Genomic DNA, 56,004 nt, shown 5'->3' on the forward strand with positions numbered 1-56,004 from the left:
ATTGGTGGCGGGCTGCTTGTCAAAAGGGATGGCTACTGCAAAGGCAAAACCCTCGCCCAACCAATACGTCATCCTTTCACTGGGTGACACGCGGTTCATCGCGGTACGATCAAAAAGCCGGTCGTAAAACGGAGTTGCGGCGTCAATGTCATTCGTCCCGATAACGCAGTAGCTCATTTGCATTGGAGATTTCCTTTTTGAGGCATGTCCGATTGCGTTTTCCGCTGTCGTCACTTGTCGGTCAGCTTGAAGAACTCGATCAATTGGCCGTTAGGATCAGTGATCTTGAGAAGGTGGATTCCGGGCTCCTTGAGTATCTCAGGTGCTGCGGCACCGGTTGCCGCGACGCGGGATCGAAGCACTTCAAGATCGGCAGCTTGCAGATAGGGGACCGCGCCTGACCCAGGCTCGGCCCCGGGTGCGTACCGATCCCGAGAGACGATGGCAAACCAACCGCCTTCGATGTCGAAAGCAACAAAATCGGGCAGTTCGATTGTCGGCGCGCGGCTCAACAGGTTGCGGTAGAAGGACTTAGACTGCTGCACGTCGTCACTTGGCACATAGGCACCCATGGCGGCTATTGCCGTGTCGTCTGCAACATCTGTGGTTTGAGCGGCACCTGCGATTGGAATGAAAAGGGTAAGGGCTAATCTCATGATGGGAATCCTTAATTGACAACGGTCGTGTCTCTACAACCCCTATGCTGACAGCGTGTTGTCAGCATAGCGTCAGTATAAGTGGTGTTGTCGAAAGGGCCCCTTGTGCGACGCGGTGACAGGCTGTTCGAAATCATCGAAATCCTGAGACGGGCGAAGGCGCCCATCTCGGCCCAGACTATTGGGGCCGAATTGGGTGTCACAAAGCGTACGGTCTACCGGGATATGGCCGCTCTGATCGCGCAGGGTGTGCCAATCACCGGTGAAGCCGGTATCGGTTACATCCTTGAGCCGGGTTTCCACATGCCGCCTCTGATGCTGACACCGGATGAGATCGAGGCGGTCATGCTCGGGGTCATGTGGGTCAAAACACGGGGTGAGCCCGAACTAGCGGTGGCCGCTGAAAAGCTGATCACCAAGTTGGAAACCGTTGCACCAGCCAAATACCGAACCTCGTTTCTAGAGCCAGTGGTCAGCGTTGCGCCGATAGGCCAGCCGGAGGAGACGCTCGGGGCTGCATCCATCCGCCGGGCCATTCGGCACCGCAAGAAGATTTCTCTTGTTTATACAGATTTCACAAGTCGACATTCGCGCCGAGTGATCTGGCCGGTCCTTCTGGGTTATCGAGACAAAAGCCGTATCATTGCCGCGTGGTGTGAGTTGCGCCAAGGCTTTCGCTACTTCCGGACCGAGCGGATCGTCGAAGCCGAAGTTCTTGATACGCCAATCCCACGTCGTATGGACCTATTGCGGGCCGAATGGCGCAGGGCTGCGGACGCTGAACGCAAACGCTATGAGGACGGGATACGGGGCTAAGGTGCCCACAGCGGCAATCCGTGCCAATACGCCCAGCCCGTGCCTGGCTGCCTGACGCAAGCGGTTCTGGCCAAAATCACTCTACTCAGCCTTACGCTGCGTAAAAAAGGAGCCAACCGCCCTGTCTCAACTGCATAATCTGCTTCTCATGTTGAAAAACCCTGACCGACCGAATGATTTAAAGCGCATAAGGCGCGGTGGTTCCATGCGCGAGACGTGCTAATAAAAATGGAATTCGGTACAGCCATCTGGCCAAATCCAAAGTTGTTCCCGCAACTGTAGGCGGAAAGCCGTCCCGAGATCGTCCACTGGGCACAGACCTCGGAAGGATGAGGAAAGCGTTGACTTGCAAGTCAGTTGAGCCCCGACCCTGCGGACAGCGCGCGGTGTGGCTTAAGCGGATATCATCCTTGTTCACGGCCTGGGCTTTTCAACATGGTCAGACCGTTGATTTCAGAGTTGGGCGCCGAAGCGATAGCCTTTGTCGCGACTGATTGTGTCACGCCGGTCAAGGTCGGTGGTGAATTTGACCTGCATGCATAGAAATGTTTGTCAAACAGTGTGACCTCGCATGACGCGTTTGGGGACTTGACGGATGCCCACGGTATGAACTTCCCTGCACCCGTCGGCATCGATCCCAAGGCTGAGCCTTCGGCACAGGACGTTGCAGTCCTGATTAATCAACTGAAAGCTGAAGGTTCGGCGGCACTGTTCGCAGAAAATATCACCAACCCGGCCCTGGTTCAGCAAATCTCGGAGGAAACGGCGCTCAAGATCGGTGGCCGCCTGTTCTCGGACGCACTGTTGATCGGGTCAGTCAGCTGATCAACCCAACACGAGGTGGATTTTTCACCATCAATTCGAAAAATCGCATTCACAGAAGTGGTATGATTGGGCCGTAGTTCGCATGGGATACTGTGCCGCATGACGGGCTGTCGCAGGGTGTCTTTTACCCTCAATATCCAACGCGAACTGTCTATCAAACGAACCAAATACAGGTGTGAGATGGACACATCACTGCTGTCCCGAATTCAATTTGGGGCGAATATCTCCTTTCATATTCTTTTCCCGACGATCACGATCGCACTGGGCTGGGTGCTGCTGTTTTTCAAGCTGCGCTTCAACGCAACCGGGGATGAGAAGTGGATGCAAGCCTATCGTTTCTGGGTCAAGGTCTTTGCCTTGTCCTTCGCCATGGGTGTCGTTTCCGGAATTACGATGTCTTTCCAATTCGGCACCAATTGGCCTGGCTTTATGGAGGCTGTCGGAAATATCGCAGGGCCGTTGCTGGCTTACGAAATTCTAACGGCGTTTTTCCTTGAGGCCGTGTTCCTTGGCATCATGCTGTTTGGCTTTTCAAAGCTGCCGAACTGGCTGCACACGACTGCAACCTTTCTCGTGGCGTTTGGTACCACCATGTCCGCGTTCTGGATTCTGGTTCTGAACAGCTGGATGCACACGCCCGCAGGGTTTGAGATGCGCGACGGTGTGGCCTTTGCGACAGATTGGTGGGCGATCATTTTCAACCCCTCAATGCCGTACCGCTTGACCCATATGTTGTTGGCTAGTGGCCTGACAGTGGCCTTTCTGATCCTCGGCCTGTCAGCTTTTCGCTGGCTGGTCGGAGACCGTGGCCCGGACGTGCGGGCCACGTTCAAGACTGCGGCGCGGCTTGGTGCGCTGCTGATCCCGGTGCAAATCTATATGGGTGACCTGCACGGCCTGAACACGCTAGAGCATCAGCCTCAGAAAGTGGCCGCGATGGAGGGTAACTGGGAGACCAAATCCAACGTCCCGCTGGTGTTGTTCGCAATCCCGGACGAGGAATCGCGGGATAACCGCCTTGAGGTCAGCATCCCGAACCTTGCCTTGATCATCCTGACGCACAAGGCCGATGGTGTTGTGCCGGGCCTGAACGATTTCGTGGCCGAGGATGGCACCGCTCTGCACCCGCCGGTTGCGCCTGTTTTCTGGTCATTCCGCGTCATGGTGGGAACAGGCATTACCATGCTTTTGCTCAGTTGGTCCGCGCTCTGGTTCATGCGGCGGGGCCGTGGGCCGGGTGGGGTGCCAAAGCTGATGCAGGTGGCGCTGGTGCCGATGGCCTTTTTAGGGTGGGTTGCCACTCTGGCGGGTTGGTACACGACCGAAATTGGTCGCCAGCCGTGGCTTGTGCAGGGCGTGCTGACGACGGAACAGGCGGTGGCAGACGTTCCCGCCCCGATGGTGGGAACCACTTTGGCGGCATATCTGATGATCTATGCGCTGCTGCTGGCTGCTTATGTCGGAGTGTTGTTCTACCTAGCCCGTAAAGCGGCCAGAACCGGCCTGTCGCAGCAAAATCATCCTGCTTCGGCGCCCCAGGGCGTCAAAGCGGTACCGGCGGAGTAAACGCGATGGAACTCTTTGGTGATCCGACCTACTGGCTGCCGCTCGCCTTTGCGGCACTCATGGGGGTGTCGATTCTGGTCTATGTCATATTGGACGGTTTCGACCTTGGCGTAGGGGTCCTGTTCCCCTTCGCCGATGACGCGGAGAAAGACCGGATGGTCGCCTTGATCGGGCCGTTCTGGGACGCCAACGAGACATGGTTGGTTCTGGCCATCGGCATTCTGCTGGTGGCCTTTCCAACCGCTCATGGGGTGATCCTGACGTCACTTTACCTGCCAGTTGCCATCATGCTGATCGGTCTGATCCTAAGGGGCGTTGCGTTCGAGTTTCGGGTCAAAACGCCCTCGCATCACAAATACTACTGGAACCTGGCCTTTTTTGCGGGCTCTTCGATAACCGCCCTATCGCAGGGCTTCATGCTGGGCAAGTACATCATGGGGTTGGAAAGCAATTGGGCCACATGGGCCTTTGCGATGATTACGGCTGTTTTCCTGGCCGTTGGGTATTCGTTCATCGGCGCCTGCTGGATTATCCTCAAAACCGACGGAGAACTACGGGAAAAAGCCGTTCGATGGGCCAAAGGGGGCATCTGGGGGCTTATTATCGGGCTCGGTGCCGTCTCGTTGGTGACCCCGTTGGTCAGCCCTCGTATCTTCGAGAAATGGTTCACCTTCCCCGAATTTTTCCTGCTGTTGCCGCTGCCTCTGATGTCCGGGGTCTTGATCGCGTTGCTGTGGTACGCTTTACGCCACCTTCCGACTAGGAATGACAGTTGGGCCTGGTTCCCGTTTGCGGCGTCGATTGTTTTGTTCACGCTCGCGTTCTTTGGGATGGCCTATAGTTTTTACCCCTATGTCGTCCCCGAGCAGTTGACGATTTACGAGGCGGCCAGCGCGCCAGAAAGCCTGTTCATCATCCTTATCGGCGCGATTTTTGTGTTGCCTGTCATCGCCGGGTACACTGCCTTGTCATATACGATCTTTCGCGGCAAGGCGACGGAGCTGCGCTATGACTAGGTCTTTTAGGTACACGATCGGCGCTTGAATCTCAGCAGTTTCAAGATGACTTCTGCGCATTTCGATTTACCTTTTCGAAATGCGCGATCTGGTTGACAGGGCTTATGTTTGGTTTTCTGCGGCTGTGGCGGTCATGCTGTTGGCAGGAACATTGATTGTCATTCTGCTTGCGACAGCCAGTTTCCTTCGGGAAACCGCGGCCGTTGTGATGGCCTCTGGCACCGGCGTGACATACGAGGACCTGCAACAGCTTTTGCCCTGCTGCTGGGGGCGATAATAGCGTTGGAACTGGCCCATTCCGTGCATTTGATGGTGAAGGGCAGCAAGGGTTACGAACAGGTCCGGGTTGTCTTGATGATCGGCATCCTCGCAGTGGTCAGAAAACTGATCGTCATGGAGATTGACCAGGTTTCGGGTTTATTGATTTTCGGCCTGTCGGCCGCGGTCCTTGCATTGGGCTGTGCCTTTGCGATGCTTTTATGGGTGGATTGGACCAGGACCTCATCCGAAAAGGGTTAAACGGGTTTCTGAATTAGATGAATTCGGAAGCAGCTTGGTTCTGCCAAACAAAACTCCTAGCTGCACGCGGGCCCATCCATGGCGTTCGGGTTGGCCGACCCGTTGGAACCGCCGTGCGGCCTTGTTTTCTGTGTCGCCGCCTTTCTTCCACGACGTCTCGGCGATGTTTTTCTGAACCCACCGAGGCTTGGCTGACTGATTTAGACGTGTTTATCCACCTTAAAATAGCTGGCCGCGACGCTTTGGCCTCTTTTCCGGGTTTGCGGCAGGTCCAATTTGTAATGCCAGCAATCTGCATCAACCAGAGTTATTGATGAGCAAAAAAATCCCTAGCCCCTGCATTGACGTGTGCAAGTTCCGCCGCGCGGGACATTGCATTGGGTGTTCCATGACAAAGAGCCAGAAAAAGCTGTTCGAGGCGATCAAACGCCCCGATCAGCAAGAGGCATTTGTTCAGATTCTGGTTTGTCAGCAGAAACAAATGGGCCGGTACACCCATTGGGGACCGGCCTATCTGAAGAAACTGAGGAAGAAAAAAGCCAAGGTGAAAGTTACCTTGGATGGTTAGCTCAGCGCAGATGTGAGCGCAGGAACCAGGCGAATTTCTCATGGGTTTGGCCGCGGCTGATGCACACATCCTCGGTCAATGCGTCGCCGTGGCTGGCGGCAAGTTCGCCCGCTCCAGCCAGGGTCGCGGCCAAGGTTTCCTGAGCGTCGAGCATCATTTTGACCATGTCTTTGTCGGTGGCGGATCCGTCATGTTCAGCCACTTTCGACCGCTTCAGCATACCAGCCAGCGTGCCTTCGGCATGTGCGTCCAGAGCTTTGATTCGCTCGGCAAGGTCATCCTGCGCTTGGAAGTGATCCTCGTAGATTTTCTGGAACAAATCGTGCAGTGGGCCAAAGGCCATGCCGGTCACGTTCCAATGGAAATTCTGCGCCAGCATGGTGGTGACGGCAGTTTCGGCCACGGATTGGTTCAGCGCCTCGGCAATCGCAGCACGGGAATCGGGTGTCAGGTCGATGGCTGTTTGCGTCATAATATTTCCCTGGTTCTTAATTTTCGTCGCGCCGGAATGCCGCAACATCAATATTCTGATCCCTAAATTAAGGGATCGCAGCCAAATTCCAAGAGGTTTTTAGAACAATTCTAAAAATGGCCAAAATTCTTGGAAATCGACCCAACCAGAAAGGAAAAATTCCGCTGTGTCCAACGTGGCACGCGCGACCGGATGAGAAAGCGGAAACTGTCCTGATCTTTTTGCTCAACCGCTTCGAATAGCCGACCTAGCCATGCCTCGTCAAAAGACAGTTCTGCAACTCCGGGACGATAGAACACAGGCCGCTTTTCTACAGCCTGACGAAATCCCCGCATCAGTGTTTCGGCGTGGCGCATCCATTCATCTGACGGATCAGCCAATAGCAAAGCACAAGCCTGATCCAAATCTACCCGGGCGGCAGACCGGCATCGCAGCGCAACCATCCGCAGATGGTTTATGATCTGCATCGTCCGCGCCTCCAATTGCGGAGAGGGTGTGGCGCGAAAGTCGTCCGTGTTTGAGAAACTGATTGCCTGCATCATGATGTGGGACTGCTTGCTCGTACAATTCCCGACAATAGTACTAGGGATAGCACTATTCAAGTCGCGCCGGTGTTGGGAATCCAACAGCCCTGTGAAAAACTGCGTGCGCAGTGCCGCATATGCAGTGCGGTTACAATCTGTTTCAGCAAGCCAAAAGGAGTGATTGGTCACAGCATGGCGTCAGTTAAACATCAGGGACTTTACTGGCAGCAGAATGACCTGCGCGCGAAGAAAGATAACATTTGAGGCGCCCATTCGATCAACGAACCGGGTGGTAAAGGCGCACAATCCAGTAATCTCTCCGTCCTCACGTTGCTAGGCCCGATTAGAATAGGCTATCCCGACACAGGCGCTACTTGGCGGAGTCTGGTCGAGAGGCGTAGGTGTATCCATTGCAAGATAGCCGTCACTGTGCCGGCGCGCGCCCGGTCTTGTTTATCGAAGAGCGTATCTCGGGTGCGGAACTGCCCGGCTTTAATGACGTTTTTCACCTCATCAACCACCATTGGAATGACCATCAGCGGTTTGGCGTAGTTTGACCCCGTCCAATGCAGCAATTGCGGCGGCAATTTGATCAGCGCCTGAGCGGCGGCACCCCTAGTTGCAATCGCCTCGAAGGCTGCGCCTAGGGGTGGAAGTAAATTACAACAGCAATCTGGGACACCGAAAGGATTGCACAGGCAGGTAGACCCAAGCGCAACTTGCACCAGATATTGAAAAGAGCGAATTCTTTTCCCCACCGCTTACCCTGCTTTTACCGGTGACAGAGGTAAGCCGGAGTGATCGTAATCATAGCTAAGAAGATAAGCACAAGCCTCGGTCTTCCCTGGTCAGCTAAGCAACGGGAATATCTCGTTTAAGGGCACGGCGACCCTAAGTATGGCAGCGATCCAGAAGGCATTGTTCAGGAAACACCCCAACCAATTACATTTGCACCTTGTGGGCTCCTGCTGCTATTCGGTCAGGAATGGCTTTGCCCATGAAATAAGCCACCCCAAACCTCGTCAAAACAAGGAGTAACAGAATGCCGACCGTGTTCAGAAAGCCGTTGTTCTCCTCTGTTGGTTTTATCCAAAAGAGCAGCAGGACCAAGGCTTCGTCGGTTAGTGATGCGTTCATACACTCCCCAGTTTCACTTGATTCTTCGGCGGGATAGGCAACGCTGTGGCCAATCCCTACTGTCAAGGCCATGCCTGAACGTTTCACCGTCGTCCAGCCAGGGGTCAGGGCAAAAGCATAGGATCAGGATCGTAGGATAGTAGATCATGCACCAGCGGATTGGGAAAGCGGCGACGCAAGGTTACAGCGTAGAAGGTTTCCTTGATGCGTGGGTGTTCTTGCGCCTCGACCAATCGGCCTGAGGTCAACTCATCCTTGACGACGATTGGGGCCACAAGAGCCAGACCGATATCCTCGCGCGCCATGAGACGCAGCATCGCCATGTCATCTACCTCGGCTGCGATCTGTGGTCGCTCTGACAACCGGCTGGCCAGAGCATCGAAGGCCGACCGCACGCTGTTGTCAGTGGTGGGCAGGATGAAGGGTTGGGTACGCAGCAACTCCTTAATCGGGCTCTGCGGGTCCAATCGGTCGGGCGTACCGACAATGCTGACAGACTGTTCAGCGATCTGGTGGGTTTCAAAAGGGGTCAGACTGTCATCTGGGGGCGGTCGGTTCATTAGCACCAGATCCAGGTTTAACGTCTCCAACCCCTCCATCAATTCGGTCGGGCTGCCCGAGCGCAAGACAACCTCGACGTCCATGCGCGACAAGATGGGCCTGAGAAACCCGATCTGAAAGTTGCGCGAAAGTGTTGCCAACGCCCCAACGCGCAGCGCCTTTCGGGTCTGGACGGTTTCGGTGAGGGTCGCGACCAATTGTTGCCCGGTCGAGAAAATCGCATCCGCATGATCCAGTGCAATGCGCCCGGCCTCGGTCAGGTAAAGCTGTCGTCCCCGGCGTTCAAACAAGTCGTGCCCCAGCCGTTCTTCCAACTGTTTGATCTGCACCGACAAGGCCGATTGCGACAGGTTCAGCCGCTGCGCTGTTCGGGTCAGGTTCCCGTCATGGGCGACGGCCCAGAAATACCGCAGATGATGATAGTTCAAAGGCATATTGTTCTATTTAAGTGAACGATTTCCAAAGAACAATGAATTTTTAATGTCAAATAATCTGTCTTAACTGGTTGGCTCAAACCTACGACGCTGGGAACGCCACCATGTTATACCTTTTTCTTCCGCTGCTGAGCCCGCTGATCCTGTTTGCCGCTGCGATCTATGCGAGGCGCAATCCGGGTCTTCGTCCGGGGTGCGTACCGCAAGTGGTCGAAGCGGCTGCATTTGCCGCGTTTCTAGTGGCCGCGATCTCGGCCGTATTCCTTGTGATCTACGGGTCCGGCACCTCGGCCCTGATCGGAGCGTTCGGCGTCGGGGTTTCCGTACGGTTGGACGCGGTCAGCGCAGTGATGCTGGTATTGGTCAGCTTTATCGGTTGGATCGTCCTGCGCTATTCAGCAACCTACATGGATGGCGAAGCACGGCAGGGCATGTTCACACAATGGATGGTGCTGACGCTTGCCTCGGTTCTGTTCCTGGTCATGTCGGGCAATCTGGTTCAGTTGCTGGTCGCCTGGACGACAACCAGTCTTGCCCTGAACAAGCTGCTTCTGTTTTACCCTGAGCGCGCAACTGCCCAACGCGCTGCCCGCAAGAAAGCGCTTGTGGCGCGGCTGAGCGAGGGTGCATTGGCGGCTGCCGTTATCCTGCTGATCGCTGCCACAGGCACAACCGATATCCACACGATCATGACCACGGTTCAGGCTAATTGGATGGTGCTGACGGCGGCCTTGTTTGTTGCTGTTGCCGCGGTGCTGGCCTCGGCGCAATTCCCCGTGCATGGGTGGCTGACCGAGGTCATGGAGGCACCCACGCCGGTCTCGGCCCTGCTGCATGCGGGAGTGATCAATGCCGGTGGCTTCCTGCTGATCCGTTTTGCCGATGTGATGCTGGTCGCGCCCGGAGTTATGGCCCTTTTGGTGATGCTGGGCGGGTTCACTGCGTTGTTCGGCGGCCTTGTGATGTTGACCCAGCCCGCTGTGAAAACATCGCTGGCTTGGTCAACGATTGCCCAGATGGCCTTCATGGTGATGCAATGTGGCCTTGCGCTGTTTCCTTTGGCGCTGCTGCATATCGTGGCGCACTCCCTGTACAAGGCCCATGCCTTCCTGAGCTCTGGCGAAGCCGTGCGCAATGTCGCGGCCATTCACCGGCCCGGCCCGATCGCGGTGCCCAGTGCAAGCAACGTTCTGCGTGCCTTTGCCACTGCGATCATCATCTATGCCCTGGTTGGCGCAACTCTGGGCTTTGACGGCAAATCCATTCAAGCCATCGCGTTGGGCGTCATTCTGATCTTCGGTGTCGCTTATTTGCTGGCCCAGGGTTTTGCAGACGCGGCCCCGCGCCAGTTGACGCAGCGCACGGTGGTCTATGCTTTGGTGACGTCGGTCAGCTACTTCGCGTTGCAGGTCATCGCCCTTCACCTGACTGCCGGTGCGCTGCCTGCAACGCCCGCACCGGGACCGTTGGAATGGGCATTGATCGTACTTGCCTTGATCAGCTTTGGCTTTGTCGCCGTGGCGCAAGCGACCTTCCCGCTCTGGGCACCGCACCCTGCGGCTGCGGGCCTGCGGGTACACCTGTCCAATGGCCTATATGCCAATGCGATTTTCGACAAGCTGCTGGACGGTTGGTCCAAGCGGTCCGCAGCCTGAGAAGGGACAAAAACCATGTTTGCCAAACTCGAATCTTACCCGGCACCGCTGCTTGAACTGGTGGCCGAAGCAAAATCAGCCGCCAAGGCAATCCCGCCGCTTTTCCCACTTTCTGCGAATGTTACAGTGAACCCCTTCCTGGGCCAAGCAGACGAGCCATTGGCTGTAACTTCGGCTCGTTTGGCACGGGTTGCGGGCGCGCGGATCACGCCAAATCGGTCATATTGGGCAGAGAAGCTGGACGCTGGTGACATCACCGAGGCCGACATCCTGGATGCGTTGTCCGGACTGGAAGGAAAATTCAACGCCCCCAGTCTTGACGATGTCATTGCCGCTGTGCGTCAGCAGGCAGAGCAACCCAAACCGCTGCCCACCGTGGCCGAGCTGGCGGCAGACGTGTCGGGTACAGACTGGCCCGGTCTGATCGAAGACCGGATCGGTGTTTGGGCGGCCAGCCATTTCGATCAGGGGCAGGCGCTGTGGCAGCAAGCGCGGGCCGGGGGGACGTTCAGCGCGTGGCGCGAGTTTGCAACGCGCGACCTGACGCCGGAAATTCATGGTCTGAAAGGGTTTGGTGCCTTTGTGGCCGATACGAACCGCTCGCATTGGCGCGCGATTGGACGGGCCTCCGAACGGCTGGGCCTGAGCACCGAAGCCTCAGCTACGGCGTATCATCGTTGGCTCAGCACCATGGGCGGGTGGGCGCAATACGCGCGCTACCTTTTGTGGGAAGCTGAACTAAAGGGAGAGCAAGACAATACCGTAACCGAGCTTTTGTCCCTGCGAATGGTATTCGATGAGGCGCTGTATGAGCTTTATGAAGACCAGATCGCTGACAAATGGGCCGATGTTGTCGCTGCGCATGAAGCGCCGGTTACACCAACTACCGATTTTGTCATCGACGCAGTGCTGCAAGAGGCCGCCGAGCGTGCGCAGCAGCGCCAACTGGCCGCGCGGCTGCTGCCGGGTTCCGTTCGCAAGGTCCCAGATCGCCCGCAGGTGCAGGCTGCGTTTTGCATCGACGTCCGGTCCGAGGTGTTCCGCCGCGCGTTTGAAGCGCAGGACAGCGGCATTGAAACCCTTGGCTTTGCAGGATTCTTCGGCCTTGCCAGCGCACATAAGGCCGCAGGCTCGGACGTAGTTGAACGACACGGGCCGGTTCTGTTGCGGCCCGGCGTTTGCTCGCACGCCGCTGAGCCTGAAAAGGCTGATTTGACACGGCGCTACACTGCGCGGGCCAAAAGGGCCTGGGGGCGGTTCAAGTTGGCGGCTGTGTCCTCGTTTGCGTTTGTCGAAGCAACCGGGCCTTTATACGCAGGCAAGCTGATGCGTGACGCGCTGGGTTTGGTTGGCAAAACAAAGACAGACCCGGCCCCGCAACTGGACCCGAGCCTGGATATTGAAACCCGTATTGGCATGGCCAAGACGGTCTTGAACGCCATGTCACTGACGGAAAATTTCGCCCGGGTCGTGATGCTGGCGGGGCATGGCGCGGACGTGACCAACAACCCGCACGAAAGCGCGTTGCATTGCGGGGCTTGTGGTGGCCATGCGGGCGACGTCAACGCGCGGCTCTTGGCAGGCCTGCTGAACGATGCTGATGTAAGGATCGGATTGCGCGGGCAGGGGATAGATATCCCTGCTGACACGGTTTTCCTACCGGCAATGCACTTCACCACAACCGACAGGGTCAGTTTGTTCGACCAGGACCTGCCCGAGGGCGACTGGTCCAGCGATCTGGAGCAGTTGAAAAACTGGCTTGCCGCCGCAGGGCAACTTACCCGCGCCGAACGTGCGGCCCGTCTGCCGCGCGCGAACAAGGCCACCGATATTCAGCGGCGGGCGCAGGACTGGGCCGAAACCCGCCCCGAATGGGGTCTGGCAGGGTGCCGCGCCTTCATTGCCGCACCCCGCAACCGCACCGATGGGGCAGATCTGGAGGGGCAGGCGTTCTTGCACAATTACAATTGGCGCAAGGATGACGGGTTCGGCGTGTTGGAATTGATCATGACCGCGCCTGTCGTGGTCGTAAGCTGGATCAGCCTGCAATATTACGGGTCTACCGTTGCACCGCAGCTGTTCGGCGGGGGTAACAAGCTGTTGCACAACGTGGTTGGCGGCATTGGAGTGCTCGAAGGCAATGGTGGTGCCCCGCGTCCGGGCCTTCCATGGCAGTCGGTGCACGATGGCGAGCGTTTGCAGCACGATCCACTGCGCCTGTCGGTGATCATCGAAGCCCCGCGCGAGGCGATGTCCGACATCCTGTCGCGCCACGCCGAGGTACGCGCATTGTTTGACAATGGATGGTTGCACCTGATCGCAATGGACGATCAGGGCAAGCTGGCCTGGCGTTATGATGGCGACTTGAAATGGTCTCCGATCCAGACCGGCTTGGATGCCGACCGCGCCATCGCGGCGGAGTAAGCCAAAAGGCAAACGAAAGGCGCCCAATTCCGGGCGTCTTTTTTCTGAACGAACGTCGCGTGTTTATAACGCGGGACTCTTTAAACAAAGGCTGGATCACTACGAGCCCGAAGCGTCGCGATCCCGTTCAGTCGTCCAGACCCAGCACTTTGATCGCAGCCAGAAGGCGCGCGATTTCCTGTTCGGTGTTGTAATGACAAAAGGAGATGCGGATACAATCCGATAAGCCCAGAGGCCTGAGGACGTTGCCGGAATAGTGGTCGGCTTTGCGTGTGTGGGTCCGAATACCTTGTTGGTTCAGGATTTCCACCACATCTTCTGAGGCTTTGCCTTCGACCACAATGGAAACAAGCCCTTCGCGCGCGTGATTGTCGGCCCCGGCCAGGATCGTGACGTGTTGCATCTGTCTTAGCCCCGGCAGGTTACCGGTGCCATTGATTGCAATGTTGGTCAGATGAGTTTCATAGTCGCGGATGGCATGCCCAGCGGCTTCGATCCGTTTGCGCCGGTCAGTTTCATCCGAGACTTCTCCGCCCAGCCAGTCGAAATAGGACACGACATCTGACACCGTGGCGTATGAACCCGCGTCACGCGTTCCGAATTCCCAGCCCATAGCGGGCGCGTCAATCAGCATATCATGCGGAATTCTGCCCAGCCGGCCGGAAATCCAGGCGATGCCATATCCGTGGCGTGAAAACACTTTGTACGGTGAAATCACGTAGCCATCGACCTTGTAGCTATCCAAATCCAACTGTCCGTGGGCCGCGTGCTGGATGCCATCGACAATGATCATACAATCCGGCGACACAGCGCTTATCGCCTCGGAAATCGCTGCTACATCCATGCCCATACCCGTTACGGGCGACGCGTGCAGGATCGTCGCCACCGCCACGTCCGGGGTCATTTGCGCGGTGTAATCCTCGGCCGTGACCAACCCGGTTGCGTTGTCATGCTGGACGTTCACATAGTCCAGACCGGCAATCTCGGCCCAGCGGCGTGCCGCACTGCGGGTGGCGGGGTGTTCGATCGATGAGCCGATGACCTTGGCTCCCTTTGGCGCAGCAAGGCATGCGGTACGGATCAAGCGGAACAGCAACTCAGTACCGCTTTCCCCGGCGAAGAACTGACCGGTCGAGGTGTTCATGAACACTGCCAAATCCGCTTTGGCCTTATCGATTACATTCTGCGTGCCTTGGCCCGCTGGGTTTATGCGCCCCGGATTGTCTGGAATAGCGGCATAAAAGGCCGAAGTCTCGACCGCCGTCTTCAGCGTCAACGCACCGCCTGCGTTCTCGAAAAAGATCCGCTTACCTTGAAACGGGCAGTTTTCGACATGGGCGAAGCGGTTTCGGATTGCATCGATCAGAGCGGGGTTGCCGTGAATCATGTGTGAGTCCTCTAGGAAGTCGCAGCGCCACTATCGCCATACCCGGCACCATCGATCTTGAACAGATGTTTACACGCCGTACAGCCGGCGGGAATGCTGGTTCCAGATCACGCGGCGACATTCAGAATTGAGACAAACGAAAATCGCCTTACGTCAGAACGAAAAGGATCGGATGTGAGAAGTGACGATGCACGTCGTTTGGTTCAAGCGCGACCTACGGGTTCAAGACAACCGCGCTTTGGCGCGGGCTGCGGCGCATGGCGCGGTTTTGCCGCTTTACGTGGCCGAGCCTGAGCTCTGGCGCGCGCCCGACATGTCTGGTCGGCAATGGAGTTTTATCGCAGAAACGTTGCACCAACTGCGCGCCGACCTGCACAAGCTGGGTCAGCCTCTTATCGTACGCACCGGCAACACTGTTGAAATCCTAAGCGACCTTCACCGGGATCACGGCCTGACCGCGCTCTGGTCACATGAAGAAACTGGGAATGATTGGACGTTTCAGCGCGACCTGCGCGTCGCAGCGTGGTGCAGCGCGCACAGCATCCCCTGGAACGAGGTTCAAAATCACGGCGTCGTCCGGCGCATGAAATCCCGAAATGGATGGGCCGAGCGCTGGGATGCGTTCATGTCAGAGGCCATAACAAACCCTCCGAATCTTGGGCCGCTGGTACTGGATGTAGGTGACATTCCGACGGAGGAAACACTTGGTCTTGCGCCTGATCACTGCCCGCTGCGTCAGAAAGGCGGGCGAGCAGAAGGGCAAAGCTTGCTTGACAGTTTTCTGCAAAAGCGTGGCGAACCCTATCGTCGCGCGATGTCGTCGCCGGGTGAGGGCGAAACAGCCTGCTCTCGCCTCTCACCGCATCTGGCATGGGGCACACTATCAGTGCGCGAAGTCGCTCAGGCGACATGGGCGCGGCAACGTGCGCTGCGGGACATTCCGCTAAAAGGAAAATCATCTTGGCGCGGATCACTGACATCATTCAACGGGCGGCTGCACTGGCATTGTCATTTTATCCAAAAGCTCGAGTCTGAACCGAGACTTGAATATGAGAACCTGCATCGCGGCTACAAGGGAATCCGCCCATCTGCCCCGGATCAAGATAAGCTGGACGCGTGGGCCAAGGGTGAAACCGGTTTGCCGTTTCTGGATGCGTGCATGCGGTACCTGCGCGCAACGGGGTGGCTGAATTTCCGGATGCGATCGATGGTGATGGCAACTGCAAGCTATCACCTTTGGCTGGATTGGCGTGCTCCGGGGCTGCACCTTGCCCGCAGTTTCACCGACTATGAACCCGGCATTCATTGGAGCCAGGTTCAGATGCAATCCGGAACCACGGGGATTAACGCGGTTCGAATCTACAACCCGGTGAAACAAGGCCACGATCAGGACCCAACGGGGCGCTTTACCAGAAAATGGGTGCCGGAGCTGGCAGCGATCCCTGATAGGTTTCTACAAGAACCGTGGAAGGCGGAAAATGCCGCGGACGTGCTGGGGAAGGCTTATCCGGAACCAATCGTCGACCACATTGCAGCGGCTCGCGCAGCGCGCGAAGCGATCTGGGCTGTGAGAAAAGGCGAAGGCTTTCGGGCGGAAGCTGCTGCCATAGTTTCCAAACATGCCAGCCGAAAAAGCGGAACACGCAATCGGGGTGGGCGCCGGAAAAAGGAACCAGACACCCAAATGTCCCTACCATTTGAGGAAAAATAATGAAAATGCGAAAAAAATACGACCTGCCCAGCAAGATCTGCGCGACCTGCGGTCGACCTTTCACATGGCGAAAGAAATGGGCGCAAGTCTGGGACGAAGTGCGCTACTGCTCGAAACGTTGCAGGCGTGCCGCATGAGTACCGGGGACTTGTTCGAGACACAGGACGATCCCGGTGAGTCCGCGATGTTTTCGCCTACTCGACAGGCTGGCCTCATGCGTCTGGATCAGTTTGCCTCGCGCACCGGCAAGCACTATGCCAGCCAGCGCAATTTCGACTTTGGTCCGGACAGACGCAACAACGTTTCAGCCCTGTCCCCATGGATACGGCACCGCCTGATCACAGAGCAGGAGGTTCTGAACGCGACATTGGCGCGCCACTCATATTCAGCCGCTGAAAAATTCATTCACGAGGTTTTCTGGCGCACCTATTTCAAAGGCTGGTTACAGCAGCACCCAAGCGTCTGGACGTCTTACAACGAGGGGCTTCGACGCGCACTGGACGACGGTACACAAACGACCGACTACAATGATGCCGTCGAAGGGCGAACTGGTATCGAGTGCTTTGATCACTGGGTCCGCGAACTGATCAAGACGGGTTATCTGCACAACCATACAAGGATGTGGTTCGCTTCGATCTGGGTGTTCACATTGCGTCTACCTTGGGAATTGGGCGCCGACTTCTTCCTGCGCTATCTGCTTGACGGCGACCCGGCGTCCAACACGCTAAGCTGGCGTTGGGTTGCCGGATTGCACACCAAGGGAAAAACTTATCTCGCACGGCCGTCCAACATCGCCAAATACACGAATGGCAGGTTCAACCCCGAGGGACAGTTGTCAAAGACAGCCGAGTCTTTGACTGAGGAATTCACGCATCCTCGTGTTCCAGTTCCCTTGCCAGACCCCATGCCGGACGAGGATTTTCTGCTTCTGGTGACTGAAGACGATTGTCAAATTGATGCAACGTTGCCGCGCCAGCCCAAAGAGGAGACCGGGTTGCTTGCCACGCAGCTGCGATCACCTTTAGCGATCGGGCCAATTGTACAATCTTTCGCGGCGGGCGCGGTCTCGGACGCCGTTGGCGCGGTTGGGACCGAAGATGAAAGCTGGGATGAACAGATAATCGCAGCGGCCGAAACAGCAGGAGTAAAAACCGTCGTCACTGGCTTTGCACCCGTCGGACCAGTCGCCACGCAACTGCAAAACACCCGACTTGAGAGAGCCGGACTAAAGCTGTGTCAAATTCGCCGGGACTATGACAGCCTTGCGTGGCCACATGCGGCGCGCGGCTTCTTTGGCCTGAGAAAGAAAATCCCCACTATTCTTAGGTCTTTAGGCTACGCGGTCTAAAGCCCGTCCAAAACCGCCCGCGCGCTGTCACGGTATTCCTTTTTCTTGGCCTCATCCATTTTGTCCCATGTTCGGTACACTTGACCAAGGCGCGGATTACCGCGCAGCTTTTCTTCGTTGCGCAACAGAAAATCCCAATAGAGCGGGTTGAACGGGCATGCCTCGGGCCCTGTCTTTTGTTTCACATCATAGCTGCAGTTGGCACAGTGATCCGACATCTTGTTGATGTAGTTTCCGCTGGCTGCGTAGGGTTTTGAACCCAGCAATCCGCCATCTGCAAACTGGCTCATTCCGATCACGTTCGGTGCCTCGACCCATTCGTAGGCGTCGGCATAAACAGCCAGATACCATTCATGCACTTCGTGCGGGTCGATACCGGCCAACATGGCAAAGTTCCCGGTCACCATCAGGCGCTGAATATGGTGCGCGTAAGCTTCTTCTTTTGTCTGTCCGATCGCAGCGGCCATGCACGCCATGTCTGTGCGCCCGGTCCAATAGAAACCCGGCAGTGGCCGCTTTGCCCCAAAAAAATTCTGCTGCGTGTACTCTGGCCCGCTGTGCCAGTAGATGCCGCGCATGTATTCGCGCCATCCGATGATTTGGCGGATATAGCCCTCGACCGCGTTCAACGGGGCATCACCGTCGTGATAGGCCTGTGCAACGCGTTCGCAGGTTTCAAGCGGGTCAAGAAGCCCTGCATTGATGTATAACGACAGAACCGAGTGATACAGGAACGGCTCGCCCTCTAACATCGCATCCTGATAGTCGCCGAAACGCGGCAATGCCTGTTCCACAAACATCGACAATGCTTTCAGCGCGTCCGCACGCGTCACGCCGAACCAAAAAGGGCGCAAAGTTCCAAAATTATTTTCGAACCGGTCTTCGACCAGCTTCAGAACCTCCTCCGTCATGGCGTCGGGTTCTGTTTCAAACGGCCGCGGCATGAAAAGGTCCGATTTGGCGGGCTTGCGGTTCTGGCTGTCATAGTTCCACTTGCCGCCTTCCGGAGCGTCCCCGTCCATCAACAGCCCGGTTTTGCGTCGCATTTCCCGGTAAAAGTATTCCATCCGCAACTGCTTACGCCCCTTGGCCCAGTCGCGAAACTCGGCATGCGAGGCAACAAACCGGTCGTCATCCAACATTTCCAGTTCGGTCTGCGCGTCTTTGGACCAATCCGACAATACAGCCTTCAGTCGAAATTCTCCCGGCTCTGTCATCAGCACATGGTCGATGCCGTGATCTTTCACGGCGCGCGCAAGTTCACCAGGCAGATCGCCGCTATTGTCGGAGTCGTCCAGTTTTACATATTTAACTGACCACCCAGCGTTTTCCAATTCGGCTGCGAAATGACGCATGGCGGAAAAAACGAACGCAATCTTCTTTTTATGATGCGGGACATAGCTCGCTTCGTCCTGCACCTCTGCCATGAGGACAATATCACGGTCGGGCTTTCCGGCGCGCAACGAGGAGATCTCAAAGCTGAGTTGATCGCCCAAAATCAACAGCAGTCGGGCGTCTTTGGCGGTTGACGAGTTTGTCTTCATCCACGGGACGTAGTTCGGCTATGGCTATGAGCAACACGTAACCTGCCTTCAGAGGCAGGTCGTCCGGTCGAAAACGTCAACAGTCAGTGACTTTACCTAATCGCCGGGGATCACAAAGGTGCCGTCGCTGATCGGCACAGCGCGAAGTGAACCGATCTGAAGTCACCAAAAAGAGAAAAGTCTAATCAATTTCCGATCAAACCAAAGGACGACGTTAAGCGATAAATTAACACCTGAGCTGAGAAAAGGAGGAAATGCGGCGGGCAGGCCCCTGCGCGATAACTGTTGGAGAACAAAATGAAGATGATTTTGTCGCCAAAACTGGCGTTGAAACTTCCACTCACGATTGTAGGGTTTTGCGCATTGGTTACCGTTGTGTTGGTGACATTAAGCGATCTCCGATTTCGGGACACCGCCCTACAAAACGTCGAAGAACACTTCAAAACGTTGGTTTTGGAACGTGAAGCAACGTTGCAAAGCTGGTTGGAAGGCTTGGATGCGGATGTTTTGGCCTTGGCGGCGGTCCCTTCTACATCGACGGCGCTTGAATGGTTCTCAGCAACCTGGAGCGCATCGGAAGGCGATCCACGGCAAGCCCTGACCACAGCTTACATTTCAGGAAACCCATATCCCGTCGGCGAGCGCCAGTTATTGAGCAAAGCCGAAGGGTCTGAAGTGTACCACATGCACCACGGTCGTTATCATCCCCCCTTTTTGTCGATCGTTGATTCCAAGGGATTCTATGATGTTCTGCTGGTTAGCCCGCAGGGGGATGTTGTGTACTCGGTAAAAAAAGAAAAAGACTTTACAACCAATTTGCTGAACGGGCGTTTCAGGGACTCGGGGCTTGGGCAAGTCTTCAGGGATGCGGCAACCGACGCACCCGGCACTGTTCACTTTTCAGACCTGTCTCCTTACGAGCCAAGCAATAACGTTCCGTCCAGTTTTGTCGCGACGAAGGTCATCAACGAAAACGGCGCCTATGTCGGTGTTCTGGTCATTCAACTGCCAATCTCCGTCTTGGACGGCATTGTGAACAACCCGGTTGGACTGGGTGAAACCGGTGAAGTCCTTCTTGTCGGAGAAGATTACAATACACGCATTGCGTCCCGATTTGAGAATGGTGTGAAGGTTCTGGAGAAAGTGCCGTTCAGCGAGCAGATTGAATTCGCGCTGAGCGGCAACACCAGCTTTTTCCCCAATGCAACCGGTATCAACGGCGACAGGGTTGCCTCTTATGTGTCCTCGATCGTTTTTCACAACGACCGCTGGGCTTTAGTTGCCGAGCAATCGCTGGATGAAATTCTGGCGCCTGTAAAGGCGGAACGAAACTTCCAGATTTTGGTTTCAATCGCCTGCGCACTGGTTCTTTCGGTGGTCGGCTGGCTTTTTGCCCGTACAATTACCGGACCCATCAATTCGCTTCGCCATACAATGGAACAGGTGACCCAAGGCGATCTTGATGTCGAAGTGCCTGAGGCAACGCGCCGCGACGATTTTGGAGCGATCGGAAAGACACTTGTCCGAATGCGCGATGATTTGCGAGAGGCCCAAAAGGCCGAAGATGAACGTAAGCAGCATCAACGTGAGCAAGAAGAAGTCGTAAATGAGTTGAGCATCGGTCTACGACGTTTGTCTGCTGGCGATTTCTCGCAACCCATCACGGTACCGTTCCGGTCCGATCACGAACAGCTTCGTCAAGACTTCAACACAACAATGCAAACGCTGAATGCAACCGTGGTCGAAGTGATCAACACGTCTAACAGTATCCGCCAGGGCGCGGCTGAGATATCGCAGGCTTCCGAAGACCTTTCACACCGGACGGAAAGCCAGGCTGCAACGCTCGAGCAGACTGCAGCCGCACTGGATGAAATGACCGCAAGCGTCAAATCCGCAGCTGAAGGTGCAAAGTCGGTCGAGGTGACGATGACAGAGTCGCGCAAGGAAGCCGAAGACAGTGGGGTAGTGGTCCAGAACGCTGTTGCAGCGATGACGGAAATCGAAGAATCCGCAAGCCACATCAGCCAGATCATCGGTGTCATTGACGACATTGCGTTCCAAACTAACCTGCTGGCTTTGAACGCCGGGGTCGAAGCTGCACGCGCAGGCGACGCGGGGCGTGGCTTCGCAGTTGTTGCCTCTGAAGTTCGAGCCCTGGCTCAGCGCAGTTCCGAAGCTGCGATGGAAATCAAGACACTCATCGGCAATAGCTCCAAGCAGGTTGAACGTGGCGTGGATCTTGTCGGAAAGGCCGGGGAAGCACTAAATAGAATTGTGGATAGGGTCAGCCATATCTCGCAAATGGTGTCGGAAATCGCCGATGGTGCAGCGGAACAGTCCACAGGGCTAGGTGAAATCAACATCGGCGTGACTCAGCTGGACGAAGTTACTCAGCAGAACGCTGCCATGGTTGAAGAGTCTTCTGCTTCAAGTCACCTGTTGAATTCGGATGCGGCAAAACTGTCTGAACTTGTGGCCCGGTTCCGAGTTGAAACTGAATTTGATGACCCACAGTCCACAGTTGTCGAGATCAAGCGCCCAACGGCCCACGGTGCAGATTGGGGCCCAAACACAAAAGTGGAAGCACGGCCAATCGCAGTCAATGGCCAGTTGGACGGCCCTGAGGTCTGGCAGGAGTTTTGAAATTGTTTGGCCCCTTTCTCCGCGCTTTGGGTGAAAGGGGCTATTGACGCCAAATGCAGTGTGGGTGTTTGAAAGTGAAAAATATCTTGGTCGTGAGCACTGATCCCTTTTGGGCGACGCGCTTGAAAAGTCAGTTCGGCGAAGTGGCGCCCGGCGTTCGGATTCTCATAGTGGACAATCTTATGGCGGCCTACGCAACGAGTGAGGAGTTGCAGCCTTCGGCTGTCATTGTCGAGCAGGGATTTACGGATATTCCAGAGTTCGAAACTATGAAGACACTGTTTCATGAGTTAAAATCCGTTTGCGTATTTGTTGGAGAAAAAGGGTCTGCCAAAACGTCCGCAGGTCCACGGGTTTTCCGCAAAAGCGACACAGCCGCCTCATACATGTCGTGGATCAAAGAAGTAAAAAACGCGACGCACAAGAAACGTCCCAAAGACTCGTCGAAAAGTAATAAGGATTCCAAGATCATTATCATCGGGTCTTCGACGGGCGGGGTAGATGCACTGAGTACGATCCTCAAACGTTTTCCTGCCAATTGCCCACCGACAGTCATTGTTCAACACACGGGTGAAGACTTTGGCGGGGGGTTGATTGACCTTTTGTCGCGGCTTTGCCCCGCGCGCGTGGTTGCGGCCCAAAATGGTTTGGTTTTGGAATCCGGTCTGGTGTGCATTGCTGCTGGCTACAGGCAACATCTTGAATTGAGTTCGGGCACGCCACTGCGCGCAAGACTGACGGAAGGACCTCCTGTGTCAGGGCATGTTCCTTCCGTGGATAAAGTGTTCTTGTCCGCTCGCCCCATAGCTTCAAGAGTGGTCGCAGCCGTTTTGACAGGCATGGGGCGGGACGGGGCCGAAGGATTACTGGCGCTTCGACGGGCGGGTGCCGCCACGTTTGTTCAGGATGAGCGCAGCTCGGTCGTATATGGTATGCCGCGCGCTGCCTGGCAGCTCGGGGCAGCCCAACGTCAAGTGCCTCTTGTCCGAATGGCGTCAACGTTGTTGGGCGCAAGCGCAATTCAAAAATGAGAATAGGAACTGCATTGACGGACTATCTCGAAAAAGCGCCCGCAGTTGGTGTGCTGCAGGGCGAGTTCAAAGTGACTCACAAGGCCGACGTAGTCTTTTCTACGATATTGGGATCATGCATTTCAGCGTGTTTGTATGACATGAAGGAAGGAGTTGGTGGAATGAACCACTTTCTTCTTGCCGCAGGTTCGGTCGAGGATCAAAGCAGCCGCTACGGTATCAACGCGATGGAGCTTTTGGTCAATGGCATCCTGAAACTCGGTGGGACACGCAGTAATCTTCGTGCCAAGATTTTTGGCGGTGGTAACATGCTTCCCAATCTACCCGATGTCGGAGCGGAAAACACAAACTTCGTTCAAAGGTACTTAAACGAAGAAGGGATTGAGTGTGTTTCGTCATCGGTTGGCGGAAACAAAGCACGGCGCATTCGGTTTCACCCTGCAAGCGGACGTGTGAAGCAGGTGTTTGTGACAAGTCACCAATATCCCGCGATTGATGAGGAAAATCGTAAAGCGGCTCAGCCTCAAAAAAGTCAGCTCGTGCTGTTTTGAGGTCGACTTGCGCACACGATACTAACTAGAACTAAGTTTCATTTGCAGGTTAGCATCGTTCACCAATATTAGGCACGAAAATCGAGGTGATGACCAATCCCATAGAATTCCCCTGCCTCGATTGAGTCCTCTTAACCCCTAAGCCCAAAGCGAGTTTAAAGAGTCGTTTACTTTGGCGCAAATCTTTCGCGTGAAAAAGAAGCCGGATGGCTGGCTACAGATGACGCAAGCCTGCCACCAGCAGAAAAGTAGTTTCGCGCGTTCATCTCTTATCCAGCAGAAAGGAACGCGGCCAGCATCTGAACTAAAAAAGTTTAGGCACAAGTCGAATGCCCACCAAAGGCCAGCGCTTTGATACCAATACATCCAGACCCGGTCACTATTGTTACCCGGAAAAAAAGCGTCCTCGTGTTAATAGTGGGCTTTTTTCACAAAGGGATGCCAACAAGGCGCGCAACAAGCTCCAAGCCGTTCTTCGCGTCCATTTTCTTTAACAGCCGAGCCCTGTGCACTTCGGCTGTTCTAGGGGAAATTCCTAATTCATGTGCGATTTCCTTGGTCGTGACGCCGTCAATCATCAGCTTTGCAACTTGCCTTTCCCGTAATGTCAGACCTGTACTTGGGCGGACCTCTGATAAATCTGAAAACGTCCAGACTGCTTTGTTGAACGGTGTATTGGGTGTCAGCGATTGGCCCCGTACTCGGCACCAGAACAATTCTCCCGAAGCGCGCCGCATGATCCGTTCGTCAGTGTACTGGCCTCCTCCGGCCATTTTTCGCAGCCCGATCTTTCCGATATGGTCGAATTCAGCAACTGACGGGTAAAGGCGCGACAGCGAGGTGTTGTGCAACTCATCCGGGTGATAGCCAAACATCTCCGCAAAGCTGGGATTGCAGCGCCGAATGATCCTGTCCTCGGAATAGATCAGGCCGACCGGCGCGTTCTCGAATGCGATATCAGCCAGATCCGTCGTGTATGCCCTTTACGTATTTTACCGGAATTGGCGAAGCCCCGATCAACGTAGTATTCATTGCCGCAATGAGGGAGGCAAGCATGGATGCGAAGATCGTTGGCTGGGGTCACACCCGTTTTGGTGCGCTCAAAGACAACAGCTTTGAAGACCTGATCATTGACGCCGCGCGCGAGGCGCTTGAACACGCGGGGCTGGCCCCCGGGGACGTTGACGCAATTTGGCTGGGGCATTTCAACAACGGGCTGGTGCCGGATGCCTTTGGGTCGTCACTGGTGTTGGGACTTGATCCAGTTATGCGGTTCATTCCAGCGACGCGGGTTGAAAACGCCTGTGCGTCCGGTTCTGCTGCGATCTATGCTGCGCGCGATGCCATCCGGTCTGGGCGCGTGCGCCGGGCGCTGGTGATCGGCGCGGAAAAGATGACTGGTCGAGATACAAAAGGTGTTACCGAAGCCTTGGCCGGTGCCTCTTATCAGGCCGAAGAGGCCGGAGTATCATTTCCGCAAATCTTTGCGCGCTTTGCTCAGTCTTACTTTCAGGCCTACGGCGATCAGTCTGCCGCTCTGGCGGGGATAGCAGCCAAGAACCACAAGGCCGCATTGGACAACCCGTTGGCGCATTTACAGAAAGATCTGGGATTTACCGCGTGCAACACAATTTCAGATAGGAACCCGATGATCGCGGCGCCTCTGCGGATGACCGACTGCTCTTTGGTGAGTGACGGCGCTGCTGCAATGGTCATGGTTGCTGATGATCTAGCCGGTGATTTCCCCCGAGCGGTCGGGTTTCGGGCGGCAGTTCAAATGAATGATTTTCTTCCGATGTCACAGCGAGACCTGACTGAACTCACCGCAGCGAAACACACCTTTGCCGCGGCGTTCGCCGAGGCGGATATTTCCGTTGAAGATCTTGATCTGGCCGAGGTTCACGACTGTTTCACCATCGCTGAGCTGCTCATCTACGAAGCTATGGGGCTCGCCCCTAAAGGGCAGGGCGGACGGCTGGTCGAAAACGGTGTGACGGAACGTGGTGGGCGATTGCCCGTCAACTTGTCGGGCGGTTTGAAGGCCAAAGGGCATCCGGTGGGTGCTTCGGGTGTCTCAATGCATGTTCTTGCAGCTCGGCAAGTCACCGGGTCTGCCGACGCTATGCAGGTTCCCGGTGCGCAACTGGCGGCTGTGTTCAATATGGGCGGTTCGGGCGTTGCGAACTATTGCTCAATCCTGGAGGCCGTCGCATGAATCCGGCTATCTGGTTAGAACGAACGGCGAAGCGGATGCCGCAATCCCCGGCGCTGTTTCGTGGTGTCGAATGTGTGGCCAACTACGCTGAGTTTGCCAAACGCGCAGCGTCCTTGTCTGAAGCTTTGAAAGCGCAGGGTGTTCGAGAAGATGACCGCGTTGCGGTGTTTGGTGGAAACCGAACCGAATATCTTGAGGCGCTTTATGGCATTTGGTGGCTGGGGGCGATCGCAGTGCCGATCAACGCCAAGCTGCACGCAAAAGAAGCCGCCTGGATCATTGCCGACTCGGGCGCGCGAACGGTTTTTGTCGACAAAAAAGCGGCCGCGGCTTTGGTCGATTGCCTGCCGGATGATGTCGTGCCTCTGTCTTTTGACAGCGACACTTTCCAGGACCTGCGAGATACCGCGGGGTCGGACGCTCCGGCTTTGCGGGACGCCGACGATCTGATCTGGTTGTTCTACACGTCTGGTACCACCGGTCGCCCCAAAGGCGTGATGATCACAGCCGGCAATCTGACCTCAATGACGCTGAGTTATTTTGCGGACGTAGATGAAGTCCGCCCCGAAGATGCGATCGTTTATGCCGCACCGATGAGCCACGGCGCAGGCATTTACAACTTCATGCACGTGCTGCGAGGTGCGCGGCATGTGGTGCCGCAAAGCGGTGGGTTTGATGCGGCTGAGATTCTTGGTCTCGCTGCGCAGATTGGTTCAGTGTCCATGTTTGCGGCTCCGACCATGGTAAAGCGGTTGGTCGACACGGCGCGCGCGTCCGGGCAGACAGGCGAAGGCTTGCGGACCATCGTTTATGCCGGCGGTCCCATGTACGAGGCTGATATTCTTGAGGCGACGGAAACCCTGGGGTCCCGTTTCGTGCAGGTGTATGGTCAGGGCGAATGCCCTATGGGCATATCCGTGCTGCCGCGTGAGGACGTGTCGGACAGAACGCATCCACGCTGGCGCGAACGCCTGAATTCCGTAGGGTATGCGCAAGCCGAAGTGCAGGTTTCAATCGTTGATGCAGAGGGGCACGAGGTTCCTGTTGGAGAGATTGGCGAAATCGTAGTTCGCGGTCGCACGGTCATGAAAGGCTATTGGCAAAACCCGGCAGCAACGCAAAAGGCCATCCGTAATGGCTGGCTTTGGACCGGGGATATGGGGCGCATGGATGAAGACGGCTATGTGACCATGCAGGATCGCTCCAAGGACATGATCATTACCGGTGGGTCGAATGTTTATCCGCGCGAAGTTGAGGAAGTCTTGCTTTCACATCCCGGCGTGCAAGAGGTCGCCGTTGTGGGCCAACCAGATAGCGAATGGGGTGAAATCGTTGTTGCGTTTGTTGTTTGCCGTAGTGGCGAGCAAGTGGACGAAAATTATCTGGACGCAATGTGCCTGGATCGGATCGCCCGCTTCAAACGTCCAAAAATCTATCGCTTTACCAGTTCTTTGCCCAAGAACAACTACGGTAAAATTCTTAAAACTGAACTACGCGCCACGTTGCAGAAGGATTCAATCTAATGAGTCAGCTCAAGGGAAAAACTGCGCTTGTTACGGGGTCGGTCCAAGGCATTGGTCTTGCTATCGCAAAGTCCCTTGCGGGTGCCGGGGTGCGCATCGCATTTCATGGCTTGGCAAGCGCAGATGACGTCGACGCCGCAGCGCAGGTTTTGGAAGATGCCGGCAGCCCAGAGGTCCGGTTCTTCGACGCAGACATGCGCGACGTTTTTGCGATCGAAAAGATGATGAGTGATGTCGCGGATTGGGGCGGGGCAGACATTCTTGTCAACAACGCTGGAATCCAAAAGACCGTCAGCCTCGCGGAGGCCGACGCCGCCACTTGGGACGCTGTATTGGCAGTCAACCTGTCAGGTGCCTTTCACACAATGCGCCTTGCCATGCCAACGATGGCTGAACGTGGCTTTGGTCGGGTGATTAACATTGCATCGGTCCACGGGCTTGTTGCGTCGGTGAACAAGGCCCCCTACGTTGCCTCCAAGTTCGGGATTGTCGGGTTAAGTAAAGTGGCTGCGTTGGAATATGCGCGTGCCGGTAACAAACAAAGCGGCGGAGTGACGGTCAACTGCATTGCTCCGGGTTGGACAGAAACTGCGATCATCGAACCCCAAGTGCAGGCCCGCGCAGCACAGTTTGGTGGGGATCGCGAAAAAGGGATTGCCGACCTTCTTGCGGAAAAACAACCGTCGCGCCGCACATCTGACCCCTCTGAAATCGGCGCGCTGGCCCTTTGGCTATGTGATCCGATCGCGCATAACGTGACGGGAACAACTATTCCCGTCGATGGTGGGTGGACGTCGCAATAAAGGCTTGGCAGTGGGGTAACCGTGGGCAGGGCTTGTACGTACTCGCTTTACCTTACCTGCGTTTTTTCGATTTGGGTGGGTCATTGCGACCACCGTATAACTGAACGAGGTCAGCGGGCTCATCGGATTGTCAACTACGATATTTGCAGTTTAGCGGAGCGAGCTGTTTCGGACTTCAAGCGAAAAGCCCAGATCGATTTGCCTGTCCTTGGTGCCCGCGCCGCCGCCGACCAGTATTTCACCGGCCGTGACACCCATATCATAAAGCGGTGTTCGCACGGTTGAGATCGTGGGAACGCATTGCGACGTCACTCCAAGATCATTGAATCCACAGATCCCAAGCTCGGTCGGAACCCTGATGCCGCGACGCTGACATTCGAACAAGACGCCAAGCGCAAGGTCATCGTTGTTGCAGAACACCGCGTCGCATTCCGGGTACTGCGTTGTAAGCTTTCCAAAGAGAATGGCGCCGATGTTCACGTCGGACGGCCGGTTCGTGACCACGACAGACCGCTCATCGTACATACCGGCGTTCTGCAATGCCTTTCGGAACCCGGCCAGACGCTTTTGTGAGCGCGGGTCCATTTGCGCGCCCAAAAACCCAATGTTGCAGTAGCCTTTGTCGATCAAATGGTTCGCAGCCGCAAAAGCCGCGTCTTCATGAGAAAACCCCACGATTTGATCGATCGGCGCGTCACTCAGGTCCATGATCTGCACCACCCGCACTCCGACATTGGCCAACATCTGCCGGGTTTCATTCGTCTGTTCGATACCGGCAAGGATAACCCCTTTTGGCGCCGGATTAAGGAAGGATCGCAGCACGCGTTCTTCTTCGATCGGGTCGTAACCCGTGTTGCCGATCTGTAGGGTCAAGCGCGTATGTTTAAGCGCATCCTCAATTCCGCGTAGAACATCCGTGAACACATTGTTGGAAATGGACGGGATCATGACGACGATAGAGTTGGTCTCGCTCGATGCCAGCGTTGACGCAGACTGATTTGGTACATAGCCCAGCTTGCGCACCGCCGCATCGACTTTCGCCCGTAGCGAGTCGGACACCTTCTCGGGTGAGCGAAGCGCGCGCGAAACCGTGATTGCGCTAACTCCTGCTTCTTTTCCAACATCTACCAAAGTTGGCTTTGTCATCGCATCTCACCTTGTTTTTAAAGGAAATTATATAATCAGAAAAATCTGATTGCAAAATGATTGCGCAATCATTAATGATCGTCCCTAACAGGAGGAACGTGAATGAACGGCGAATGTGGCCTGACCTTGGTCGTGATGGGGGTTTGCGGTGTCGGCAAAACCTCGGTCGCGCGGGCATTGGCTGATCGCATGTCAGGGCTTTATGTCGAGGCCGACGAGTTCCATCCGCCAGAGAACATTGAGGCCATGCGGCGTGGCGTGCCATTGAACGACGCGATGCGGGGTCCATGGCTCAGAGGGATCGCTCGTGAGGTCAGACAACAGCACGAGGCAGATATTGACAAGGATATCGTTGTTGCCTGCTCAGCGCTCAAGCAATCCTATCGTGACATCCTGAGATCAGATTTGCCAAACGCGAAATTCGTCTTTCTGACTGCCCCGCGAGACGTTATAGCCGAGCGCATGACGGCCCGGACCAACCACTTTATGCCGCTTACGCTGCTGGACAGCCAGCTTGCCGATCTGGAACCGCCAACAACGGCCGAAGATCACATCGCCTTGGATGCCAGCCTAAGCCAGGGGCGCATCGTCGATGACGTTTTAGCCAAACTTAATTGGGCCGCCCACGACGGGGGGCCATGCCTTACGGAAATTCAACAGGAGGAGACCTAACCATGACATTTCTGAAAACCATTGCCGCCACGGCGGTTGTGGCCTGCACGGCGACGGCCGGACTGGCCGCAGACTTTGCGCTGCGCTTTCAGTCTTCGGACCCATCGGGCAACCCCAACTTCGTGCTGCAGCAGCAGTGGGCCGAGCGGGTCGGCGTTCTGACCGGCGGCCGCGTCACGGTCGAGATGCTGCCGGTGGGTTCCATTGTTCAGCATACCGAAACACAGGACGCCGTCGCCTCCGGCATCATCGATGGGCACGTGACTGACACGTCGTACTTCGCGGGCAAGGATGCTGCCTTCAGCCTGATCGCAAACCCGGTTGGCGCCTATGGCTCGCCTTCCGAGATGCTGAACTTCATCGAATACGGCGGCGGTAAAGAGCTCATGAATGATCTCTTGAACCCCTATGGTCTGCAGTTCATCGGCGCAACCACACCGGGCCTTGAGGCATTCATCTCGAAAGTGCCGCTTGATAGCGTTGATGACCTGAAAGGTTTGAAGATGCGCGCGCCCGAAGGTCTGGTGCAGAATGTGTTCCTGGCCGCGGGAGCCGCTCCGGTGAACCTGCCGGGGTCCGAAGTGTTTACATCGCTGGACAAGGGCGTCATCGACGCGGCGGATTACACCGTATTCTCGACCAACCACCAGCAGGGCATGCATGATGTGGCAGGCCACCCGGTCTACCCTGGTTTCCACTCAATGCCGCTGGTCGAAGTATCGATCAACAAGGGAACATGGGACAGCATGTCGCCGGATCTTCAGGCGATCCTTGAAATGTCGGTGCGTGACTTTGCGCGTGACATGACCAGCCAGCTGGCCATGCGGGATGCGGTCGCCGTGGCCGAAGCCATCGCCGATCCTGACATCACCGTACACAACTGGTCCGCGGAAGAGCGCGCTAAGTTCCGCGCGATCGCCAAGTCGCAGTGGGCAGAAATCGCGGGAAAATCGGATAACGCGCAGCGCGTATACGACGTACTGTCAGCATATCTGGTCGAGCAGGGGCTGTTGGCTGAATAACCCCGACCTAACGTAACAATGGACCGACCCGACCACAGCCGTCGGGTCGGTCTTCAAGTTGGAAAAAGCAAATGGCACAGCCGACCGAAGCCAAAGAAAACAGGCAGGAATCGATACCCGAGGCCGGAGCTTTGGGTCGTCTGGTAACTCGTCTGGGCGATGTATTCGCAATCGCTATCGTCCTGTCCGCCTGTGCCTTGATTTTCGAAGTGGTCATGCGCTACGGCTTTAACGCTCCGACCAAATGGGCGCATGAAACGGTGATCTTCCTGACAGCGATCACTTTTGTGTTCGGTGGCCTGTATGCGGCTGCGACCAACAAGCACATTCGCGTCGTTCTTATCTATGACCTTTTGACACCACAGCTTAGGCGCGCCTTCAACATCGGCATCTCTCTTATTTGTGCGACCGCTACAGCCTTGTTTTCCTGGGCTGCATGGCTCGTTGTTCAGCGTGCGGTCTGGACCCCTGCGGGTGAGTTCCGCCTTGAAACCTCAGGTTCCGCATGGGACCCGCCAACACCGGGTCTCATGAAACTTTTTCTCATGGGCATCTTGATCCTGATGTCCGTTCAATTCGCTGTTCTTGCCGTAAATTACCTGAGGCGGAAATGACCGAACTGCTTGCCCTGATTCCCGATCTCAAGTCACTTGGGATCGAAACCGCGACGCTGTTGATGTTCGGCTCGCTTCTGCTTTTGCTGCTGACCGGCATGCCGCTTGCTTTTGTGACGCTGCTGGTGGCGCTGATTTTTGCACTGGGTTGGTTTGGACCAAACGCGATCCCGTTGATCGTCAGCCGTATCTTCAGCTTTGTGAATTCTTTTGTTTTCGTCTCGGTGCCGATGTTCGTCCTGATGGCGGCGATCCTCGACCGTTCCGGCATTGCGCGCGATCTGTTCGATGCAATGCGTATCGTCGGTGGACGCTTGCGCGGCGGCGTGGCGATACAGACCTTGCTGGTCGCGGTGGTTCTTGCGGCGATGTCCGGCATCATCGGTGGCGAAGTCGTTCTTTTGGGCGTGATCGCACTGCCGCAGATGCTGAGGCTGGGCTACGACCGACGCCTGGCGATCGGCGTTTGTTGCGCGGGTGGCGCATTGGGCACCATGATCCCGCCATCAATCGTTCTGATTATCTATGGATTGACCGCCAGCGTATCAATCGGCGACCTGTTCACCGCCTCTTTTTTGCCGGGTCTGATGCTTGCCGGTATGTATGCCGCCTACATCCTTTTTCGGGCCTATACCAACCCCGAGGTTGCGCCGATTCCGGAACCGGACGAAATTTCCACGGCCGAAAAGCTGCGCTTGCTTAAGGGGTTGGTCCTGCCGGTTCTGGTTGTGATCTTTGTTCTCGGCTCGATCTATGGCGGTATCGCGAGCGTGACCGAGGCCTCTGCCGTGGGTGTGTTGGGCGTGACGCTTTCGACCATGATCCGGCGTGAGTTCACATTTTCCCTGATCCTTGGCGCCGCGCGTCAAACGCTGGCTACCGTTGGAATGATCGTCTGGATTGGTATCGGAGCATCGGCTCTGGTGGGTGTGTTCAACCTGATGGGTGGCATCCGATTTGTGCAGGCGCTGATCACGGGGATTTCTGACAACCCGACCGTTGTGATCCTGTTCATGATGCTGATCCTGTTTGTGCTTGGCATGTTCTTGGACTGGGTTGGGGTGGCTCTTCTGACCATGCCGATCTTTGTCCCAATCGTGACAAACCTGGGCTATGATCCAATTTGGTTTGGTGTCCTGTTCGCCATGAACATGCAGGTCAGCTTTTTGTCGCCACCCTTTGGGCCAGCCGCCTTTTACCTAAAAAGTGTTGCGCCACCTGATATCAGTCTGGGCGAGATTTTCCGCGCGCTGCTGCCGTTCATCATGCTTCAGATCACCGCAGTCGGCTTGCTGATCCTGTTCCCCGGCATCGCAATCCACTAGGCAACCCGGGAATAAGACGAAAGACCCCTAGATGAGCACTACGCATTTTGGCCTTTATGGTCTGGGCACGATGGGTTCGGCTTTGTCGTTGAACATTGCCGAAAAGGGCTATGGCCTGCATGTCGCCTCTTTTGTAGCTGAAGATACGGACAAGTTTCTGGCCCGTGCGGACTGTCTTGGTGATGCCTTCACCGGGCACCGCAGTCTTGCGGACATGGTCAAGTCCATGCCGTCGCCAAGGGCGATCATATTGCTCGTACCGGCGGGGCAGGCGGTGGACGAATCGATCACCGAGGCGCAACCGTATCTGCAACCCGGTGACGTGATAATTGATGCAGGGAATGCCAATTTCCACGACACGCGGCGTCGCGCAACGATGCTCGAGAAACAGGGACTGGCCTATTTGGGTATGGGCGTATCCGGCGGCGAGCACGGAGCAAGAACCGGTCCAGCCATGATGGTCGGCGGAACCGAGGCTGTCTGGAATGGCGTTCGCCCGATGCTCGAAGCGATTGCCGCAGATTTCCAGGGTGATCCTTGCGTTGATCGGGTTGGCCCTGACGGCGCGGGCCATTTCGTCAAGACCGTACATAACGGGATCGAATATGCCGACATGCAGCTCATCGCCGAGGCATACGGGCTGATGCGTCACGGGGCGGGGTGGTCTACCACGCAGATTGCGGACCTGTTCGACGATTGGAACAAGGGTGTCCTGAAAAGCTACCTGATGGAAATCTCCGGCGTGGTTCTGCGTACTCAGGACCCAGATAGCGGCCAGCCCTTTGTCGATCTGATCGTCGACAGTGCCGGCCAGAAAGGAACTGGCCGGTGGACGGCTATTGAAGCCCTAACCCAGGGTGTTTCGGTGTCTACCATCGAGGCTGCGGTTGGCGCGCGGGTTTGGTCAGCGGACCGCAAGGGCCGGGCAACAGGTGCTGCGCTGTTTGCACAGCCACGCGCCAAGGTCGATCTGGACCCGGCGGTGCTGCATCAGGCCGTCCTTGCGACGCGTATCGTCTGCCACAGTCAGGGGTTCGATTTGTTGCAAGCTGCGTCCTGCGAATTCGACTGGTCTATGGACCTCGCGCGCTGTGCCGAGATTTGGCGGGCGGGCTGTATCATCCGTTCAGATCTTTTGGATGAAATCGCTACCGCGTTGCGCGGTCGTGACCGGGCTGACACTCTGGCCTTCTGCCCTGAATTTGCGGGTGAGCTTGCGTTGTGCCTTCCCGCGCTACGCCAAGTCGTCACCACCGCTATCGCCGCGGCTCAGCCGGTTCCGGTCATGATGGCGGCCTTAGGCTGGTTGGACGCAATGAGCCAAGCGCGCGGAACCGCCGATTTGATACAAGGTCAACGGGACTTTTTCGGCCGCCACGGGGTCGCGCGTGTCGATAAACCCGGCGTCTTTCACGGGCCTTGGAGTGACGGGGCCTAAACCGGGATACGTAGCGCAGAGACGCCAAGGCTAACGCCGCTACCTGTCTGCGCATGATCAAATCACCCCACGCAATCCCAGAGCCGCAAGGCGCTGTCAAACAGCAGTTTCAATCTGCGTGTCCTTCGCCAGTTGGGCGGCTTCAAGCCGCCTTAACTCTTCCAACGCGCAACTTTGATCGCCTGTCTTGGCCAAGGCAGTGTTGTAGGCCCGCAGCACGGAACGTGGCCTCCAGGGTAAGGCCGCCTGCGAAACCCAAGACCGCAAGATCGACGGAAGACGATCAAATTCGCGCATGGGGTTTTCACGGCGACGTCGTTTCCGTAGCTTTGTCTGACCCAAGTTTCGACCCATTAGTCGGCCTCATCAAGATCAAAATTGGATCAAGCACCAGAACAAGCCGGGTTTCACCCGTACCGGCGATTGGGGGCGAGCGATGTAGCAGACCCAATGGCGGGTTCTGCGGCCAGAGCGTGCCGCGCATGACCATCGGCGCCCCTGTCGCGACAGTGAATACGCGTTCTGGGTCTTCACCGACGGTTGAAACACCATATTGCGTACCGGTACCCCGGTAGGTGCAGATCAGGCGCACGTGAATGGCGTCAATGTGAAATTTTCGGCATGCGTTCGTATTGATTAAATCCAGCCGAACACGCAGAAAAGGTACCCGCATGAAGTCTGCAAAGCGCGCGGCCAGATCAGCGATATCGTTTTCCAGCCATCTACGTTCGACCGTGTCCTCCATACCAGCGATATCGCAGAGATACCCGATGGCATCGCGGACTGCGGTGGGTCGCAGAGCAAGCCGCCCCTTGGGCAGGTGTATGGGATCAAGCCCGTCAATCCATATTTGAAACTCTGAAGTCAGCTGTCGTCGCCAGATTGTGGCTGCGCACTCCGGCCTCTCGATCTTTGCCAAGCCGTCCGGGGTGTGAGTGACACCAACACCCGCAGCGGCATTCTTGATTTCAGTGCTAACAAAACTCATGCCGCATCCTCCACCTTTCGCCATACCGGGAATGGATCGGGCAGGTCGGTTGGAAGAGAGTTCGGCCCGGGCGCGGCATCCTCGGACATCAAGCAGGCGTCCAGCCGGGATTTCAGCGTTGGCCAGTCAATTCCAACCCCGATAAAAACAATCTCTTGCCGTCGGTCGCCCCATGGTTCGATCCAGTGCTGTTTGATGTAGTCCAGCACCGAGGGGTGGTCCGACCACCGGGTATCCGGGACGGACGCCCACCACGTACCAATCGGTTGAACGCTGGACAAGGCGCCGGCCAGAGAGAACGCGGCCACCCATTGAGGGCGTGTTGCAATCCAGAAATGCCCCTTTGCACGGATCACACCGGGCAATTCACCGTTAAGCACCGCCAGGATTTTTTCTGGCTCAAACGGCTGACGTGCCCGATAGACATATGATGCAACGCCGTATTCTTCGGTTTCCGGAACATGATCTGCGAAGCCGTAAAGCTCTTTCACCCACATGGGATGCTTATAAGCTTCTTCGAAATCGAACAAACCGGTGTCCAGAATGGCGTCGCTGGAGACTTCTGAGTGACTTGTTTCAATAATCTTTGCGTCCGCATTCAGGCTGCGGATGATTTTGCGCGCCGCATCCGTACGCTCGGGTCCTGCGTCGTCGACTTTGTTAAGAATAACCATGTCCGCAAATTCGATCTGATCCGTCAGCAGGTGGACAAGCGTGCATTTGTCCTCTTCCCCCATGGTTTCGCCACGGTCGTGGAGGAAGTCGTGACTTGAGAAATTGTTAAGCAGGTTCACGGCATCCACGACCGTCACCATCGTGTCGAGACGGGTAACGTCCGACAGGCTTTCACCTGCTTCGTCGCGAAAATCAAAGGTTGCCGCGACGGGCAATGGCTCAGATATGCCAGTGGACTCGATCAGAAGGTAGTCGAACCGTCCTTCTGCCGCCAGCCGCCTTACTTCATCCATAAGGTCGTCACGCAAGGTGCAGCAGATGCAGCCGTTCGACATTTCGACTAGCGTTTCATCCGTGCGGCTCAGCTCGGTTTCGGCACGTACCAGATCGGCATCGATATTCACTTCGGACATATCGTTGACGATAACTGCGACACGTCGTCCTTCACGATTGTTCAGCACGCGGTTCAGCAGGGTGGTTTTGCCGGCCCCGAGAAAGCCGGGCAATACGGTGACGGGAAGACGATTTTCAGACATGGTTCAGAAATTCTCCGCCGTTGCGGATTTGGGTTGATGCGCGCGCAGCATGTCGAGGCTGCGTTGCAATTCGGGTCGGCTGAGGTCACGGGCGATGACTACAATGCGTGATCGACGGTCATCTCCGGTTCAGTTTTTCAGTGGGACAGGCGGGTCGAAAATATGCTGCACGCCGTGGAAGACAAACGGCACGTCAACGCCCTCAAGAAAGACAATGCCTTTAACGCGCAGAATGTCTGGTCCCTTTAGGGCGATCAGGGTGTCCAGCCAAAGGTCAAAAACTGAATCCTTGATTGGGGCCTCCAAGACGATTGACGCGGAACTGATGCGTGCATCGTGAAGCGTCGGCGCAAAAGGTGCAGGCTTTGGCTTGGACAATCCAAAGAGGTTGGCCAGCGGGCCGGTGTTTGGAGTGGCAACCTTCGTGGTCCACGCGATTGCGTCTTGCTGGTCCACACCTTTGCGCAGGCCGCTCAAGCCCCAGAGCTTCTTAGGGTTGAACTGCCCAGCGACTGGTCGTTCAATCCGCGCCGTGGGGTTCAGGCCGCTCAGCCGTTTGAAAAAGGCTTGGGCTGCAGCGTCAGAAACCAGATCCGTTTTGCTGAGAAGGATCAGGTCAGCCATGGCGACTTGCGAGACCGCCTCAAACTGTGCATCCAGGGTCTCGGACCCGTTAGCCGCATCGACTACCGTGACCAGCCCATCCATACGGGTTGCACGCGCCAATTCCGGGTCGATCAAAAGCGTCTGCAAAATCGGGGCGGGGTCAGCAAGCCCGGTGGTTTCGATGACGATCCGATCAAACTGGACAAGACCGTCATCACGGTGTTCAACCAGATCAGCGATCGTCTCGGCCAAGTCTCCGCGAATTGAACAACAAAGGCACCCCGATTGCATCAAAATGACTTCGTCCTCGACAGATTCGATCAGTTCGTGATCCAGCGCTGCCTCACCGAATTCATTAACGATAACCGCGCTTCTGCCAGCAGAGCTTTCCGCCAGCACAGTATTCAGCAATGTTGTTTTCCCGGCACCAAGAAAGCCTGTCAGAACAGTGACAGGGATATGCCGGTCCTTGATGGGTTCGACGCCATATGCTCCTTGGGCAATCACTGCTTTCTCCTCGATTTATGACGTGATAACATAACATTATGAGAATAGACAACCTGTCCTGAAGCCGGAGTCGGTGCTGGCGGAGTGTTTACGAGCTTGAGCAAGAAAACAGCACGAAAAAGTAGAAACAAAACTTGTCGCTGTGCAAAGCCCGGCCGAAAACTGCGTTTCGACCGGGCCGATTTCTAAATTACAGACACTCAGCCAGCGTATTGGCCAGGTTCCGGATCATTTGGGGGTACAGGGTCGCTCCAAGTTCCAGATCAGACCCAAGAGGGTCCATGACACCTATGTTCGCCTCGGTACCATCCAGCACAGTGGCAACGATCCCGGGGGCGAACTGCGGTTCGGCCATTACGCAATTGACGCCTTCGTCCTTGATGCGCGCCTGAATCTCTGCAATGCGGGCCGGGCTTGGGTCCGTCGCATCACTAACTGAAATTGCGCCCGAGGCCGGAAAATCAAACGCATTCTCAAAATACTGATACGCGTCGTGGAACACGATAAAGCTGCCATCGCGAACAGGTTCGAGTGTCTGTGCCACTTCAGCCGACAGTGCGGTCATTTCTTCGCGCGCCGCAGCGGCATTTGCGAAATAGGCGCCAGCGTTGTCCGGATCGGCGGCCGATAGCTGGGCCGCAATCACGTTCAGCCAAATTTCCGCGTTTGCTGGCGACAGCCAAGCATGGGGATCATGTTCACCATGCGCATGACCCTCGTGGCCGTGATCGGCATGGTCATCGTGATCATCATGTCCGGCGTGCTCTTCGTGCGTATCGTGGGCATACACATGTTCCTCGTCATGCCCTTTTGCTTCAACATGATCGTGATCATCGTGGCCGTGTTCGTCGTCATGTGAATGCGCTGCCTCGTCCGCATGCGCGTCTCCATGGTCTTCGTCGTCATGTCCGTGATCATCTTGACCTCCGTGATCATGTGCTTCGAACAGGGCGTTTTCCCGGAAATCCAAAAGAACTGTACTGTCCGATTCAAGCAGGGTCGTGACAGTCGCGCCTTCGCTTAGCGTTTCGACCGCACCTTCCAGCCACGGGGTCAGGTCTTCGCCGATCCAAAACACCAAATCAGCCTCTTGCAGGGCTGCAGCTTCTGATGGACGCAGATTGTACTCATGCGGTGAAGCACCCGGCGGGACAATCAAATCAGGTGTTCCGACACCTTCCATCACCCGCGCCACAAGCGAGTGAACAGGCGCGATGTCGGCCGCTACGTTCGGTACATCCGCCATAGCCGTTCCACCTAGTAATACGGCGGTGATCGATAGTGGGAGAAGCTTTCTGGACATCAGACCCTCTGTGTGATTTTATAACGTTACGAGCGACATACATGATATGGAATAACATGACAAGTGAGACGCACCCTATTCCGGTCGACGCAACAGCCCCGGTCGGGTTCCACAAACATGACCATGACAATTGCGTCCAGACCGCCCTGGCGGCGGCGGAAGCTCAGTGCAAAAAGGATGGCCTCCGCCTGACGCCCGTCCGGCGCAAGGTTCTTGAAATGCTGCTTCAGGAACATAGGGCACTTGGCGCCTACGCCATTCTGGATCGTTTACGCGACGCAGGATTTGGATCGCAGCCACCGGTTGCTTATCGTGCACTTGATTTTCTTGTGCAGAATGGGTTCGTCCACAAGATTGAGCGATTGAACGCATTCGTTGCATGCTCACACCCGGGCGCTGAACATTCTCCGGCCTTTATGATTTGCCGAAAGTGTGACGCCGTGGCCGAAGCCAAGTCTGCTCCGGCAAAGGGTATTCTGGGGGCTGCAGCGCGCGCAGTGGGTTTCGAGATTGAGAGAACGGTAGTAGAAGCCGAGGGAATCTGCCCGGACTGCACCGAAAAGGCGTAGAAATGACCCTCATTACTGTTGAAAACCTCAGCGTGTCTTATGGCGCAAACACTGTCTTGCGCCATGTCGACATGGTAATCGAGGCCGGTGAGATCGTCACGATTGTCGGCCCCAACGGTTCGGGAAAGACCAGCCTGCTGCGAGCCATAATCGGAGCGACCAAACCCTCTGCTGGTCAGGTGACGCTGAAACCGGGACTGAAAATCGGCTATGTTCCGCAAAAGCTGCATATCGACCCGACGCTGCCGATATCTGTTGAACGGTTCATGCGCCTGACCAATCGCGTTTCGCGGAAGAACTGCGTTGAGGCGCTGAAAACGGCTGGTGTGCAGGACCTGTTGAGGCGCCAGATGTCACAATTATCCGGGGGTCAATTCCAACGTGTGCTTTTGGCACGCGCGTTGATCAACCGGCCCGACATCTTGCTGTTGGACGAAGCGACCCAAGGCCTTGATCAACCGGGATCCGCAGCGTTTTACCATCAGATCGAAGGTGTCAGGCATGAAACCGGCTGTGCCATTTTGATGATCAGTCATGAACTGCATGTGGTCATGAGCGCATCGGACAGGGTTATTTGCCTCAACGGCCACGTGTGTTGCGAGGGGTCACCCGCGGTCGTGGCGTCGGCCCCGGAATACCGGGCTTTGTTTGGAACCGGTACGGGCGGTGCGCTGGCCCTTTACCGCCATGATCACGATCATGAACATGATCACAATCAAGAGTCGCGGGAAGCTGCTGAATAATGCTTGATGATTTTATGACACGCGCCACGCTTGCTGGCATTGGTGTTGCGTTTGCCGCAGCGCCCCTTGGATGTTTCGTCGTTTGGCGCCGGATGGCCTATTTTGGCGATGCAACAGCACATGCCGCAATTCTGGGTGTTGCGCTGTCGCTGACATTCCAGATGTCGGTCTTTACCGGAGCACTGGCAGTTGCACTTCTTATGGCGATGACTGTCACGCTGTTGTCTGGGCGTGGCTACGCCATGGACACCTTGCTGGGCGTTATGGCGCATTCTGCGCTTGCCTTCGGCCTTGTAGCCGTTTCGTTTCTGTCCGGCGTTCGTATTGATTTGATGGCGTACCTTTTTGGCGACATCCTGGCAGTCTCGCGTTCTGATCTGCTTGTGATCTGGGGTGGCGCCGCGCTGGTCGTGGCCCTGATCATATGGCGATGGTCGCAGCTTTTGACAGCGACGTTGAACGAAGAACTGGCCTATGCCAGCGGCTACGACCCCAAGCGCGAGCAATTGATCCTGACGTTGTCTCTGGCTGTTACCGTTGCAGTGGCGATCAAGGTCGTGGGCGTCCTGTTGATTGCGGCCCTGCTGATCATTCCGGCGGCTGCTGCCCGCAGCTTAGCACGATCGCCCGAGTCGATGGCCTTGATCGCTGCTGCAATCGGCGCGTTTTCCGCCGTAGCCGGGTTACGGGCCGCCTACGTACTAGACACGCCAGCAGGTCCGTCGATTGTCTGTGTTGCAGCGATTTTGTTCGCGTGTTTCAGCCCTGTTGGATGGCAGACAAAGCACAAGCTTTAGCCCTGTTCACGTGCGCTTGGGTGTGTGGTCTGACAACGTGTCGCTTGCGCCAATGTCTGTGTAATTCTGATTGAGCGTAAGATCGGCAGTTCGGCTGTTCTTCAGAACACGTTCAGCGTTGGGCAGGTCATTCCCAAGCGCACGTTGCAGCGCAGCTGCCGGATCAAGCCCGTGATTTATCCACCTTTGTTGCAGCCGGGTTTTCAGCGCATCCAACGTTGGGTTGACAAAAACCGTAACGGCAAAAATATCGGCCAAAGTCGACCATGGATCGCTTTGCATCAAAAGGTAGTTGCCTTCTGCAACGACGACGGGTGTGTCAGGGTGAACCGGAATTGCATTGGCAATCGCCAAATCTCTCTGTCGGTCGAACTTGGGAAAAAAACTTTCGTGCCGCGCTACATGAAGGTTTTTGACCGCGTTGCAAAATCCAAACGCATCAAACGTTTCCGGAGCGCCCTTTTTAGCCAACAGGCCCCGCGCTTCAAGCACAGTGTTGTCCAGATGATAGCCGTCCATCGGCACCAAGGTGGCGCAAGGGGTTGCTGACTGTTGTTGAAAATTTAGGGCTTCCACAACGGCCTTAGCCAAGGTCGACTTGCCCGAGGCAGGCGGGCCGGCAATTGCTACAATCGTCCGGCCCCCAACCTGCGTGCGCGTGTTTATCAAGTTACAAACGCGTTCTACGTCTTGTTCGATCACGCCGCGTCCTCTTTCGGAGGCTCTTTGGCACCGGTCATGAACGCAACCGCATCAGACATCGTGTAGTCTTTTGGGTCGATGGTACACAGCCGTTTCCCCAATCGATGCACATGAATGCGGTCGGCTACTTCGAACACATGCGGCATGTTGTGGCTGATCAGAATGATCGGAATTCCGCGTGCGCGTACATCCTGAATAAGCTCAAGAACTTTTCGGCTTTCCTTGACGCCCAAAGCAGCCGTCGGTTCGTCCATGATGATGAACTTTGTTGCAAAGGCTGCGGCGCGTGCCACGGCAACGCCCTGGCGCTGACCGCCCGACAGCGTTTCAACGGCCTGATTTATCGACTGCACTGTCATCAAGCCAAGCTCGGTCAGTTTTTCTCTTGCGAATTTCTCCATGGCGGGCCGATCAAGCTGACGCAAGTATTTGCCCATGGGACCCTTTTTGCGAATTTCGCGACCCATGAACATATTGTCCGCAATCGAAAGGGCAGGGGACATCGCCAGCTGCTGATAGACGATCTCGATCCCCATGTTTCTGGCGTCGATCGGAGAGGTGAAATTGACCTTTTTCCCTTCGATCAGAATCTCGCCCTCATCCGGGATCGTTGCGCCGCAAATTGCTTTGACGATTGAGGATTTGCCTGCGCCATTGTCCCCGATTACGGCAAGGATTTCACCTTGTCGCAGTTCGAAATCGGAATGGTCGATGGCGGTGACATGCCCGTATCGCTTTACGATGCCACGGCCCTGGACGACTGGTGTTGTGTCTGACATTAGCCCGAAACCTTTCTGATCCATTGGTCCACCGCCACGGCTGCGATGATAAGAAGCCCGATCAGCAGGTAGGTCCACTGCGCATCCGCCCCCAGCAGTCTGAGCCCAAGAGTAAACACGCCAACGATCAGCGCTCCGAACAGTGTTCCTAAAATGGAACCACGGCCGCCGAACAGGGATATGCCACCTATAACTACAGCAGTGATACTTTCAATATTTGCCAACTGGCCGGATGTTGGCGATACGGATCCGATGCGCCCGATCAAAGCCCAGCCTGCGAAGGCGCAGATTAAACCGGACAGCATATACACAGACATAAGTGTTCCGTGCACGTTTACACCGGACAGCTCTGCAGCCTCGGGGTCATCGCCGACCGCGTAAACATGCCGCCCCCAAGCTGTATGTTTGAGCGCATAGGCCAAGACAAAAATCAAAACGAGCATGAAAATCACGCCCACTGTAAAGGTCGCACCGCCGATGCTGAATTTGGTGCCAAAAAACTGCAGGAACGGAGCGTTGGTCTCGATGTCCTGACTACGAATTGTTTCATTCGCGGAATACAGGAAATTCGTTGCCAGAACGATTTGCCACATCCCAAGCGTTACGATGAATGGGGGAAGCTTCACGCGGCTGACGAGCCAACCGTTGACCGCGCCGATCAGCGTTCCAACAGCAAGACCGCACATGACGGCTATCGGCACCGGGATACCATAGCGGAAGGTGAACTGCCCCATTATGACTGAAGAAAAAACCATGATCGCGCCGACACTCAGGTCAATGCCTGCCGTCAGGATAACCAGGCTTTGGGCTGCGGCCACGATGCCAACGATCTGAACCTGTTGAAGGATCAACGTCATTGCGAAGGGTGAAAAAAACTTCGAGCCAAGAAGCAGGCCGAAAATTATAATCGCCCCCACAAGGACGATGAGCGGAACAAACGATGGATTGACGTGGAGAAGATGCTGAAACTTCCCCAATAGACCACTCCGATGGTCCTCAAATTCTGCAACAGTTTCTGTTGGACGAGCGGCAGATTCGAATTCCTCGGCGCCTTGGTTTGCGTCAGACATATCTCTCCCTTTCGCGGCCAAACTTGCAGTCACGAAGTTAGTTTACAGGAAGTTTTGGTTTTTGGTGAAACGATTGGTGAGGCGCACCCGCGCCCCACCTTTTGTTGCGGTCTTAGCCCCAGCAGAGCTCCAGACCCTTCTCAACCGAGATAGACTCTACACCGTCTACGGGTTGATCCGTGATCAACGAAACGCCCGTATCGTAGAAATCTTTGCCCGGCGTATTTTCGGGTTTTACGCCTTCGTCGGCCCATTTCTTGACTGCTTCAACGCCAAGCGAGGCCATCAACAGCGGGTACTGCTGGCTAGTTGCACCGATTACACCGGCCTGTACGTTCTGCACGCCGGGGCAGCCGCCATCGACCGAAACGATCAGAACGTCGTTTTCGCGACCAATAGACTTCAATGCTTCGTATGCACCCGCCGCAGCCGGTTCATTGATCGTGTGCACGACGTTGATCGTTGGATCCTTGGCAAGAAGGTTTTCCATGGCGCGGCGTCCGCCTTCTTCGTTGCCGTCGGTCACATCGCTGCCAACGAGACGTTCATCGGTTTCATCACCGATGACATTGGGGTCAGCCAAGTCAACGCCGAAGCCGTCCAGAAAGCCCTGATTGCGCAGAACGTCCACAGTTGGCTGGCTGACATTCAGATCAAGCGTAGCAATCTTTGCGTCGGCGGCAGCATCACCCATTTTCGCCTTGGCCCATTGTCCGATCAGCAGGCCAGCTTTGTAGTTATCTGTCGCGAAGGTTGCGTCAGCCGCGTCAATCGGGCTGAGCGGGGTATCCAAAGCGATAACCAAAAGACCTGCATCTCGCGCCTGCTGAACAGCCGGGACAATCGAACTTGTGTCAGATGCAGTCAGCAGAATTCCTTTTGCGCCGTCAAGAATGCAGGTTTCAATGGCCTGAACCTGTGTTTCATGATCGCCGTCGATTTTCCCAGCAAAGGCTTTCAAAGTCATTCCAAGCTCTTCGGCCTTTGCGGTGGCGCCTTCTTTCATTTTTACGAAGAATGGGTTGGTGTCCGTCTTCGTGATCAGGCAGACGGTTTCGCCGGCGGCTTGCGCGGATGCAGCAGCCATGGTCAGTGCAACAGCGGACGCGCCAATCTTCAGTAGATGTTTCATCATTTCCTCCCGGTTTTAATTTCTGCCCAGCCCTGATTGCGGACCGGACGCTCCTACATCTTACAATGCAGACCCTTTTTTGAACAAAAGTCGATTCTACCACTGCTGTCAATAAATAAATAAAGTTTATTTATTAAATGGATCTAGTATCTTTTCATAACGAAAAGAGGTGTTTATGCTTAACCCTATGGAGAAAGAAGCGCTGAAAATGCTGACCGGTGGCGTCAGTCAAAGCGGTGTTCGTGACCACAATGAGCGCCTGATTTTGACTGTTTTACAACGCCACGGACCGGCTGCCGGTGCGGATGTGGCGCGGTTGACCGGGCTTTCTCCTCAGACTGTTTCAATCATTTTTCGCAAGCTTGAGAAAGATGAGATTCTCAAGCGCGGGACGCCATTGCGCGGTAAGGTTGGTAAACCATCCATTCCGATGGAGTTGAACCCCGAGGGTATCCTTTCGGTCGGAATGAAGATCGGCCGGCGCAGTGCCGACCTTCTTTTGATCGATTTCACGGGCAAGCCACGTCGGCAGCTTTCTACAACCTATGACTATCCTCTGCCAGAAGCTGTTTTTGGATTCCTGAAATCAGGGCTGGACACGCTTCTGGCCCATGAACCCCAGAGACTGCGCGATCGTGTCTGCGGCATAGGAATTGGAACACCTTTTGAACTTTGGAAATGGCACGATCTTTCGGGCCTTGCAGCGGAAAAATTCAGATCCTGGAAGAATGTGAATTTCTTCACCGAGGTCGCCAAGTTCAGTGATCTTCCGGTTTTTGTGGTCAATGATGCCACGGCGGCGTGTCACGCTGAACATCTCTATGGTCGAGGGGCCGAGTACCGCGACTATTTCTACTTTTTTATCGGTTCGATGATTGGCGGAGGTGTCGCATTGAACGGCACTGTTTTCGAAGGCAACCAAGGTAACGCCGGCGCTTTAGGTGCAATGCGCACCACGGGTCCTTTGGGCGAAAGCCAGCAATTGATTGATGTCGCCTCTTTGTTCCTGCTGGAAGACCGGCTTATCGAGGCAGGCGTTGACCGGGGTATTCTGTGGCGAAAACCACAGGATTGGAGCAGCATTTCCCGCTATGTCGAGCCGTGGATCGGAACAACGGCACAGGAGCTTGCCAAGGCTGCCTTGTCTATTTGCGCCGTCATCGATTTTGAGGCCATATTTATAGATGGCGCATTCCCGTCTGAGGTGCGCGAGGAACTGGTTGCGCGCGTGCGCCGCTATCTTGCCAATCAGGACAAACGCGGATTGATCCCTCCGGTGGTCGAGGCGGGTGCAGTTGGGCAAAACGCGCGCGGTATCGGCGCAGCGAGCAGTCCCATTTTTAGACAGTTTCTGCTGAACACCAATGCCGGGCTATGCCGAATGTAAGTCGCACGTCATGACAGTGCAGAACTGGAGTAACGCTGCTCGTACCTCAGGGTTTCAGCGCTAAAAACTTATTCGCTTATTCGAGATCTTCCCGACTCCGTCGCGCAGAAATGTGGCAAGGATTATGTTGCTGATTTGCGTCAAGGTGGTTGGCTGCATGGCAGGCGGGACATAACGCAACCGGAGTTTCAGTGGCCTCGCCAGTTTCATAATCAAAGCAGTATTCCCGACCGCAGATCTCTAGTATTTCTCCTTGTTGCGCCAATTCCACAGCGGTTACCCCGCAGTGATCACAACAGCCTTCTGAAAGGGCGGCCTTCAGATCCGGTAGGTCAACTTTTCCTTGGTAATTGCATTCAAGCGTTTTCATTCGTTACCCAATCACACTACTTGCTTGTACTACTACACGTAGGCTGTGCAACAAATTAGACAAATTTTTGGTAAAGCTGCGAAAATCCAGACCATTGGGTCAGTCAAACGCATATATGTGACAGTTATGCCGAAACTCAGTTCGGGGCCGACAGACAAGCTTTTATGGGTGGGATACCTAGCGGATCAATCCTTTCCAATTGCGCGCATCATCTGCCGAAAGTAAAATTTTGGAGCTACGCGGTTCATTACACTCGACAGCCTGGCGATGCGCCCAACGGGTACGAAGTCTCTTTGCTTTCGAAAGCCGTCAAGAATAATGCGCGCGGCATCCTTTGGTTCCATGTAGTCAACGCCGTCGGTCGCGGATCCCGGTCGGACAAAGCCCATTTCAGCCGCTTGAGGCCGACCAATATTGGTCGCAACAAAGGAAGGGGCTGCAATGGTCACATGAACACCGTGCGCCATTTCCTCTGCCCGGAGGGATTTGAAAAACCCCTCTAGCGCGTGTTTGCTGGCAGCATAGGCCGTTCGATGGAGCAAAGGGGCAAACCCAGCAACAGAAGACACTGCCAAATGCGTGCCTTTCGACAACCGGATCGGAAGTAGAAAGTGTTTTGCGCATGCAACGGTCGCAAAGTAATTGATTTCGAACAGGTCACGATGCGTTTTCATATCACTGTCGGCGAAGGCAGAGATTTGTGAGACGCCGGCATTGTAGATGACCAGATCAATAGATGGCCTGTTGCGTATTATGTCCTCGCATGTCGCAGCACATTGATCCGGCCGGATCAGATCGCAGGCATAAACGCTGGTATTTTTCCCGTTGGCCAACCTATCGAGCTCAGACCCGGCCAGGTCGATCAGCACCGTGTGCCATCCTTGGTCACATAGCGCGGCCGAAAGCGCCTGCCCCAATCCGCCAGCACCCCCGGTTATGACTGCTGTCTTTTTCATTGTGCATGCTCCCACCAACGTTGGAATGCCTCGGCGCTTGAAAGCTTGGGGTGATAGCCGAAGCGGGATTTAAGGGCGGTGTTGTCCAGCACTGGCCGATACAGCAAAAAGCGCACCTGTTCTGGGCCGTATCGCGTCAGACCCAAGGGTCGGGCAAGCGTCAGAGCGCTTTTGACCAATCCAGGCGGCAGCCATCGAACGCGTTTGCCCATCGCAGCTGCGATCTGTGAAACAGTCACCACGCCGTCACCTGAGACGTTGTAAATACCTGCCGGTCCGTCAATAGCAGCGCGAACCAGTATCTGTGCAAGGTCTTGATCCCAGATGAACACAAAAGGGCTGTCTGAACCCATCAGGCCAAGCAGTCTTCGTTTGTGGAACAACGCCGTGATCTGGTTTTCGATCTTATCACCAAGCACTGTGCCCACGCGTAGAACAACTTGTTCCAAGTCCGGGGCGGTTTCCCTGGCCTCCGCCAACATCTCCTCGACCAATCGCTTGTGCCATGAATAGGCAAACTCCTTATTGCCCCGTAGGGCGTCGGTCTCGGACAAAGGAACCGGGTTATCGGGGTGATAGCCGTATGCCGCGCCAGACGACGTTACGACCAGTCGCTGTACTCCGGCTGCAATCGCGGCACCAAGGACATTGCGCGTACCGTCTACGTCAACGAGATACTCCAAATCCCGCGTTGAGTTGGGGCCGGGTGTTACGATCGAAGCCAGATGCACAACTGTATCGGGGCGCTCAGCCAGGATCACGCTCTGTGGATCGTCGCTGGTCACGTCCATTTTCACAAAGCGCGTGTTTGACGGCAGATTTGAAGGTTCGCGGATATCTGTCGCGATCACCTCAAGTTCGGTGCGCTGGCCCAAAAGTTGAAGAAGCGCCGTTCCGACGGCCCCGGCTGCGCCTGTGATCAGTATTCGGGTCATTCTTGTATTTCCCGCCGTGCAAAGAAACTTGCCAGCACAATGCCCGAGATGGCGTGCCAGATGCCCCATAACGCCGCCGCGACGGCCATTCCGCCCAACCCGCCAAAGAAGACAAAGATCAGGATCAGCCCAAGGCCCGAGTTTTGTATCCCCGTTTCCATCGTGACAGATCGACGATCCCGATCGGGCAGACCGGCCAGAGTTGCGGTCACGTACCCACCAAGAAATGCCAGTGCGTTGTGAAGAACGACCAATCCGATAATGGCCCCGGCAAACTGAAGAAAGTTGCCCCAATTCGCAGCCAGCGCGAGCACGATGAACGCGACGAATATGCCCATGGAAAGCCATTGCATTGGTCTGCGTATGCGATCAGCAAAAGGCGTGTAGCGTGCATTTACGGCCATTCCAACGATCAGCGGCAAGATCAGCATGAACCCGACCGTAATCGCCACTGCGACTGGGTCGATTTCTGTTCGCCGCAGGATGTCCCGCGTGGGGCCGTAGAGATTGCCCCAAAAGGCAATGTTTGCCGGTGTGACGATAATGGCGGCGACCGTGGCACAAGCTGTCATCGAAACTGACAGGGCGACGTTGCCCTTGGCGCGGTGCGTCATGAAGTTCGAAATGTTACCACCAGGACATGCTGCTACCAGAATAAGGCCCATCGCAACCGAGGGTATGGGCTTGAGCGCAACAATCATTACAATCGTCAGTGCCGGAAGAACCAAAAATTGGGACAAAAGCCCAACGATCAGCGGTTTGGGCCCGCGCAAGACGCGTCGAAAATCGTCAATGCGCAGATCCAAGGCAATCGAAAACATGACGATTGCAAGGATGGCATTCAACACCCTGAGGTTTGCGGCATTGAAGTTCAGGGCGACTTCATCAATTCCGTTCATTCTTCGGCTGCCTTCAAAGCAGCGATCTGGTCAGTGACTTGCCTCCTATACGTCGCCTTGTCGACGTAATAGGCCATACGGGGAAGATCGATGTAGTGCATGCCGCCAGTCGCTCTCTCGTAGCCTTTGGATTTGGCGTCACGGATTGAATTGGCCGCCGCATTGCCAGAACGTAATCCGGCTATGTACCGGGCGACCATTTCGGCCTGTTCATGGCGGCCCTGCCATCCCAGACCCGTTGCTTCAATCATGCCAAGTACAAACAGGTCATCCCGGTCAGGGTGCATGCAGTTCAGGTAAAGATGCGGTGCGTTGCCTTTCCAATTCAGCAGCTCTTTGTCAATGAAAGGGTAGTTCAGCTTGTATCCTGTAGCGGCCAGGATCATGTCATAGTTGGCCGAGCTGCCATCGCGGAAATGTACAGTTTTGCCGTCTAATCGCTCGACGTCCGGGCGTACTTGCAGGTCTCCGTGCCCGGCATGAAACAGGATCAGCGAATTGACCACCGGGTGCGACTCATAGAGCGCATAGTCCGGTTTCGGAAAACCGTATTTCTGCGGATCACCTACGAAACATTTGAGTATTATCCCGTCGATCTTTCGTTTCAGCCACATAGGCAGGCGGATTTTCCCGCCCATCGTGTCGGCCGGGACACCAAACACGTATTTTGGCACGAAGTAATAGCCCCGTCGCATAGACAAGTCGCACGACACCCCGTGATGGATCGCATCTACGGCGATGTCACACCCGGAATTTCCTGCACCGATGACAAGCACACGCTTGCCCGTGAACTGGCTCGGATACCGATAGTCCGAGGCGTGGATGAGCTCACCTGAAAATTGGCCTTCGAATGCTGGCATGTTTGGCTCTGACAAGGTGCCGTTTGCGATTAAAAGGCCTGCAAAAGTTTGGGTGTGCTGCGCACCTGTTTTGTCGCGCCAGGTTATGTCCCAGCCACCATCTTGTAGCGGCTTGGTGTTAAGGACTTCTGCACCAAAGTAAAAGTGTTGATACAAGTCGAACGCGTTTGCAAAGTCTTGAAAATATGACTTCATTTCTCGGTGCGAGGGATACTCTGCCGTCTCGTCCCGCATCGGGAAGTCTGCAAACTCGGTCATCCGCTTCGAGGAAATGAGGTGGGCCGTCTCGTACATCGTGGACCGCGGCGCGTCGATGTTCCACAGCCCCCCCACATCATCGGACAATTCAAACCCTTGAAATGGCACGCCCTGCTCAATCAGTGTTTTTGCCATGGCCAGACCCATCGGCCCGGCACCTATCAGTGCAAAACACTCTTGTGGGCGGGCCTTCACCGCGATCGGTTGACCCGCTCCTACCTGCCCCTGTTCCATTCGTCTCTCCTCCTGCGACATTGTTTATCTTGAACGAACGTTCGGAATAAGGCAATCTAGTTGTTGAAATGGCACAACATGCTGTAACAGAAAGAAAAAGGGCACCGTCGCAGCGGTCTATCGCTGCGCGGGCTCGAATCTTTGATGCAGCCGAACAGGTTTTTGCCGAGAGGGGGTTCGACGGCGCCTCAATCCGGGACATCGCCGAACGGGCAGGGGTTCAGAAGGCCAACGTGAATTTTCACGGCGGGCCAAAAGAGGAATTGTTCGAACGCATCGTTGCGCGACGCGCTTCGGTATTGGCGCAGGAACGTATTGACGCAATCAGGCTTCTGGAAGCGCATGGCGAGTGGAGCGTTGGTGATCTCTTGTCCGCGTTCATGCTCCCGCTCGTATCGCGCGCTTTTGGCAAAGACCCCCAATGGCTGGCCTATGCGCGCATCGTGGCGATTGTCTCGGCTGACACGCGTTGGCGTTCCTTGGCCGCGACGCATTTCGACCCCGTCGCCACGCTGGTTGTGCAAAAACTGTGTGAGAAGCACCCAGAAGCTGATCCGATACGAGTTGCCGGAGCGTTAGTTTTTGCCGTGTCCTCGATGCTGGCGCTGTGTACGTCAGACTGGCGGATTTCGGCGCTTGGTGGGTCCGAACTTCAGCCCGACGCTGATGGCTTGATCCAAAACCTTTTGCGCTTTTGCGAGGCTGGGGTCGTAAGCAGTTTAACTTAGCCCGAGTGTTTAAATCACTCAGCCCTCGGGCAAACGCCGCGACTATTGGCTATCAAACGCCACGATCAGTTTCTTCGCCAATGGGAGCGGAGAGTAGCCTAGCTTGGAGGGCGTCAATCCAAGCCTGACAACCACCATGTCATACGAGGGGAAAATCCCGATTGATTGTCCGTCATGACCTTGTAGCCAGACAGCGTCCTCAAATGGCGGTAGGTCACTAGGAGCTTCGATCCAAAGATGCCCCTTACCATAAATCCCGTCTGACGCGGCCACAGGTTCAAACATCCAATTCGTAAAACCTTTAGGCAAGATTTGCTGACCCTGCCAAACGCCCTGATGCAATAAAAACTGACCGAAACGCGCCCAATCCCGTGCGGTAGCATACATATAGCTTGAGCCAACGAATGTATCGGTGGCGTCCGTCTCCAACACAACCGATGTCATGCCCAAAGGTTCGAATAGCGCCTCTTTTGGATAGCTTAACCCGCCATCGTTCAACTTGTCCTGCCAGACACGCGACAGAATTGTTGATGTGCCAGACGAATAGTTGAAAACACGTCCGGTTTCGCTTTCCGCCGGACGCTCCGACGCAAAACCCGCCAGATCGTCTTTTAGATAGAGCATCCTCGTAGCGTCTGAAACATCGCCATAGTCTTCGTTCCACTCCAGCCCGCTCGACATCGCCAACATATCTGCGACGGTAATGTCGCCGCGCCCGTCTTGTGTCCAATCCGGAAAGCTCTCGACCAGGCTTTCGCCCAGGCTCATTTCACCCGACTGGATCAGCGTTCCGATCAAACCGGCGGTCACTGTTTTTGTCATCGACCATCCAAGCAAAGGTGTCGTCTCATCAAAGCCCTCTGCATAGCGTTCCCCGACGATCCGTCCGTTTCGCACAATGACAACTGCGCGATAGCCTTCTCCCAACAGGGCGTCATCTGAAATTGCTTCGGCAATCCGTGGGTTTTCGGACAGTTCGACAGCATTGCCCAGGGGCCAAATCCCGTCTGGCAAATCAGATGAGGCGGCCAGCGTTTGATTGCTTAACCAGGCTGAATGCACGTTCGTGCACCCAAGACCTGCGCGAAATTGCGAAATGGCAGGTGCAAAGATCTTGAATAACCGTGCCTCAACGATTTGCGCCTCACGGTCAACGTCGATAGAAATCTGTTTCAGCAAGGGGTGCCCCGGTGCCTGGACGTCAACCGATAGCACTTCGTCTGGATCGCGGTCGGCGATGAACACGTTCGAACAAACAATCTTTGCCGAGTAGTTCGTTCCAACCCGCAGAAGATCCGGAGGGAAAAGCAGCAGGTAGCCCACCGAAACCACGGCGATACCCACAAAACCACCAAAAAAGATCGTTGTTGCTTTTCCAAACATACCGCCCCCCAGCCGATCACACCGGCCTGACCCCAACTTTGACTTTGAGGCAGACTAAATACAGGAACCGCTGGCACACCACCGTTCCGTTACGTAGCTTCGGCGATATGTATGAGGGCTGCGAAAACACCGCCAGCCGGGTTCGGGGTCGTCTTGCCCGAACCTCTATCCAGTCATTTCCTTTGCCCTACCGATTGGATTTCAGGATCAGCGGTATCCGTTGAGAATCGTATCCAGACAACGCGATGTGCGTATAGATTCCGAGAAATCGTTTGGACTGGAAGCGCCAGTTGCGATGGCGTTGGTGACCGCTTGAATCACCGGTTGGTGCACATGCGGCGGCAGGTCTGCCTCGATACGGCGCGTACCATCCACTGAGGTCAACAGTACCGGGTCGGAGTCGAACACCGAAAACGCAAGTGATCCGGCCTCGCCTTCTATGTGTATGCAGTCAGCGTGGGTGTGTTTGTGGTACACCCACTCGCCGGTGCCTGCCACACCCGCTTCTGTCTGAAATGAGGCTGTCACCTCGTCGGGTACGTCAAACTGCCCCGAGATGTTTCTAGCAGTGCCTCTGCATTCGGTAAAATGCCCCAGCAAAAACTGGGTAAGGTCAATCGCATGGCTCCCCATGTCCATGAATATTCCACCGTCACCTGCGCCCGGTGCATGACGCCACCCGGCTTCTTCTTCGCTCGGCGGGGCTTTTGCATGCATGATTTTGAAGGACTTGGGTTGTCCTATGGCCCCTGTATCAAGCAAGTCCTTAATCTTCAGAAATCTTGGCAGCGCCCGTCGGTAGAATGCGCAAAACAGGCGTACTCCGCGTTCGGCGCAGTACTCTCCCATGCGCTCGGCATCGGCAAGGCGGTTGGCAAGCGGCTTTTCAACGAGGATCGGCTTACCTGCCTGTGCTGCAAGTTCCGTCAGCGCAAGGTGCGTGTCTGGCGGAGTTGCGATGTAAATTGCATCCACATTGGGTGAGAATGCAAGCTTCTCGGCATCGTCCGTCCACTCGGGAACCCCGTGACGGTTTGCGTAGTCCGCCGCAAGATCGCGATTGCGCCGCATAACCACCGTGAGCGCCGTATTTGAGGCCTTTTGAAAACCGGGTCCGCTTTTAACCTCGGTTACGTCACCGCATCCAATGATGCCCCATCTGACACGATCCATCACACAGCCTCGCTTTCTTCTGACATTGCGGGCATGGCGGCAAGCGGGATGATTGCACCCTTGTGCAAAATAACGACCGAAGCCAACTCATGCCCCAACTCTATCGCTTTGGAAACGGATTTGCCGGAAAGTCTTGCGGCGATATAGCCTGCGTTAAAGCTGTCACCTGCGCCGGTAGTGTCGACGGGTCTCTCATTGCGCAACATTGGAACTTTCAGGGTGCCGTGAGGGTCACGGTGATAGACAGGACCACCGCCAGTTTTCAGAAGAATTTCTGTTGCACCGAGGGACGAAAGCACTTCCAAACCCGCCTCGGGTTTATCTGCACCCCAAAGCGCTGCAACATCGTCGAAAGACGGAAGAACGGTCGAGGCGAGTGTAAAGAAACGTGCAATAGTCTCACGTGCGACAGTGGCGGAGTCCCAAAGCTGCGGTCTATAGTTGAGATCCAACCAAATGTCCGCGCCGCGTGCACGGGCCCGTTTCAGAGCATTATATAGCCGCTCGCGACCTGTCGGCTCGATTATGGCAAGCGTCACAGCAGACACAAAAAGCCCTTGCGCCTCGTCCAGTGCAAGGTCCTCTCCATCATCAAGGGCGAACATCTGTCTGGCCGGGCTTTGGCTGCGCCAATAGGTAAACGAACGCTCTCCGGTCGCGTCGCATTCTATCATGCTTATACCTGGCGCACCGGTCTCTGACTGACGAAGCAAGCCGCAGCCGACGCCATTTTGGGACAGCGTCTCAATAATCCACCGGGACTGCGTGTCTTTGCCAAGCCGCGTCATGTACGAGATAGCACCGGGCCCAATCAGCCGCGCGAGATAGACGGCGGTGTTCAAAGTATCGCCGCCCAAGCCTCGGCGATAAATATCTGCGTCTGCGTCAGACTGGGTGAATTCGATCAGGGGTTCCCCAATGGCGATCACTGTCTTCATGACAGCACCTCAAGAGGCGTAACAAGCGGCTGACCGTCGAAAAACGCCGCCAGATTTTCAATAACAAGTCGTCCCATTGCGATCCGAGCGTCAATAGTCGCAGACGCCAGATGCGGCGTTAGAACGACATTTGACATTTTCAAAAGGTCGTGGCGCGGGTTTGGTTCATTCTGGAACACATCAAGGGCAGCGCCAGCAATGTCACCGGTGTTCAGGGCGGCGATCAGGTCGATTTCATTAACCACGCTGCCACGTGCGACATTTACGAGATGACCATTTGGCCCCAATGCCGACAGAACCTCTTGGTCGACAAGCCCGTCCGTTCCGGAACCGCCAGCTGCTGCAATCACCAAGACATCGCTATCCTGCGCTAGTTCGGCGGGGTTGGATCGAAAGGCATCCTCTTCCCCAGCAACCGCCTGAAGATCGGTGTACAAGATATCCATTCCCATGGACCGTGCCAGTTCAGCGATGCGCCGACCGATACGGCCATAGCCCAACACGCCCAAGGTGCGCCCGCGGATGCTGCGGCCAAGCCCCAGTTTTCCCTGGGTCCACGCCCCTGTCCGCACGTGGCGGTCGCCTTCCGCGATGCGCCGGGTCGCAGCGAGGATGAGTGCAATTGCCTGCTCGGCCACTGCGTCTGTCAGCACACCGGGTGTCGTGGTTATTGCGATACCCCGATCCTGTGCCTGGGCAAGGTCGATCTTGTCTACACCCACGCCATAAACCGCAATCATGCGCAAAGATGGGAGTCTTGCCATAACCTCGCCAGGCAGCCCGATGTCACCTTTGGTTGCAACTGCGGTGATTCTTTCGGGCATTGCCAAGGCCTCGGCCTCGTCACGCGTATCAAAGCGCGCGCGGATTTCATCCGTGATCTGAGGCGGCTGCAAAGGTGAGCGGAGCATTAACATTAGCGCAGTCCAATCATTTCAGGTGCAATCCATCTGGGCAGGCCGAGTGCGATCTCGGGGAAAACGATGATCGCGAGTAAAACGATCAGCATGCCGGTCAGGTACACCAATGTCGGCCCCATTGATTTGAGCAGTGCGATACCTCCGATCTTGGACGCTATCATCAGGCACAGCCCGTAAGGCGGCGTAATCAGCCCGAAGCCCAAAGCCATGACGCCAACGATGCCAAAATGAACCGGATGGATCCCGGCAGACAGGGCAAGTGGTAGAAACAGCGGTGCCAAGATAGCCATGGCAGGTAAGCTGTCCATGAAGGTTCCAATCAGCAACATGACAAGCGCCATGACGATCAAAAGAACCGTTGGGTTGCCGATCTCAATGCCACCCATCAGCATCGGGGGGATTTGATAGAA

General features: G+C 55.7%; 57 protein-coding genes and 1 riboswitch (2 of these 58 running past the window's edge). Of the genes, 29 read left to right on the plus strand and 28 right to left on the minus strand.

The annotated features are described in order from the left end of the window. Together AC2FIT_RS05075 and AC2FIT_RS05080 are read right to left on the minus strand one after the other, a co-directional pair. Positions 1-183: the 5' portion of a VOC family protein gene (locus tag AC2FIT_RS05075; RefSeq protein WP_496827272.1), read on the minus strand. It extends 174 nt beyond the left edge of the window; only the first 183 of its 357 coding nucleotides appear in the window; the start codon lies at positions 181-183; its stop codon lies off the left edge, out of view. Positions 184-230: 47 nt separating this feature from the next. Beyond that, positions 231-656, minus strand: a complete 426-nt coding sequence (locus tag AC2FIT_RS05080; RefSeq protein WP_496827274.1) for a VOC family protein — start codon at positions 654-656, stop codon at positions 231-233. 105 nt (positions 657-761) lie between these two features. On the opposite strand from AC2FIT_RS05080, the gene AC2FIT_RS05085 reads away from it, so the two are divergent. The 7 genes from AC2FIT_RS05085 (at position 762) to AC2FIT_RS05115 (ending at position 5,966) form a co-directional block, all read left to right on the plus strand. After that, positions 762-1,472, plus strand: a complete 711-nt coding sequence (locus tag AC2FIT_RS05085) for a helix-turn-helix transcriptional regulator (RefSeq protein ID WP_496827276.1) — start codon at positions 762-764, stop codon at positions 1,470-1,472. Between the two features lie 178 nt (positions 1,473-1,650). After that, positions 1,651-1,853: riboswitch (cobalamin riboswitch) on the plus strand. Between the two features lie 180 nt (positions 1,854-2,033). Beyond that, positions 2,034-2,297 (plus strand): metal ABC transporter solute-binding protein, Zn/Mn family, encoded by a 264-nt coding sequence (locus AC2FIT_RS05090; protein ID WP_496827278.1) that lies wholly within the window; start codon positions 2,034-2,036, stop codon positions 2,295-2,297. 180 nt (positions 2,298-2,477) lie between these two features. Further along, positions 2,478-3,863 (plus strand): cytochrome ubiquinol oxidase subunit I, encoded by a 1,386-nt coding sequence (locus AC2FIT_RS05095; RefSeq protein WP_496827280.1) that lies wholly within the window; start codon positions 2,478-2,480, stop codon positions 3,861-3,863. 5 nt (positions 3,864-3,868) lie between these two features. Next, positions 3,869-4,879 carry a cytochrome d ubiquinol oxidase subunit II gene (locus AC2FIT_RS05100; RefSeq protein ID WP_496827282.1) on the plus strand — a complete coding sequence of 337 codons (1,011 nt, stop codon included), beginning with the start codon at positions 3,869-3,871 and terminating at the stop codon, positions 4,877-4,879. A 79-nt stretch (positions 4,880-4,958) separates the two neighbouring features. Next, positions 4,959-5,156, plus strand: coding sequence for a hypothetical protein (locus AC2FIT_RS05105; protein WP_496827284.1), 198 nt, complete (start codon positions 4,959-4,961; stop codon positions 5,154-5,156). Positions 5,157-5,161: 5 nt separating this feature from the next. Continuing rightward, positions 5,162-5,398 carry a phosphate-starvation-inducible PsiE family protein gene (locus tag AC2FIT_RS05110; protein ID WP_496827286.1) on the plus strand — a complete coding sequence of 79 codons (237 nt, stop codon included), beginning with the start codon at positions 5,162-5,164 and terminating at the stop codon, positions 5,396-5,398. A 313-nt stretch (positions 5,399-5,711) separates the two neighbouring features. Next, positions 5,712-5,966: a DUF1289 domain-containing protein gene (locus AC2FIT_RS05115; RefSeq protein ID WP_496827288.1), complete on the plus strand. Its 255-nt coding sequence runs from the start codon at positions 5,712-5,714 to the stop codon at positions 5,964-5,966. A 1-nt stretch (position 5,967) separates the two neighbouring features. Here the strand turns inward: AC2FIT_RS05115 and AC2FIT_RS05120 are convergent, their stop codons facing one another. Both AC2FIT_RS05120 and AC2FIT_RS05125 read right to left on the minus strand, forming a co-directional pair. Next, on the minus strand, positions 5,968-6,438 hold the full coding sequence (locus AC2FIT_RS05120; protein ID WP_496827290.1) for a Dps family protein: 471 nt from the start codon (positions 6,436-6,438) through the stop codon (positions 5,968-5,970). Positions 6,439-6,548: 110 nt separating this feature from the next. Further along, positions 6,549-6,980, minus strand: a complete 432-nt coding sequence (locus AC2FIT_RS05125; protein ID WP_496827292.1) for a hypothetical protein — start codon at positions 6,978-6,980, stop codon at positions 6,549-6,551. Between the two features lie 392 nt (positions 6,981-7,372). On the opposite strand from AC2FIT_RS05125, the gene AC2FIT_RS05130 reads away from it, so the two are divergent. Next, positions 7,373-7,519 carry a hypothetical protein gene (locus tag AC2FIT_RS05130; protein WP_496827294.1) on the plus strand — a complete coding sequence of 49 codons (147 nt, stop codon included), beginning with the start codon at positions 7,373-7,375 and terminating at the stop codon, positions 7,517-7,519. Between the two features lie 385 nt (positions 7,520-7,904). On the opposite strand, the gene AC2FIT_RS05135 is transcribed toward AC2FIT_RS05130, so the two are convergent. Next, positions 7,905-8,171 carry a hypothetical protein gene (locus AC2FIT_RS05135; protein ID WP_496827296.1) on the minus strand — a complete coding sequence of 89 codons (267 nt, stop codon included), beginning with the start codon at positions 8,169-8,171 and terminating at the stop codon, positions 7,905-7,907. A 32-nt stretch (positions 8,172-8,203) separates the two neighbouring features. Further along, positions 8,204-9,094 (minus strand): LysR family transcriptional regulator, encoded by an 891-nt coding sequence (locus tag AC2FIT_RS05140; RefSeq protein ID WP_224890084.1) that lies wholly within the window; start codon positions 9,092-9,094, stop codon positions 8,204-8,206. A gap of 104 nt (positions 9,095-9,198) precedes the next feature. Between AC2FIT_RS05140 and AC2FIT_RS05145 the strand changes: the two genes are divergently transcribed. Together AC2FIT_RS05145 and AC2FIT_RS05150 are read left to right on the plus strand one after the other, a co-directional pair. Beyond that, on the plus strand, positions 9,199-10,749 hold the full coding sequence (locus AC2FIT_RS05145; protein ID WP_496827298.1) for a proton-conducting transporter transmembrane domain-containing protein: 1,551 nt from the start codon (positions 9,199-9,201) through the stop codon (positions 10,747-10,749). Between the two features lie 15 nt (positions 10,750-10,764). Further along, positions 10,765-13,173 carry a YbcC family protein gene (locus AC2FIT_RS05150; protein WP_496827300.1) on the plus strand — a complete coding sequence of 803 codons (2,409 nt, stop codon included), beginning with the start codon at positions 10,765-10,767 and terminating at the stop codon, positions 13,171-13,173. Positions 13,174-13,300: 127 nt separating this feature from the next. On the opposite strand, the gene AC2FIT_RS05155 is transcribed toward AC2FIT_RS05150, so the two are convergent. After that, positions 13,301-14,560 (minus strand): aminotransferase class V-fold PLP-dependent enzyme, encoded by a 1,260-nt coding sequence (locus AC2FIT_RS05155; protein ID WP_496827302.1) that lies wholly within the window; start codon positions 14,558-14,560, stop codon positions 13,301-13,303. A 187-nt stretch (positions 14,561-14,747) separates the two neighbouring features. On the opposite strand from AC2FIT_RS05155, the gene AC2FIT_RS05160 reads away from it, so the two are divergent. From AC2FIT_RS05160 to AC2FIT_RS05170, 3 genes are read left to right on the plus strand one after another with little or no spacing between them, the layout of a single operon-like run. Next, entirely contained in the window at positions 14,748-16,271 is a 1,524-nt protein-coding gene (locus AC2FIT_RS05160; RefSeq protein ID WP_496827774.1) for an FAD-binding domain-containing protein, read from the plus strand. 5 nt (positions 16,272-16,276) lie between these two features. Continuing rightward, on the plus strand, positions 16,277-16,408 hold the full coding sequence (locus AC2FIT_RS05165; RefSeq protein ID WP_496827776.1) for a DUF2256 domain-containing protein: 132 nt from the start codon (positions 16,277-16,279) through the stop codon (positions 16,406-16,408). Next, on the plus strand, positions 16,405-17,619 hold the full coding sequence (locus tag AC2FIT_RS05170; protein WP_496827304.1) for an FAD-binding domain-containing protein: 1,215 nt from the start codon (positions 16,405-16,407) through the stop codon (positions 17,617-17,619). The genes AC2FIT_RS05165 and AC2FIT_RS05170 overlap by 4 nt, the downstream gene beginning before the upstream one ends. Here the strand turns inward: AC2FIT_RS05170 and AC2FIT_RS05175 are convergent. Next, positions 17,616-19,163, minus strand: a complete 1,548-nt coding sequence (locus tag AC2FIT_RS05175; protein WP_496827306.1) for a cryptochrome/photolyase family protein — start codon at positions 19,161-19,163, stop codon at positions 17,616-17,618. The two genes, AC2FIT_RS05170 and AC2FIT_RS05175, sit on opposite strands and share 4 nt — an antisense overlap. A 297-nt stretch (positions 19,164-19,460) precedes the next feature. Between AC2FIT_RS05175 and AC2FIT_RS05180 the strand changes: the two genes are divergently transcribed. The 3 genes from AC2FIT_RS05180 to AC2FIT_RS05190 all read left to right on the plus strand — a co-directional run bounded on the left by AC2FIT_RS05180 (position 19,461) and on the right by AC2FIT_RS05190 (position 23,388). Next, positions 19,461-21,806 carry a methyl-accepting chemotaxis protein gene (locus tag AC2FIT_RS05180; RefSeq protein WP_496827308.1) on the plus strand — a complete coding sequence of 782 codons (2,346 nt, stop codon included), beginning with the start codon at positions 19,461-19,463 and terminating at the stop codon, positions 21,804-21,806. A gap of 92 nt (positions 21,807-21,898) precedes the next feature. Further along, complete coding sequence (locus AC2FIT_RS05185) at positions 21,899-22,837, plus strand: CheB methylesterase domain-containing protein (protein WP_496827310.1); 939 nt, start codon at positions 21,899-21,901, stop codon at positions 22,835-22,837. Positions 22,838-22,851: 14 nt separating this feature from the next. Next, the gene (locus AC2FIT_RS05190; protein ID WP_496827312.1) at positions 22,852-23,388 is read left to right on the plus strand and encodes a chemotaxis protein CheD; all 537 of its coding nucleotides are present in this window, start codon (positions 22,852-22,854) and stop codon (positions 23,386-23,388) included. A 428-nt stretch (positions 23,389-23,816) separates the two neighbouring features. On the opposite strand, the gene AC2FIT_RS05195 is transcribed toward AC2FIT_RS05190, so the two are convergent. Continuing rightward, positions 23,817-24,353 carry a LuxR C-terminal-related transcriptional regulator gene (locus tag AC2FIT_RS05195; protein WP_496827778.1) on the minus strand — a complete coding sequence of 179 codons (537 nt, stop codon included), beginning with the start codon at positions 24,351-24,353 and terminating at the stop codon, positions 23,817-23,819. An 89-nt stretch (positions 24,354-24,442) separates the two neighbouring features. Between AC2FIT_RS05195 and AC2FIT_RS05200 the strand changes: the two genes are divergently transcribed. The 3 genes from AC2FIT_RS05200 to AC2FIT_RS05210 are packed head-to-tail and all read left to right on the plus strand — an operon-like array spanning position 24,443 to position 27,929. Beyond that, on the plus strand, positions 24,443-25,603 hold the full coding sequence (locus tag AC2FIT_RS05200) for an acetyl-CoA acetyltransferase (RefSeq protein ID WP_496827779.1): 1,161 nt from the start codon (positions 24,443-24,445) through the stop codon (positions 25,601-25,603). After that, positions 25,600-27,126: an AMP-binding protein gene (locus AC2FIT_RS05205; RefSeq protein ID WP_496827314.1), complete on the plus strand. Its 1,527-nt coding sequence runs from the start codon at positions 25,600-25,602 to the stop codon at positions 27,124-27,126. Before AC2FIT_RS05200 ends, AC2FIT_RS05205 begins: the two co-directional genes overlap by 4 nt. Continuing rightward, complete coding sequence (locus AC2FIT_RS05210) at positions 27,126-27,929, plus strand: SDR family NAD(P)-dependent oxidoreductase (protein ID WP_496827316.1); 804 nt, start codon at positions 27,126-27,128, stop codon at positions 27,927-27,929. The genes AC2FIT_RS05205 and AC2FIT_RS05210 overlap by 1 nt, the downstream gene beginning before the upstream one ends. 150 nt (positions 27,930-28,079) lie before the next feature. Here the strand turns inward: AC2FIT_RS05210 and gntR are convergent, their stop codons facing one another. Next, a complete protein-coding gene (gene gntR, locus AC2FIT_RS05215) occupies positions 28,080-29,075 on the minus strand; it encodes an HTH-type transcriptional regulator GntR (protein WP_496827318.1) in 996 nt (331 codons plus the stop codon). 102 nt (positions 29,076-29,177) lie between these two features. On the opposite strand from gntR, the gene AC2FIT_RS05220 reads away from it, so the two are divergent. The 5 genes from AC2FIT_RS05220 to gnd all read left to right on the plus strand — a co-directional run bounded on the left by AC2FIT_RS05220 (position 29,178) and on the right by gnd (position 34,146). Then, positions 29,178-29,747 (plus strand): gluconokinase, encoded by a 570-nt coding sequence (locus AC2FIT_RS05220; RefSeq protein WP_496827320.1) that lies wholly within the window; start codon positions 29,178-29,180, stop codon positions 29,745-29,747. Between the two features lie 2 nt (positions 29,748-29,749). Then, on the plus strand, positions 29,750-30,769 hold the full coding sequence (locus AC2FIT_RS05225) for a TRAP transporter substrate-binding protein (RefSeq protein WP_496827322.1): 1,020 nt from the start codon (positions 29,750-29,752) through the stop codon (positions 30,767-30,769). A gap of 71 nt (positions 30,770-30,840) precedes the next feature. Beyond that, positions 30,841-31,383 carry a TRAP transporter small permease subunit gene (locus tag AC2FIT_RS05230; protein WP_496827324.1) on the plus strand — a complete coding sequence of 181 codons (543 nt, stop codon included), beginning with the start codon at positions 30,841-30,843 and terminating at the stop codon, positions 31,381-31,383. After that, positions 31,380-32,708 (plus strand): TRAP transporter large permease, encoded by a 1,329-nt coding sequence (locus AC2FIT_RS05235; RefSeq protein ID WP_496827326.1) that lies wholly within the window; start codon positions 31,380-31,382, stop codon positions 32,706-32,708. The genes AC2FIT_RS05230 and AC2FIT_RS05235 overlap by 4 nt, the downstream gene beginning before the upstream one ends. Before the next feature lie 31 nt (positions 32,709-32,739). Beyond that, complete coding sequence (gene gnd, locus AC2FIT_RS05240; protein ID WP_496827328.1) at positions 32,740-34,146, plus strand: NADP-dependent phosphogluconate dehydrogenase; 1,407 nt, start codon at positions 32,740-32,742, stop codon at positions 34,144-34,146. 96 nt (positions 34,147-34,242) lie between these two features. On the opposite strand, the gene AC2FIT_RS05245 is transcribed toward gnd, so the two are convergent. The 5 genes from AC2FIT_RS05245 to AC2FIT_RS05265 form a co-directional block, all read right to left on the minus strand. Further along, complete coding sequence (locus AC2FIT_RS05245) at positions 34,243-34,443, minus strand: DUF6525 family protein (RefSeq protein ID WP_496827330.1); 201 nt, start codon at positions 34,441-34,443, stop codon at positions 34,243-34,245. Positions 34,444-34,450: 7 nt separating this feature from the next. Beyond that, positions 34,451-35,134: a DUF1826 domain-containing protein gene (locus AC2FIT_RS05250; protein ID WP_496827332.1), complete on the minus strand. Its 684-nt coding sequence runs from the start codon at positions 35,132-35,134 to the stop codon at positions 34,451-34,453. After that, on the minus strand, positions 35,131-36,345 hold the full coding sequence (locus AC2FIT_RS05255) for a GTP-binding protein (protein WP_496827334.1): 1,215 nt from the start codon (positions 36,343-36,345) through the stop codon (positions 35,131-35,133). Before AC2FIT_RS05255 ends, AC2FIT_RS05250 begins: the two co-directional genes overlap by 4 nt. 129 nt (positions 36,346-36,474) lie before the next feature. Continuing rightward, a complete protein-coding gene (locus AC2FIT_RS05260; protein ID WP_496827336.1) occupies positions 36,475-37,458 on the minus strand; it encodes a CobW family GTP-binding protein in 984 nt (327 codons plus the stop codon). A 190-nt stretch (positions 37,459-37,648) separates the two neighbouring features. Beyond that, a complete protein-coding gene (locus AC2FIT_RS05265; protein WP_496827338.1) occupies positions 37,649-38,761 on the minus strand; it encodes a zinc ABC transporter substrate-binding protein in 1,113 nt (370 codons plus the stop codon). Between the two features lie 56 nt (positions 38,762-38,817). Here AC2FIT_RS05265 and AC2FIT_RS05270 point away from each other — a divergent pair, with 56 nt between their 5' ends. From AC2FIT_RS05270 to AC2FIT_RS05280, 3 genes are read left to right on the plus strand one after another with little or no spacing between them, the layout of a single operon-like run. Further along, complete coding sequence (locus AC2FIT_RS05270; protein WP_496827340.1) at positions 38,818-39,330, plus strand: transcriptional repressor; 513 nt, start codon at positions 38,818-38,820, stop codon at positions 39,328-39,330. Positions 39,331-39,332: 2 nt separating this feature from the next. After that, complete coding sequence (locus AC2FIT_RS05275; protein WP_496827342.1) at positions 39,333-40,073, plus strand: metal ABC transporter ATP-binding protein; 741 nt, start codon at positions 39,333-39,335, stop codon at positions 40,071-40,073. Then, positions 40,073-40,870 (plus strand): iron chelate uptake ABC transporter family permease subunit, encoded by a 798-nt coding sequence (locus tag AC2FIT_RS05280; protein WP_496827344.1) that lies wholly within the window; start codon positions 40,073-40,075, stop codon positions 40,868-40,870. The genes AC2FIT_RS05275 and AC2FIT_RS05280 overlap by 1 nt, the downstream gene beginning before the upstream one ends. 6 nt (positions 40,871-40,876) lie before the next feature. On the opposite strand, the gene AC2FIT_RS05285 is transcribed toward AC2FIT_RS05280, so the two are convergent. The 4 genes from AC2FIT_RS05285 to AC2FIT_RS05300 all read right to left on the minus strand — a co-directional run bounded on the left by AC2FIT_RS05285 (position 40,877) and on the right by AC2FIT_RS05300 (position 44,553). Beyond that, positions 40,877-41,572: a nucleoside/nucleotide kinase family protein gene (locus tag AC2FIT_RS05285; RefSeq protein ID WP_496827346.1), complete on the minus strand. Its 696-nt coding sequence runs from the start codon at positions 41,570-41,572 to the stop codon at positions 40,877-40,879. Beyond that, positions 41,569-42,375 carry an ATP-binding cassette domain-containing protein gene (locus AC2FIT_RS05290; RefSeq protein ID WP_496827348.1) on the minus strand — a complete coding sequence of 269 codons (807 nt, stop codon included), beginning with the start codon at positions 42,373-42,375 and terminating at the stop codon, positions 41,569-41,571. The genes AC2FIT_RS05285 and AC2FIT_RS05290 overlap by 4 nt, the downstream gene beginning before the upstream one ends. Next, positions 42,351-43,421 carry an ABC transporter permease gene (locus tag AC2FIT_RS05295; RefSeq protein ID WP_496827350.1) on the minus strand — a complete coding sequence of 357 codons (1,071 nt, stop codon included), beginning with the start codon at positions 43,419-43,421 and terminating at the stop codon, positions 42,351-42,353. The genes AC2FIT_RS05290 and AC2FIT_RS05295 overlap by 25 nt, the downstream gene beginning before the upstream one ends. Positions 43,422-43,533: 112 nt before the next feature. Further along, positions 43,534-44,553, minus strand: a complete 1,020-nt coding sequence (locus AC2FIT_RS05300) for a sugar ABC transporter substrate-binding protein (RefSeq protein ID WP_224890054.1) — start codon at positions 44,551-44,553, stop codon at positions 43,534-43,536. Between the two features lie 187 nt (positions 44,554-44,740). Between AC2FIT_RS05300 and AC2FIT_RS05305 the strand changes: the two genes are divergently transcribed. Beyond that, positions 44,741-45,940, plus strand: coding sequence for an ROK family transcriptional regulator (locus AC2FIT_RS05305; protein WP_496827781.1), 1,200 nt, complete (start codon positions 44,741-44,743; stop codon positions 45,938-45,940). Positions 45,941-46,495: 555 nt separating this feature from the next. Here AC2FIT_RS05305 and AC2FIT_RS05310 read toward each other — a convergent pair. From AC2FIT_RS05310 to AC2FIT_RS05325, 4 genes are read right to left on the minus strand one after another with little or no spacing between them, the layout of a single operon-like run. Beyond that, positions 46,496-47,266 carry an SDR family NAD(P)-dependent oxidoreductase gene (locus tag AC2FIT_RS05310; protein ID WP_496827353.1) on the minus strand — a complete coding sequence of 257 codons (771 nt, stop codon included), beginning with the start codon at positions 47,264-47,266 and terminating at the stop codon, positions 46,496-46,498. Next, positions 47,263-48,201 carry an SDR family oxidoreductase gene (locus tag AC2FIT_RS05315; protein WP_496827355.1) on the minus strand — a complete coding sequence of 313 codons (939 nt, stop codon included), beginning with the start codon at positions 48,199-48,201 and terminating at the stop codon, positions 47,263-47,265. Before AC2FIT_RS05315 ends, AC2FIT_RS05310 begins: the two co-directional genes overlap by 4 nt. Next, positions 48,198-49,100 (minus strand): bile acid:sodium symporter family protein, encoded by a 903-nt coding sequence (locus AC2FIT_RS05320; protein ID WP_496827357.1) that lies wholly within the window; start codon positions 49,098-49,100, stop codon positions 48,198-48,200. The genes AC2FIT_RS05315 and AC2FIT_RS05320 overlap by 4 nt, the downstream gene beginning before the upstream one ends. Then, entirely contained in the window at positions 49,097-50,452 is a 1,356-nt protein-coding gene (locus AC2FIT_RS05325; RefSeq protein ID WP_496827359.1) for a flavin-containing monooxygenase, read from the minus strand. The genes AC2FIT_RS05320 and AC2FIT_RS05325 overlap by 4 nt, the downstream gene beginning before the upstream one ends. A gap of 68 nt (positions 50,453-50,520) precedes the next feature. Here AC2FIT_RS05325 and AC2FIT_RS05330 point away from each other — a divergent pair, with 68 nt between their 5' ends. Then, positions 50,521-51,180, plus strand: a complete 660-nt coding sequence (locus AC2FIT_RS05330) for a TetR/AcrR family transcriptional regulator (RefSeq protein WP_496827361.1) — start codon at positions 50,521-50,523, stop codon at positions 51,178-51,180. A gap of 42 nt (positions 51,181-51,222) precedes the next feature. On the opposite strand, the gene AC2FIT_RS05335 is transcribed toward AC2FIT_RS05330, so the two are convergent. The 5 genes from AC2FIT_RS05335 to AC2FIT_RS05355 form a co-directional block, all read right to left on the minus strand. After that, entirely contained in the window at positions 51,223-52,563 is a 1,341-nt protein-coding gene (locus AC2FIT_RS05335) for a serine hydrolase domain-containing protein (protein WP_496827363.1), read from the minus strand. Positions 52,564-52,770: 207 nt separating this feature from the next. Next, complete coding sequence (locus AC2FIT_RS05340; protein ID WP_496827365.1) at positions 52,771-53,736, minus strand: Gfo/Idh/MocA family protein; 966 nt, start codon at positions 53,734-53,736, stop codon at positions 52,771-52,773. Beyond that, entirely contained in the window at positions 53,736-54,674 is a 939-nt protein-coding gene (locus AC2FIT_RS05345) for a sugar kinase (RefSeq protein ID WP_496827367.1), read from the minus strand. Before AC2FIT_RS05345 ends, AC2FIT_RS05340 begins: the two co-directional genes overlap by 1 nt. Further along, complete coding sequence (locus AC2FIT_RS05350) at positions 54,671-55,585, minus strand: 2-hydroxyacid dehydrogenase (RefSeq protein WP_496827369.1); 915 nt, start codon at positions 55,583-55,585, stop codon at positions 54,671-54,673. The genes AC2FIT_RS05345 and AC2FIT_RS05350 overlap by 4 nt, the downstream gene beginning before the upstream one ends. A 5-nt stretch (positions 55,586-55,590) precedes the next feature. After that, positions 55,591-56,004, minus strand: the 3' end of a protein-coding gene (locus AC2FIT_RS05355; protein WP_496827371.1) for a TRAP transporter large permease. The gene runs 903 nt beyond the window's last position; 414 of the gene's 1,317 nt are visible here — the last part of the coding sequence; its start codon lies beyond the right edge, outside the window; the stop codon is at positions 55,591-55,593.

The organism is Ruegeria sp. YTSA135 (genome assembly GCF_059610165.1).

Bases quoted from the DNA above. Each gene is read 5' to 3' on its own strand.
- AC2FIT_RS05235 (WP_496827326.1), top strand. From the start codon at position 31,380: ATGACCGAACTGCTTGCCCTGATTCCCGATCTCAAGTCACTTGGGATC.
- AC2FIT_RS05210 (WP_496827316.1), top strand. From the start codon at position 27,126: ATGAGTCAGCTCAAGGGAAAAACTGCGCTTGTTACGGGGTCGGTCCAA.
- AC2FIT_RS05275 (WP_496827342.1), top strand. From the start codon at position 39,333: ATGACCCTCATTACTGTTGAAAACCTCAGCGTGTCTTATGGCGCAAAC.
- AC2FIT_RS05250 (WP_496827332.1), bottom strand. From the start codon at position 35,134: ATGAGTTTTGTTAGCACTGAAATCAAGAATGCCGCTGCGGGTGTTGGT.
- AC2FIT_RS05230 (WP_496827324.1), top strand. From the start codon at position 30,841: ATGGCACAGCCGACCGAAGCCAAAGAAAACAGGCAGGAATCGATACCC.
- AC2FIT_RS05325 (WP_496827359.1), bottom strand. From the start codon at position 50,452: ATGGAACAGGGGCAGGTAGGAGCGGGTCAACCGATCGCGGTGAAGGCC.
- AC2FIT_RS05245 (WP_496827330.1), bottom strand. From the start codon at position 34,443: ATGCGCGAATTTGATCGTCTTCCGTCGATCTTGCGGTCTTGGGTTTCG.
- gnd (WP_496827328.1), top strand. From the start codon at position 32,740: ATGAGCACTACGCATTTTGGCCTTTATGGTCTGGGCACGATGGGTTCG.
- AC2FIT_RS05320 (WP_496827357.1), bottom strand. From the start codon at position 49,100: ATGAACGGAATTGATGAAGTCGCCCTGAACTTCAATGCCGCAAACCTC.
- AC2FIT_RS05180 (WP_496827308.1), top strand. From the start codon at position 19,461: ATGAAGATGATTTTGTCGCCAAAACTGGCGTTGAAACTTCCACTCACG.
- AC2FIT_RS05160 (WP_496827774.1), top strand. From the start codon at position 14,748: ATGCACGTCGTTTGGTTCAAGCGCGACCTACGGGTTCAAGACAACCGC.
- AC2FIT_RS05125 (WP_496827292.1), bottom strand. From the start codon at position 6,980: ATGATGCAGGCAATCAGTTTCTCAAACACGGACGACTTTCGCGCCACA.
- AC2FIT_RS05330 (WP_496827361.1), top strand. From the start codon at position 50,521: ATGGCACAACATGCTGTAACAGAAAGAAAAAGGGCACCGTCGCAGCGG.
- AC2FIT_RS05095 (WP_496827280.1), top strand. From the start codon at position 2,478: ATGGACACATCACTGCTGTCCCGAATTCAATTTGGGGCGAATATCTCC.
- AC2FIT_RS05350 (WP_496827369.1), bottom strand. From the start codon at position 55,585: ATGCTCCGCTCACCTTTGCAGCCGCCTCAGATCACGGATGAAATCCGC.
- AC2FIT_RS05145 (WP_496827298.1), top strand. From the start codon at position 9,199: ATGTTATACCTTTTTCTTCCGCTGCTGAGCCCGCTGATCCTGTTTGCC.
- AC2FIT_RS05220 (WP_496827320.1), top strand. From the start codon at position 29,178: ATGAACGGCGAATGTGGCCTGACCTTGGTCGTGATGGGGGTTTGCGGT.
- AC2FIT_RS05225 (WP_496827322.1), top strand. From the start codon at position 29,750: ATGACATTTCTGAAAACCATTGCCGCCACGGCGGTTGTGGCCTGCACG.
- AC2FIT_RS05205 (WP_496827314.1), top strand. From the start codon at position 25,600: ATGAATCCGGCTATCTGGTTAGAACGAACGGCGAAGCGGATGCCGCAA.
- AC2FIT_RS05340 (WP_496827365.1), bottom strand. From the start codon at position 53,736: ATGGATCGTGTCAGATGGGGCATCATTGGATGCGGTGACGTAACCGAG.
- AC2FIT_RS05295 (WP_496827350.1), bottom strand. From the start codon at position 43,421: ATGTCTGACGCAAACCAAGGCGCCGAGGAATTCGAATCTGCCGCTCGT.
- AC2FIT_RS05305 (WP_496827781.1), top strand. From the start codon at position 44,741: ATGGAGAAAGAAGCGCTGAAAATGCTGACCGGTGGCGTCAGTCAAAGC.
- AC2FIT_RS05150 (WP_496827300.1), top strand. From the start codon at position 10,765: ATGTTTGCCAAACTCGAATCTTACCCGGCACCGCTGCTTGAACTGGTG.
- AC2FIT_RS05200 (WP_496827779.1), top strand. From the start codon at position 24,443: ATGGATGCGAAGATCGTTGGCTGGGGTCACACCCGTTTTGGTGCGCTC.
- AC2FIT_RS05290 (WP_496827348.1), bottom strand. From the start codon at position 42,375: ATGGATCAGAAAGGTTTCGGGCTAATGTCAGACACAACACCAGTCGTC.
- AC2FIT_RS05270 (WP_496827340.1), top strand. From the start codon at position 38,818: ATGACAAGTGAGACGCACCCTATTCCGGTCGACGCAACAGCCCCGGTC.
- AC2FIT_RS05135 (WP_496827296.1), bottom strand. From the start codon at position 8,171: ATGGCCTTGACAGTAGGGATTGGCCACAGCGTTGCCTATCCCGCCGAA.
- gntR (WP_496827318.1), bottom strand. From the start codon at position 29,075: ATGACAAAGCCAACTTTGGTAGATGTTGGAAAAGAAGCAGGAGTTAGC.
- AC2FIT_RS05255 (WP_496827334.1), bottom strand. From the start codon at position 36,345: ATGTCTGAAAATCGTCTTCCCGTCACCGTATTGCCCGGCTTTCTCGGG.
- AC2FIT_RS05120 (WP_496827290.1), bottom strand. From the start codon at position 6,438: ATGACGCAAACAGCCATCGACCTGACACCCGATTCCCGTGCTGCGATT.
- AC2FIT_RS05300 (WP_224890054.1), bottom strand. From the start codon at position 44,553: ATGAAACATCTACTGAAGATTGGCGCGTCCGCTGTTGCACTGACCATG.
- AC2FIT_RS05335 (WP_496827363.1), bottom strand. From the start codon at position 52,563: ATGTTTGGAAAAGCAACAACGATCTTTTTTGGTGGTTTTGTGGGTATC.
- AC2FIT_RS05265 (WP_496827338.1), bottom strand. From the start codon at position 38,761: ATGTCCAGAAAGCTTCTCCCACTATCGATCACCGCCGTATTACTAGGT.
- AC2FIT_RS05080 (WP_496827274.1), bottom strand. From the start codon at position 656: ATGAGATTAGCCCTTACCCTTTTCATTCCAATCGCAGGTGCCGCTCAA.
- AC2FIT_RS05310 (WP_496827353.1), bottom strand. From the start codon at position 47,266: ATGAAAAAGACAGCAGTCATAACCGGGGGTGCTGGCGGATTGGGGCAG.
- AC2FIT_RS05100 (WP_496827282.1), top strand. From the start codon at position 3,869: ATGGAACTCTTTGGTGATCCGACCTACTGGCTGCCGCTCGCCTTTGCG.
- AC2FIT_RS05280 (WP_496827344.1), top strand. From the start codon at position 40,073: ATGCTTGATGATTTTATGACACGCGCCACGCTTGCTGGCATTGGTGTT.
- AC2FIT_RS05315 (WP_496827355.1), bottom strand. From the start codon at position 48,201: ATGACCCGAATACTGATCACAGGCGCAGCCGGGGCCGTCGGAACGGCG.
- AC2FIT_RS05165 (WP_496827776.1), top strand. From the start codon at position 16,277: ATGCGAAAAAAATACGACCTGCCCAGCAAGATCTGCGCGACCTGCGGT.
- AC2FIT_RS05105 (WP_496827284.1), top strand. From the start codon at position 4,959: ATGCGCGATCTGGTTGACAGGGCTTATGTTTGGTTTTCTGCGGCTGTG.
- AC2FIT_RS05155 (WP_496827302.1), bottom strand. From the start codon at position 14,560: ATGATTCACGGCAACCCCGCTCTGATCGATGCAATCCGAAACCGCTTC.
- AC2FIT_RS05140 (WP_224890084.1), bottom strand. From the start codon at position 9,094: ATGCCTTTGAACTATCATCATCTGCGGTATTTCTGGGCCGTCGCCCAT.
- AC2FIT_RS05345 (WP_496827367.1), bottom strand. From the start codon at position 54,674: ATGAAGACAGTGATCGCCATTGGGGAACCCCTGATCGAATTCACCCAG.
- AC2FIT_RS05175 (WP_496827306.1), bottom strand. From the start codon at position 19,163: ATGAAGACAAACTCGTCAACCGCCAAAGACGCCCGACTGCTGTTGATT.
- AC2FIT_RS05170 (WP_496827304.1), top strand. From the start codon at position 16,405: ATGAGTACCGGGGACTTGTTCGAGACACAGGACGATCCCGGTGAGTCC.
- AC2FIT_RS05115 (WP_496827288.1), top strand. From the start codon at position 5,712: ATGAGCAAAAAAATCCCTAGCCCCTGCATTGACGTGTGCAAGTTCCGC.